Source organism: Azospirillum melinis (genome assembly GCF_013340935.1).
Lineage (GTDB): Bacteria > Pseudomonadota > Alphaproteobacteria > Azospirillales > Azospirillaceae > Azospirillum > Azospirillum melinis.
Genome location: NZ_WHOS01000005.1, coordinates 53,050 through 109,384 on the forward strand (window position 1 = coordinate 53,050; position 56,335 = coordinate 109,384).

The 56,335-nt window shown below is 66.5% G+C and carries 56 protein-coding genes (2 of these 56 running past the window's edge); 41 read left to right on the top strand and 15 right to left on the bottom strand.

The features are described 5' to 3' along the window. The 22 genes from nuoE to GBZ48_RS06025 form a co-directional block, all read left to right on the top strand. Positions 1-598: the 3' portion of an NADH-quinone oxidoreductase subunit NuoE gene (gene nuoE, locus GBZ48_RS05920; protein ID WP_174470178.1), read on the top strand. The gene continues 29 nt to the left of window position 1, outside the view; only the last 598 of its 627 coding nucleotides appear in the window; the start codon falls outside the window, past its left edge; the stop codon is at positions 596-598. Between the two features lie 16 nt (positions 599-614). Next, positions 615-1,904 carry an NADH-quinone oxidoreductase subunit NuoF gene (gene nuoF, locus GBZ48_RS05925; RefSeq protein WP_174470179.1) on the top strand — a complete coding sequence of 430 codons (1,290 nt, stop codon included), beginning with the start codon at positions 615-617 and terminating at the stop codon, positions 1,902-1,904. A 15-nt stretch (positions 1,905-1,919) separates the two neighbouring features. After that, the gene (gene nuoG / locus GBZ48_RS05930; protein ID WP_174470180.1) at positions 1,920-3,983 is read left to right on the top strand and encodes an NADH-quinone oxidoreductase subunit NuoG; all 2,064 of its coding nucleotides are present in this window, start codon (positions 1,920-1,922) and stop codon (positions 3,981-3,983) included. Further along, a complete protein-coding gene (nuoH, locus tag GBZ48_RS05935; protein WP_098739368.1) occupies positions 3,976-4,986 on the top strand; it encodes an NADH-quinone oxidoreductase subunit NuoH in 1,011 nt (336 codons plus the stop codon). Before nuoG ends, nuoH begins: the two co-directional genes overlap by 8 nt. Before the next feature lie 118 nt (positions 4,987-5,104). Further along, positions 5,105-5,593, top strand: a complete 489-nt coding sequence (nuoI, locus tag GBZ48_RS05940; RefSeq protein ID WP_042693501.1) for an NADH-quinone oxidoreductase subunit NuoI — start codon at positions 5,105-5,107, stop codon at positions 5,591-5,593. Positions 5,594-5,611: 18 nt separating this feature from the next. Then, positions 5,612-6,226, top strand: coding sequence for an NADH-quinone oxidoreductase subunit J (locus tag GBZ48_RS05945; RefSeq protein ID WP_109052070.1), 615 nt, complete (start codon positions 5,612-5,614; stop codon positions 6,224-6,226). Positions 6,227-6,228: 2 nt separating this feature from the next. After that, a complete protein-coding gene (gene nuoK, locus GBZ48_RS05950) occupies positions 6,229-6,537 on the top strand; it encodes an NADH-quinone oxidoreductase subunit NuoK (protein WP_014248409.1) in 309 nt (102 codons plus the stop codon). A 9-nt stretch (positions 6,538-6,546) separates the two neighbouring features. Next, entirely contained in the window at positions 6,547-8,661 is a 2,115-nt protein-coding gene (gene nuoL / locus GBZ48_RS05955) for an NADH-quinone oxidoreductase subunit L (protein ID WP_174470181.1), read from the top strand. 25 nt (positions 8,662-8,686) lie between these two features. Further along, positions 8,687-10,213, top strand: coding sequence for an NADH-quinone oxidoreductase subunit M (locus tag GBZ48_RS05960; RefSeq protein ID WP_109096498.1), 1,527 nt, complete (start codon positions 8,687-8,689; stop codon positions 10,211-10,213). A 13-nt stretch (positions 10,214-10,226) separates the two neighbouring features. Then, positions 10,227-11,675 (top strand): NADH-quinone oxidoreductase subunit NuoN, encoded by a 1,449-nt coding sequence (gene nuoN, locus GBZ48_RS05965; RefSeq protein WP_174470182.1) that lies wholly within the window; start codon positions 10,227-10,229, stop codon positions 11,673-11,675. 10 nt (positions 11,676-11,685) lie between these two features. Continuing rightward, positions 11,686-12,483, top strand: coding sequence for a biotin--[acetyl-CoA-carboxylase] ligase (locus GBZ48_RS05970; protein ID WP_174470183.1), 798 nt, complete (start codon positions 11,686-11,688; stop codon positions 12,481-12,483). Between the two features lie 61 nt (positions 12,484-12,544). Then, on the top strand, positions 12,545-13,318 hold the full coding sequence (locus GBZ48_RS05975; protein WP_098739374.1) for a type III pantothenate kinase: 774 nt from the start codon (positions 12,545-12,547) through the stop codon (positions 13,316-13,318). Then, positions 13,315-15,030, top strand: coding sequence for a ribonuclease J (locus GBZ48_RS05980; protein WP_246307004.1), 1,716 nt, complete (start codon positions 13,315-13,317; stop codon positions 15,028-15,030). The genes GBZ48_RS05975 and GBZ48_RS05980 overlap by 4 nt, the downstream gene beginning before the upstream one ends. 69 nt (positions 15,031-15,099) lie before the next feature. Further along, positions 15,100-15,504, top strand: a complete 405-nt coding sequence (mce, locus tag GBZ48_RS05985; protein ID WP_174470184.1) for a methylmalonyl-CoA epimerase — start codon at positions 15,100-15,102, stop codon at positions 15,502-15,504. Between the two features lie 70 nt (positions 15,505-15,574). Further along, positions 15,575-15,829: a DUF1467 family protein gene (locus tag GBZ48_RS05990; protein ID WP_098739377.1), complete on the top strand. Its 255-nt coding sequence runs from the start codon at positions 15,575-15,577 to the stop codon at positions 15,827-15,829. A gap of 21 nt (positions 15,830-15,850) precedes the next feature. Then, on the top strand, positions 15,851-16,426 hold the full coding sequence (locus tag GBZ48_RS05995; RefSeq protein ID WP_174470185.1) for a DNA-3-methyladenine glycosylase I: 576 nt from the start codon (positions 15,851-15,853) through the stop codon (positions 16,424-16,426). 490 nt (positions 16,427-16,916) lie between these two features. Continuing rightward, complete coding sequence (locus tag GBZ48_RS06000; RefSeq protein WP_174470186.1) at positions 16,917-17,816, top strand: hypothetical protein; 900 nt, start codon at positions 16,917-16,919, stop codon at positions 17,814-17,816. Positions 17,817-17,833: 17 nt separating this feature from the next. Further along, entirely contained in the window at positions 17,834-18,310 is a 477-nt protein-coding gene (locus tag GBZ48_RS06005) for a hypothetical protein (protein ID WP_174470187.1), read from the top strand. Positions 18,311-18,465: 155 nt separating this feature from the next. Beyond that, complete coding sequence (gene proS, locus GBZ48_RS06010; protein WP_174470188.1) at positions 18,466-19,779, top strand: proline--tRNA ligase; 1,314 nt, start codon at positions 18,466-18,468, stop codon at positions 19,777-19,779. A gap of 162 nt (positions 19,780-19,941) precedes the next feature. Next, entirely contained in the window at positions 19,942-21,189 is a 1,248-nt protein-coding gene (locus tag GBZ48_RS06015; protein WP_174470189.1) for a lipoprotein-releasing ABC transporter permease subunit, read from the top strand. Continuing rightward, positions 21,182-21,922: an ABC transporter ATP-binding protein gene (locus GBZ48_RS06020; protein WP_174470190.1), complete on the top strand. Its 741-nt coding sequence runs from the start codon at positions 21,182-21,184 to the stop codon at positions 21,920-21,922. Before GBZ48_RS06015 ends, GBZ48_RS06020 begins: the two co-directional genes overlap by 8 nt. A gap of 120 nt (positions 21,923-22,042) precedes the next feature. After that, a complete protein-coding gene (locus tag GBZ48_RS06025; RefSeq protein ID WP_174470191.1) occupies positions 22,043-22,900 on the top strand; it encodes a dienelactone hydrolase family protein in 858 nt (285 codons plus the stop codon). Positions 22,901-22,909: 9 nt separating this feature from the next. On the opposite strand, the gene GBZ48_RS06030 is transcribed toward GBZ48_RS06025, so the two are convergent. Beyond that, positions 22,910-23,473, bottom strand: coding sequence for a cysteine hydrolase family protein (locus GBZ48_RS06030; protein ID WP_246307005.1), 564 nt, complete (start codon positions 23,471-23,473; stop codon positions 22,910-22,912). A 109-nt stretch (positions 23,474-23,582) separates the two neighbouring features. On the opposite strand from GBZ48_RS06030, the gene crcB reads away from it, so the two are divergent. Genes crcB through GBZ48_RS06050 form a run of 4 tightly spaced genes read left to right on the top strand, consistent with a single transcriptional unit; the run spans position 23,583 to position 26,448 of the window. Further along, entirely contained in the window at positions 23,583-23,984 is a 402-nt protein-coding gene (gene crcB, locus GBZ48_RS06035) for a fluoride efflux transporter CrcB (protein ID WP_174470193.1), read from the top strand. Beyond that, positions 23,984-25,051 (top strand): RluA family pseudouridine synthase, encoded by a 1,068-nt coding sequence (locus tag GBZ48_RS06040; RefSeq protein ID WP_174470194.1) that lies wholly within the window; start codon positions 23,984-23,986, stop codon positions 25,049-25,051. The genes crcB and GBZ48_RS06040 overlap by 1 nt, the downstream gene beginning before the upstream one ends. After that, positions 25,051-25,749, top strand: a complete 699-nt coding sequence (locus GBZ48_RS06045; RefSeq protein ID WP_174470195.1) for an HAD-IA family hydrolase — start codon at positions 25,051-25,053, stop codon at positions 25,747-25,749. The genes GBZ48_RS06040 and GBZ48_RS06045 overlap by 1 nt, the downstream gene beginning before the upstream one ends. 3 nt (positions 25,750-25,752) lie before the next feature. Continuing rightward, on the top strand, positions 25,753-26,448 hold the full coding sequence (locus GBZ48_RS06050) for an ATP12 family chaperone protein (protein WP_174470196.1): 696 nt from the start codon (positions 25,753-25,755) through the stop codon (positions 26,446-26,448). A 44-nt stretch (positions 26,449-26,492) separates the two neighbouring features. Here GBZ48_RS06050 and GBZ48_RS06055 read toward each other — a convergent pair whose 3' ends face one another. Together GBZ48_RS06055 and ygfZ are read right to left on the bottom strand one after the other, a co-directional pair. Then, complete coding sequence (locus GBZ48_RS06055; protein WP_174470197.1) at positions 26,493-27,044, bottom strand: PRC-barrel domain-containing protein; 552 nt, start codon at positions 27,042-27,044, stop codon at positions 26,493-26,495. A 95-nt stretch (positions 27,045-27,139) separates the two neighbouring features. Next, positions 27,140-28,054, bottom strand: a complete 915-nt coding sequence (gene ygfZ, locus GBZ48_RS06060) for a CAF17-like 4Fe-4S cluster assembly/insertion protein YgfZ (protein ID WP_174470198.1) — start codon at positions 28,052-28,054, stop codon at positions 27,140-27,142. A 275-nt stretch (positions 28,055-28,329) separates the two neighbouring features. On the opposite strand from ygfZ, the gene GBZ48_RS06065 reads away from it, so the two are divergent. The 5 genes from GBZ48_RS06065 to GBZ48_RS06085 all read left to right on the top strand — a co-directional run bounded on the left by GBZ48_RS06065 (position 28,330) and on the right by GBZ48_RS06085 (position 33,609). Further along, positions 28,330-29,907 carry an ABC transporter ATP-binding protein gene (locus tag GBZ48_RS06065; RefSeq protein WP_174470199.1) on the top strand — a complete coding sequence of 526 codons (1,578 nt, stop codon included), beginning with the start codon at positions 28,330-28,332 and terminating at the stop codon, positions 29,905-29,907. 27 nt (positions 29,908-29,934) lie between these two features. Next, positions 29,935-31,011, top strand: a complete 1,077-nt coding sequence (locus GBZ48_RS06070; RefSeq protein WP_174470200.1) for an ABC transporter permease — start codon at positions 29,935-29,937, stop codon at positions 31,009-31,011. Then, positions 31,008-31,937: an ABC transporter permease gene (locus GBZ48_RS06075; RefSeq protein WP_174470201.1), complete on the top strand. Its 930-nt coding sequence runs from the start codon at positions 31,008-31,010 to the stop codon at positions 31,935-31,937. The genes GBZ48_RS06070 and GBZ48_RS06075 overlap by 4 nt, the downstream gene beginning before the upstream one ends. 78 nt (positions 31,938-32,015) lie before the next feature. Beyond that, complete coding sequence (locus GBZ48_RS06080) at positions 32,016-33,092, top strand: BMP family ABC transporter substrate-binding protein (RefSeq protein WP_174470286.1); 1,077 nt, start codon at positions 32,016-32,018, stop codon at positions 33,090-33,092. A gap of 76 nt (positions 33,093-33,168) precedes the next feature. Next, positions 33,169-33,609, top strand: coding sequence for a DUF29 domain-containing protein (locus GBZ48_RS06085; protein ID WP_174470202.1), 441 nt, complete (start codon positions 33,169-33,171; stop codon positions 33,607-33,609). 19 nt (positions 33,610-33,628) lie between these two features. Here GBZ48_RS06085 and GBZ48_RS06090 read toward each other — a convergent pair whose 3' ends face one another. Next, complete coding sequence (locus GBZ48_RS06090; RefSeq protein ID WP_098739395.1) at positions 33,629-34,099, bottom strand: hypothetical protein; 471 nt, start codon at positions 34,097-34,099, stop codon at positions 33,629-33,631. A 131-nt stretch (positions 34,100-34,230) separates the two neighbouring features. On the opposite strand from GBZ48_RS06090, the gene GBZ48_RS06095 reads away from it, so the two are divergent. Both GBZ48_RS06095 and GBZ48_RS06100 read left to right on the top strand, forming a co-directional pair. Continuing rightward, positions 34,231-34,929 carry a phosphatidylserine decarboxylase gene (locus tag GBZ48_RS06095; protein ID WP_246307006.1) on the top strand — a complete coding sequence of 233 codons (699 nt, stop codon included), beginning with the start codon at positions 34,231-34,233 and terminating at the stop codon, positions 34,927-34,929. Next, the gene (locus tag GBZ48_RS06100) at positions 34,926-35,852 is read left to right on the top strand and encodes a CDP-alcohol phosphatidyltransferase family protein (protein WP_174470203.1); all 927 of its coding nucleotides are present in this window, start codon (positions 34,926-34,928) and stop codon (positions 35,850-35,852) included. Before GBZ48_RS06095 ends, GBZ48_RS06100 begins: the two co-directional genes overlap by 4 nt. Positions 35,853-35,874: 22 nt before the next feature. Here the strand turns inward: GBZ48_RS06100 and GBZ48_RS06105 are convergent, their stop codons facing one another. Continuing rightward, entirely contained in the window at positions 35,875-36,252 is a 378-nt protein-coding gene (locus GBZ48_RS06105) for a hypothetical protein (protein WP_174470204.1), read from the bottom strand. A gap of 325 nt (positions 36,253-36,577) precedes the next feature. On the opposite strand from GBZ48_RS06105, the gene GBZ48_RS06110 reads away from it, so the two are divergent. Continuing rightward, a complete protein-coding gene (locus tag GBZ48_RS06110; RefSeq protein WP_042694949.1) occupies positions 36,578-36,733 on the top strand; it encodes a DUF3309 family protein in 156 nt (51 codons plus the stop codon). 22 nt (positions 36,734-36,755) lie between these two features. On the opposite strand, the gene GBZ48_RS06115 is transcribed toward GBZ48_RS06110, so the two are convergent. Then, entirely contained in the window at positions 36,756-36,980 is a 225-nt protein-coding gene (locus GBZ48_RS06115; protein WP_246307007.1) for a hypothetical protein, read from the bottom strand. A gap of 181 nt (positions 36,981-37,161) precedes the next feature. Between GBZ48_RS06115 and GBZ48_RS06120 the strand changes: the two genes are divergently transcribed. Further along, positions 37,162-37,641 (top strand): CYTH domain-containing protein, encoded by a 480-nt coding sequence (locus GBZ48_RS06120; protein WP_174470206.1) that lies wholly within the window; start codon positions 37,162-37,164, stop codon positions 37,639-37,641. A gap of 49 nt (positions 37,642-37,690) precedes the next feature. Here GBZ48_RS06120 and GBZ48_RS06125 read toward each other — a convergent pair whose 3' ends face one another. The 7 genes from GBZ48_RS06125 to GBZ48_RS06155 all read right to left on the bottom strand — a co-directional run bounded on the left by GBZ48_RS06125 (position 37,691) and on the right by GBZ48_RS06155 (position 46,803). Next, entirely contained in the window at positions 37,691-40,096 is a 2,406-nt protein-coding gene (locus tag GBZ48_RS06125) for a methyl-accepting chemotaxis protein (RefSeq protein ID WP_174470207.1), read from the bottom strand. A gap of 117 nt (positions 40,097-40,213) precedes the next feature. After that, positions 40,214-41,413 carry a GNAT family N-acetyltransferase gene (locus tag GBZ48_RS06130; protein ID WP_281362376.1) on the bottom strand — a complete coding sequence of 400 codons (1,200 nt, stop codon included), beginning with the start codon at positions 41,411-41,413 and terminating at the stop codon, positions 40,214-40,216. Positions 41,414-41,538: 125 nt separating this feature from the next. After that, positions 41,539-42,627: a tRNA epoxyqueuosine(34) reductase QueG gene (queG, locus tag GBZ48_RS06135; RefSeq protein ID WP_343049337.1), complete on the bottom strand. Its 1,089-nt coding sequence runs from the start codon at positions 42,625-42,627 to the stop codon at positions 41,539-41,541. Then, positions 42,614-43,078: a preQ(1) synthase gene (gene queF / locus GBZ48_RS06140; protein WP_098739403.1), complete on the bottom strand. Its 465-nt coding sequence runs from the start codon at positions 43,076-43,078 to the stop codon at positions 42,614-42,616. Before queF ends, queG begins: the two co-directional genes overlap by 14 nt. Beyond that, a complete protein-coding gene (gene tgt, locus GBZ48_RS06145; RefSeq protein ID WP_174470208.1) occupies positions 43,071-44,339 on the bottom strand; it encodes a tRNA guanosine(34) transglycosylase Tgt in 1,269 nt (422 codons plus the stop codon). Before tgt ends, queF begins: the two co-directional genes overlap by 8 nt. Next, on the bottom strand, positions 44,336-45,364 hold the full coding sequence (gene queA, locus GBZ48_RS06150; RefSeq protein ID WP_174470209.1) for a tRNA preQ1(34) S-adenosylmethionine ribosyltransferase-isomerase QueA: 1,029 nt from the start codon (positions 45,362-45,364) through the stop codon (positions 44,336-44,338). The genes tgt and queA overlap by 4 nt, the downstream gene beginning before the upstream one ends. A 92-nt stretch (positions 45,365-45,456) precedes the next feature. Continuing rightward, positions 45,457-46,803, bottom strand: coding sequence for an ABC1 kinase family protein (locus tag GBZ48_RS06155; protein WP_174470210.1), 1,347 nt, complete (start codon positions 46,801-46,803; stop codon positions 45,457-45,459). Positions 46,804-47,390: 587 nt separating this feature from the next. Here GBZ48_RS06155 and GBZ48_RS06160 point away from each other — a divergent pair. From GBZ48_RS06160 to guaB, 4 genes are all read left to right on the top strand, one after another. Further along, positions 47,391-48,614, top strand: coding sequence for an ABC transporter substrate-binding protein (locus tag GBZ48_RS06160; RefSeq protein ID WP_174470211.1), 1,224 nt, complete (start codon positions 47,391-47,393; stop codon positions 48,612-48,614). Between the two features lie 113 nt (positions 48,615-48,727). Next, the gene (locus GBZ48_RS06165) at positions 48,728-49,750 is read left to right on the top strand and encodes a Ppx/GppA phosphatase family protein (RefSeq protein WP_174470212.1); all 1,023 of its coding nucleotides are present in this window, start codon (positions 48,728-48,730) and stop codon (positions 49,748-49,750) included. Between the two features lie 83 nt (positions 49,751-49,833). Further along, positions 49,834-50,541: an RlmE family RNA methyltransferase gene (locus GBZ48_RS06170; RefSeq protein WP_174470213.1), complete on the top strand. Its 708-nt coding sequence runs from the start codon at positions 49,834-49,836 to the stop codon at positions 50,539-50,541. 108 nt (positions 50,542-50,649) lie between these two features. Further along, positions 50,650-52,128 (top strand): IMP dehydrogenase, encoded by a 1,479-nt coding sequence (gene guaB / locus GBZ48_RS06175; RefSeq protein WP_174470214.1) that lies wholly within the window; start codon positions 50,650-50,652, stop codon positions 52,126-52,128. Positions 52,129-52,158: 30 nt separating this feature from the next. Here the strand turns inward: guaB and GBZ48_RS06180 are convergent, their stop codons facing one another. Continuing rightward, positions 52,159-52,695: a hypothetical protein gene (locus GBZ48_RS06180; RefSeq protein ID WP_174470215.1), complete on the bottom strand. Its 537-nt coding sequence runs from the start codon at positions 52,693-52,695 to the stop codon at positions 52,159-52,161. Between the two features lie 161 nt (positions 52,696-52,856). Here GBZ48_RS06180 and ligA point away from each other — a divergent pair, with 161 nt between their 5' ends. Beyond that, positions 52,857-55,223: an NAD-dependent DNA ligase LigA gene (gene ligA, locus GBZ48_RS06185; protein ID WP_174470216.1), complete on the top strand. Its 2,367-nt coding sequence runs from the start codon at positions 52,857-52,859 to the stop codon at positions 55,221-55,223. A gap of 215 nt (positions 55,224-55,438) precedes the next feature. Then, positions 55,439-55,858 (top strand): bacteriohemerythrin, encoded by a 420-nt coding sequence (locus GBZ48_RS06190; protein WP_174470217.1) that lies wholly within the window; start codon positions 55,439-55,441, stop codon positions 55,856-55,858. A gap of 269 nt (positions 55,859-56,127) precedes the next feature. Here GBZ48_RS06190 and lpxC read toward each other — a convergent pair whose 3' ends face one another. Further along, a protein-coding gene (lpxC, locus tag GBZ48_RS06195; protein WP_343049340.1) for a UDP-3-O-acyl-N-acetylglucosamine deacetylase crosses the window boundary here: on the bottom strand, positions 56,128-56,335 show its end. 728 nt of this gene lie beyond the right edge of the window; the window shows 208 of its 936 coding nt (coding positions 729-936); its start codon lies off the right edge, out of view; the stop codon is at positions 56,128-56,130.

Here is a 56,335-nt window from a genome sequence, read left to right on the forward strand (position 1 = left end):
CGCCGAGCCGACCAGCTTCACCTTCACCCAGGAAAACCTGGAGCTGGCGAAGCGCATCATTGCCAAGTATCCGCAGGGCAAGCAGGCCAGCGCCTGCATGCCGCTGCTGGACGTGGCCCAGCGCCAGAACGGTGGCTGGCTGCCGCGCGTCGCCATGGACGCCGTGGCCGACCTGCTCGGCATGCCGCGCATCCGCGTGTACGAGGTCGCGACCTTCTACACGATGTACAACAAGAACCCGGTCGGACGGCACCACATCCAGGTCTGCACCACCACCCCCTGCTGGCTGCGCGGGTCGGACGACATCGTCCACACCTGCAAGAAGAAGCTCGGCATCGAGGTGGGCGAGACCACGGCCGACGGCCAGTTCACGCTGGGCGAGGTCGAGTGCTCGGGTGCCTGCGTCAACGCGCCGGTTGTGCAGATCGGTGACGATTACTACGAAGACGTGGCCCCGGAGCATATGGAGCGCATCCTCGACGCGCTGGCGCGCGGCGAGACGCCGAAGCCCGGTTCGCAGACCGGCCGTCAGTCCTCGGAGCCGGTCGGCGGCCCGACGACGCTGAAGGCCTTTTCCACCGCGCAAGCGGAAGATTGAGGGGGAGGGGACAGCGATGCTTCGCGATGAGGACCGCATCTTCACCAACCTCTACGGCTATCAGGACTTCGGTCTTGACGGGGCCCGCAAGCGCGGTGACTGGGACAACACGGCATCCATCCTGGCCAATGGCCGGGAGTGGATCATCGAGCAGGTGAAGGAATCGGGGCTGCGCGGCCGTGGCGGCGCCGGCTTCTCGACCGGCATGAAGTGGTCCTTCATGCCGAAGAACGTGACCGACAAGCCCGTTTACCTCGTCATCAACGCCGACGAGGGCGAGCCCGGCACCTGCAAGGACCGCGACATCCTGCGCCACGATCCGCACAAGCTGATCGAAGGCTGCCTGATCGCCGGTTTCGCCATCGGCGCCAGCGCCTGCTACATCTACATCCGCGGCGAGTTCTACAACGAGGGCTCCAACGTCCAGCGCGCCATCGACGAGGCGTATGCGGCGGGGCTGATCGGCAAGAACGCCTGCGGCACCGGCTACGATTACGACGTCTACATCCACCGCGGTGCGGGCGCGTACATCTGTGGCGAGGAAACCGCGCTCATCGAGTCCATCGAGGGCAAGAAGGGCCAACCGCGCAACAAGCCGCCGTTCCCTGCCCAGGCCGGTCTCTATTCCTGCCCGACCACGGTGAACAACGTCGAATCCATCGCCGTCGTCCCGACCATCCTGCGCCGCGGAGCCTCCTGGTTCGCCGGCCTCGGCCGTCCGAAGAACTCGGGCACCAAGCTCTTCTGCATCTCCGGGCACGTCAACAAGCCGTGCAACGTGGAAGAGGAGATGGGCATCCCGTTGAAGGAGCTGATCGAGAAGCATGCCGGCGGCGTGCGCGGCGGCTGGGACAACCTGCTGGGCATCATTCCCGGCGGCTCGTCGGTCCCGGTCCTGCCCAAGTCGATCTGCGACACCGTCCTGATGGACTTCGACAGCTTGCGCGAAGTGCAGTCGGGCCTCGGCACCGCTGCGGTGATCGTGATGGACAAGTCCACCGACATCGTGAAGGCCATCGCCCGCCTGTCGTCCTTCTATGCCCATGAGTCCTGCGGCCAGTGCACGCCCTGCCGCGAAGGCACCGGCTGGATGAGCCGCGTCATGCAGCGCATGGTCACCGGCAACGCGCGCATGGAAGAGATCGACATGCTGCTGCAGGTCACCAAGCAGGTCGAAGGCCACACCATCTGCGCGCTCGGCGACGCTGCCGCCTGGCCGATCCAGGGCCTGTTCCGCCACTTCCGCCCGGAAGTGGAGCGGCGCATCCAGGCCTACCGCAACAGCGCCCCGCTGGCGGCCGAGTAAGGAGTTCCCGTTCCCATGCCGAAACTCACCATCGACGGGATCGAGATCGAGGTCGAGCCGGGCACCTCGATCCTCCAGGCTTGCGAGCAGCTGGGGATCGAGATTCCGCGCTTCTGCTACCACGAGCGTCTCAGCGTGCCGGCCAACTGCCGCATGTGCCTCGTGGAGATGGAGCGCGCGCCCAAGCCGGTCGCGTCCTGCGCCATGCCCTGCGGCGACGGAATGGTCGTCCGCACCAACAGCGAGACCGTCCTGAAGGCCCGCAAGGGCGTCATGGAGTTCCTGCTGATCAACCACCCGCTGGATTGCCCGATCTGCGATCAGGGCGGCGAGTGCGATCTGCAGGATCAGGCCATGGCCTATGGCTTCGATCGCGGCCGCTACGGCGAGAACAAGCGGGCGGTCAAGGACAAGTATATGGGTCCGGTCATCAAGACCATCATGACCCGTTGCATCCATTGCACCCGCTGCATCCGCTTCATCAACGAAGTGGCCGGTGTTCCCGATGTCGGCGCCGTCTATCGCGGCGAGCACATGGAGATCACCACCTTCGTCGAGAAGGCCATCGGCTCGGAGCTGTCGGGCAACCTCGCCGACGTCTGCCCGGTCGGCGCGCTGACCCACAAGCCCTACGCCTTCACGGCGCGCCCGTGGGAGCTGCGCAAGACCGAGACCATCGACGTCCTCGACGCCGTCGGCTCGAACATCCGCGTCGACGCCCGTGGGCCCGAAGTGATGCGCGTCCTGCCGCGCGTCAACGACGACATCAACGAGGAGTGGCTGAACGACAAGAGCCGCTACTCGTATGACGGTCTGAAGCGCCAGCGTCTGGACCGCCCCTACATCCGCCAGAACGGCAAGCTGGTCCCGGCCAGCTGGGCCGAGGCCTTCACCGCCATCGCGGCGCGCCTGAAGGGCCTGTCCGGCAACCGTGTCGCCGCCATCGCCGGCGATCTGGTCGATGTCGAGGCGCAGTTCGCGCTGAAGGAGCTGCTGTCGCGGCTCGGCTCGGCCAACCTGGATTGCCGCCAGGACGGCGCCCGGTTCGACACTTCGGTGCGGGCCGGCTACCTGTTCAACTCGGGCATCGCCGGCATCGAGAAGGCCGACGTCATTCTGCTGGTCGGCACCAACCCGCGCTGGGAAGGCACGCTGGTCAACGCCCGCATCCGCAAGCGCTATATGGCCGGCGGCGTCACCATTGCCTCCATCGGCGAGCAGCGTGACCTGACCTATCCCTACAGCGTGATCGGCACTGGTCCGGACACGCTGCAGCAGCTGGTCGACGGCAGCCACCCGTTCTCCGAGACGCTGCGCGCCGCCAAGAACCCGATGATCATCGTCGGCATGGGGGCCTTCCAGCGCGCCGACGGTCTCGCGGTCCAGGCCGCCGCCCGTCTGGTCGGCGAGGTCTACGGCATGTTCCGCGACGACTGGAACGGCTTCAACGTGCTGCACACCGCCGCGGCGCGGGTCGGCGGCATCGAGGCCGGCTTCCTGCCGGGCGAGGGCGGCCGAGACATCCATGGCATTCTCGACGGTGCGTCGAAGGGCGAGATCGACTTCGTCTACCTGCTGGGTGCCGACGAGATCGACATGGCCAAGCTGGGCAATGCCTTCGTCGTCTATCAGGGCCATCACGGCGATGCCGGCGCCCACCGCGCCGACGTCATCCTGCCGGGTGCCGCCTACACCGAGAAGAACGCGGTCTACGTCAACACCGAAGGCCGTCCGCAGCTCGCCCGACTCGCGGTCTTCCCGCCGGGCGAAGCGCGCGAGGACTGGAAGATCGTCCGCGCCCTGTCGGAAGTCCTGGGCACCACGCTGCCCTTCGACACCCACGGCCAGCTGCGTCAGCGGCTGATGGCGGCGAACCCGATCTTCGGTGCGGTCGGCGAGATGACCCCGGCCAGCTGGGCGCCGTTCGGCGCGCAGGGTCCGGTGGACGCCGCCCCCTTCGTGACGCCGATCACCAACTTCTACATGACCGACCCGATCAGCCGGGCGTCGGTGACGATGGCCAACTGCACGGAAGCGCTGGTGGGCCCTGCTCAGGAGAGGACTGGCACCCATGGCTGAGTTCTGGAGCGGCTTTCTCCTGCCGCTGATCATTATGGTCCTGCAGATCCTGGCGATTACCGTGCCGCTGCTGGTCGCCGTCGCCTTCATGACCTATGCCGAGCGCAAGATCATGGGTGCGATGCAGATGCGCCAGGGTCCGAGCATCGTCGGCCCCTTCGGCCTGATGCAGCCCTTTGCCGACGGCCTGAAGCTGTTCGCCAAGGAGCAGATCCTGCCGGAAGGCGCCAACCGCGTCGTGTTCTACGTCGCGCCGATGCTGACCTTCTTCCTGGCGCTGATCGCCTGGGCGGTCATCCCGTTCGACTACGGGGTGGTGCTGTCCAACATCAACGTCGGCGTGCTGTACCTGTTCGCGATCTCCTCGCTGGGCGTCTACGGCATCGTGATGGCCGGCTGGGCCTCGAACTCGCGCTACGCCTTCCTCGGCGCGCTGCGCTCCGCGGCGCAGATGGTGTCCTATGAGGTCTCGATGGGCCTCATCATCATCTCCGTGCTGCTGTGCGTCGGCTCGCTGAACCTGACCGACATCGTTCGGGCCCAGGAGAAGGTCTGGTTCTGCATCCCGCTGCTGCCGATGTTCGTGATGTTCTTCATCTCGGCGCTCGCGGAAACCAACCGCGCCCCCTTCGACCTGCCGGAAGGCGAGTCGGAGCTGGTTGCCGGCTTCATGGTGGAGTACAGCTCGGCCCCCTTCGCGCTCTTCTTCCTTGGCGAATACGCCAACATGATCCTGATGAGCGCGATGACGAGCATCCTGTTCCTCGGCGGCTGGCTGCCCCCGCTGCCCTTCGCGCCCTTCACCTGGGTGCCGGGCATCGTGTGGTTCGCGCTGAAGATCGCGTTCTGCCTGTTCACCTACGTCTGGGTTCGCGCCACCGTGCCGCGCTACCGCTACGACCAGCTGATGCGGCTGGGTTGGAAGGTCTTCCTGCCCCTGTCGCTGTTCTGGGTCGTGCTGACCGCCGGCGTCCTGGTGACCTTCGGCTGGCTGCCGAAGTAAGCGGCATCGCCGCAAAGCCAGCCTGCACCGAACCCACCATTGACGTGTCGATTTGAGTGCCGGCGAGCCAACCCATCAAACGGGAGCGGCCGCCGGCGAGGAAGGAGACGAAGAGGCCATGGCGTTCCTCGACCGCGCGGCGCGCAGCCTGTTCCTGACCGAGCTGCTGGGCGGCATGGCGCTGACCTTGCGCTACATGTTCAAGCCCAAGGTCACGCTGAACTACCCCTATGAGAAGGGCCCCATCAGCTCGCGCTTCCGCGGCGAGCATGTGCTCCGCCGCTATGCGAGCGGCGAGGAGCGCTGCATCGCGTGCAAGCTGTGCGAAGCGGTGTGCCCGGCTCTCGCCATCACCATCGAGGCCGAACCGCGTGACGACGGCAGCCGCCGCACCACGCGCTACGACATCGACATGACCAAGTGCATCTACTGCGGCCTGTGCCAGGAAGCCTGCCCGGTCGACGCGGTGGTCATGGGGCCGAACTTCGAGTTCTCCACCGAATCCCGGGAAGAGCTCTTCTACAACAAGCAGAAGCTGCTGGCGAACGGCGACCGCTGGGAGGCGGAAATCGCCCAGAACCTCGCGGCCGAGGCTCCTTACCGGTAAGCGGAAGCGAGAAAAACGATGATACTCCAAGGCATCGCCTTCTACGTGTTCGCCGCGCTGCTGGTGGCCTCCGGTGTGATGGTCATCTCGGCGCGGAACCCCGTTCACTCCGTCCTTTTCCTGATCCTCGCCTTCTTCCAGGCGGCCGGTCTCTGCCTCCTGATGGGGGCTGAGTTCATCGCGATGATCCTGATCATCGTCTATGTCGGCGCTGTCGCCGTGCTGTTCCTGTTCGTGGTGATGATGCTCGACATCAACTTCCGCGAGCTGCGCAAGGGCGCGATGGAAGCGCTGCCGCTTGGCGCGCTGGTCGGGCTGATCCTGCTGGCCGAACTGGCTGCAGTGCTCGGCGGCTGGATCGTCGCTCCGAACGTCGCCGCCATCGCCGGCGCGCCGACCCCGGCCTTCGATCAGGTGTCGAACACCCAGGCGCTGGGCCGGCTGATGTACACGCAGTACGTCTACCTGTTCCAGGCATCGGGCATCGTTCTGCTGATCGCCATGATCGGCGCCATCGTGCTGACGCTGCGGCACCGTCCCGGCGTGCGCAAACAGAATGTCGGCGCCCAGATCGCCCGTCGCCGGGAAGACGTGGTCGCCATCCGCAAGGTCTCGACCGGGGAGGGCGTGTGATCATGGAGATCGGTCTCGGACATTACCTGACGGTCTCGGCCATCATCTTCACGCTGGGTGTGCTGGGCATCTTCCTGAACCGGAAGAACGTCATCATCATCCTGATGTCGATCGAGATGATGCTGCTGGCGGTGAACCTGAACCTCGTCGCCTTCTCGACCTTCCTGCATGATCTGGTCGGCCAGATCTTCGCCATGATCATCCTGACCGTCGCCGCCGCCGAGGCGGCCATCGGCCTCGCCATCCTGGTGGTCTACTTCCGCAACCGCGGCTCGATCCGAGTCGAAGACATCAACATGATGAAGGGCTGAGGCGGCGCCATGGAAGTGCTAGTCGTATTCCTTCCGCTCCTGGCGTTCCTCGTCGCCGGATCGATCGCGCTGTTCGGCGGGCCGAAGGCCGAGCCGGCGGCTGCGGGTCACGGAAGCCACGGTCATGGCCATGACGATCACGGGCACGCCCAGATCGCCCATGCCCATGACGATCATGCCCACCACATCTCGCACGATGAGCTGAACCACGCGCACGACGATGCCCACGACGACCACCATGTCGTCGCCGGCCCGCCGACCGTGGGCGACCGCGTCTCGCAGTTCGTGACCGCGGGCGCCGTCATCGTCTCGGCGATCCTGTCCTGGACCCTGTTCTTCGACGTCGCCGTGCACGGCCATCCGCGCACGATCGAGCTGATGACCTGGATCCAGAGCGGCACGCTCGACGTGAAGTGGGCGCTGCGCGTCGACCAGCTCACCGCGGTGATGCTGATCGTCGTCAACACCGTCTCGGCCTGCGTGCACGTCTATTCCATCGGCTACATGGCCGAGGATCCGCAGAAGCCGCGCTTCATGGGCTACCTGTCGCTGTTCACCTTCGCCATGCTGATGCTGGTGACGGCGGACAACCTGGTCCAGCTGTTCTTCGGCTGGGAGGGCGTCGGTCTGGCCTCCTACCTGCTGATCAACTTCTGGTACGAGAAGCCCTCGGCCAACGCTGCCGCGATGAAGGCCTTCCTGGTCAACCGCGTCGGCGACTTCGGCTTCGCGCTCGGCATCTTCGCGATCTTCGTGCTGACCGGCTCGGTCCAGTTCGATGCGATCTTCGCCAAGGCCCCGACGCTGACCGGCCAGACGCTGCATTTCCTCAGCTGGGACTTCAATGGCCTGACCATCGCCTGCCTGCTGCTGTTCATGGGCGCGATGGGCAAGTCGGCCCAGCTCGGCCTGCACACCTGGCTGCCGGACGCCATGGAGGGCCCGACCCCGGTGTCGGCGCTCATCCACGCCGCCACCATGGTCACCGCCGGCGTCTTCATGGTCTGCCGTCTGTCCCCGGTCTTCGAATACGCCCCGACGGCGCTCGAAGTGGTGACGGTGGTCGGCGGTCTGACCGCCTTCGTCGCGGCGACCATCGGCTTCACCCAGTTCGACATCAAGCGCGTCATCGCCTATTCGACGATGTCGCAGCTCGGCTACATGTTCTTCGCCGCCGGCGTCTCCGCCTACGGCGCCGCCATGTTCCACCTGTTCACGCACGCCTTCTTCAAGGCCCTGCTGTTCCTCGGCGCCGGCTCGGTCATCCATGCCCTGCACCATGAGCAGGACATGCGCAAGATGGGCGGCGTCTGGCGCAAGATCCCCTTCACCTACGCGGTGATGTGGATCGGCAACCTGGCGCTCGCCGGTCTGCCCTTCTTTGCCGGCTACTATTCCAAGGACATGATCCTGGAGGCGGCTTTCGCATCGGGCAGCGGGGTGGGGCGCTTCGCCTTCGCCCTTGGCATCGCGGCGGCCCTGCTGACCGCCTTCTACTCCTGGCGCCTGCTGTTCATGACCTTCCACGGCACGCCGCGGATGGACAAGGAAGTCTACGACCACGCCCATGAGTCGCCGGTCGTCATGCTGGTCCCGCTGGCGGTCCTGACGCTGGGCGCGCTGTTCGCCGGTGTCGGCTTCCACGAGTATTTCATCGGCCACGACCGTGCGGAGTTCTGGGGCAAGGCGATCATGACCTTGCACGGCCACGACGCCATCGAGGCGGCGCATCACCACACCCCGGGCTGGGTTGCCATCGCTCCGCTCGTCGTCGGCCTGATCGGTATCGCCATGGCCTACATCGGCTATGTGATGATGCCGCGCCTGCCGGGCCGGATCGCCAGCACCTTCAGCGGCATCCACAAGTTCCTCTACAACAAGTGGTATTTCGACGAGCTGTATGACGCGCTGTTCACCCGTCCGGCCAAGGCCCTGGGCTACGGCCTGTGGAAGTCGGGCGACGGGGCGGTGATCGACGGTGTGGGTCCGGACGGCGTTGCCGCCGCCACCCGCGACATCGCGGCACGCACCAGCCGGCTGCAGTCGGGGTACGTCTATCACTACGCCTTTGCCATGGTGATCGGGGTCGTCCTGTTCGTCGCCTGGCTGTCGGTCTTCGGCTGAGCGGTTTCGAAGGAGAACAACAACAATGGCTAGCTGGCCGATCCTGTCGTTCGCGACCTTCCTGCCGCTCGTGGGCGTCGCGCTGATCCTGCTGTTCTGCCGGGGCAACACCCCGGACGTGCTGCGGAACGTGCGGTACATCTCGCTGTGGACGACCCTCGTCACCTTCGTCCTGACCTTGCTGGTCTGGGCCAACTTCGATCCGCGCAATCCCGGCTACCAGATGGTCGAGAAGGCGGGCTGGATTCCTGAGTTCGGCATCAACTACCACATGGGCGTCGACGGCATCTCGGTGCTGTTCGTCGTCCTGGCCGGCTTCCTGATGCCGCTGTGCATCCTGGCGAGCTGGGAGTCGGTTCAGGTCCGCCTGAAGGAATACATGATCGCCTTCCTCGCGCTGGAAACCCTGATGATCGGGATGTTCTGCGCGCTGGACTTCGTTCTGTTCTACATGTTCTTCGAAGGCGTCCTGATCCCGATGTTCCTGATCATCGGCATCTGGGGCGGCCCGCGCCGCGTCTATGCCGCCTTCAAGTTCTTCCTCTACACGCTGCTCGGCTCGGTCCTGATGCTGCTGGCGATCCTGGCCATGTATTATGTGGCCGGCACCACCGACATCCCGACCATCACCGCCACCCAGTTCCCGCGCAACATGCAGCTGTGGCTGTGGCTGGCGTTCTTCGCCTCCTTCGCGGTGAAGGTGCCGATGTGGCCGGTCCACACCTGGCTGCCGGATGCCCACGTCGAGGCGCCGACCGCCGGTTCGGTCATCCTGGCCGGCGTGCTGCTGAAGATGGGCGGTTACGGCTTCCTGCGCTTCAACATTCCGATCCTGCCGGAAGCCACCGAGTATTTCGCGCCGCTGATCTACACCCTGTCGGTCGTCGCCGTGATCTATACTTCGCTGGTCGCCCTCGCCCAGGAGGACATGAAGAAGCTGATCGCCTACTCTTCGGTCGCCCACATGGGCTTCGTCACCATCGGCATGTTCGCGCTGAACCAGCAGGGCATCGAAGGCTCGGTGTTCCAGATGCTGTCGCACGGCGTCGTGTCGGGTGCGTTGTTCCTGTGCGTCGGCGTCGTCTATGACCGATTGCACACCCGCGAGATCGCCCGCTACGGTGGCCTCGTGAAGAACATGCCGAAATACGCGGTGGTCTTCCTGTTCATGACCATGGCTTCGGTCGGCCTGCCGGGCACTGCCGGCTTCGTCGGCGAGTTCCTGGTGTTGATGGGCGTCTTCCGCGACAACACCTGGGTTGCCGCCCTCGCCGCCACCGGCATGGTGCTGGGTGCTGCCTATGCGCTGTGGCTGTACCGCCGCGTCGTCTACGGCAAGCTGACCAAGCCGGACGTCAAGGCGATGTTCGACATGACCCCGCGCGAGATCGCGGTGTTCGTGCCGTTGATCGCCGTCGTCCTGTGGATGGGCATCTATCCCAGCAGCTTCCTGAACGTCACCTCGGCATCGGTCGAGCAGCTGATCCAGACCTACCAGACCAAGCTGGCCGCGTCGCACGCCGCGTCCGGTGTCTCGGTCGCCGCTCGGTAAGGGGTTCTTCGACATGACCGCAGTGTTTCCCGACATCTGGCCGGCCCTGCCGGAGATCTTCCTGGCGCTCTCGGGCGTTGCCCTGCTGATGCTGGGCGTGTTCCGCGGCGACGGCTTCACCCGTCCCGTCTCCTACCTGTCGATCGTCTGCATGCTGCTCGCCGCCATCCTGGCGATGGGCTACGGCAGCGGCCGTGTCGTTACCTTCAACGGCATGTTCGTGATGGACGCCTTCGGCGTCTTCATGAAGGTGCTGGTGCTGGTCTCCGCTGCCTTCGCGGTGATCCTCGGGCTGGGCTTCAACGAGCGGGAGCAGATGGCCCGCTTCGAGTTCCCGGTGCTGATGATCTTTGCCACGCTCGGCATGCTGATGATGATCTCGGCCAACGACTTCATCTCGCTGTATGTCGGGCTGGAGACGCAGAGCCTCGCGCTCTACGTCATCGCCGCCTTCCGCCGCGACAGCGGCAAGTCGTCGGAAGCCGGCCTGAAGTACTTCGTCCTCGGCTCGCTCTCCTCGGGCATGCTGCTGTACGGTGCTTCGCTGGTCTACGGCTTTGCCGGCACGACCTCCTTCGACAAGGTGGCCGCCCTGTTCGCCGGCGGCGCCCATGTCTCGCCGGGTCTGGTGATCGGTCTGGTGTTCGTGATGGCCGGTCTGGCCTTCAAGGTCTCGGCCGCTCCGTTCCACATGTGGACGCCGGACGTGTATGAAGGTGCGCCGACCCCGGTGACCGCTTTCTTCGCGGCGGCGCCGAAGGTTGCGGCCATTGCCCTGCTGACCCGCGTGGTGATGGAGCCGTTCGGCCATCTCGCCGCCCAGTGGCATCAGGTTCTGGTGGCGACCGCCATCCTGTCGATGGTGATCGGTTCCTTCGTCGCCATCATGCAGACCAACATCAAGCGCCTGATGGCCTACAGCTCCATCGGCCATGTCGGCTACGCGCTGGTGGGCCTGACCACCGGCACGCAGGACGGCGTGCGCGGCGTGCTGATCTACATGGCGCTTTACATCGCCATGAACATCGGCGCCTTCGCCGTCATCCTCAGCATGAAGGCCAAGGGCCAGATGCTGGAGGAGATCAAGGACTTCTCCGGCCTGTCCAAGACCAACCCGATGCTGGCCGCGACCATGGCGATCTTCATGTTCTCCATGGCCGGCATCCCGCCGATGGCCGGCTTCTTCGGCAAGCTCTACGTCTTCCTGGCTGCCGTCGCCGCCCAGGAATACACACTGGCCGTGGTCGGCGTGCTGACCAGCGTCGTGGGTGCCTTCTACTATCTGCGCATCATCAAGATCATGTATTTCGATGAGCCCGCGGTGGTGGTCGACAAGGTCGATGATGACGGCATGACCGGCGTCCTGGTCCTGACCAGCCTGTTCACCCTTCTGTTCTTCGTCGCTCCGGCGCCGATCCTGAACGGTGCGGCGGCTGCCGCGGCGGCTCTGTTCGCCGGGTGATATCCGACCGATGACATCATCGCTCGAAGCGGAGGCGGCGCGTCTGCGCCTGCCTCCGGGCTTCCAGGTCAAGGCCTTCGACTCCGTCGGCAGCACGAACGACGAGGCGAAGGCCTTGTCGCGTTCCGGGGCACCTGAAGGCACCGTCGTCTGGGCGCGCCGCCAGGAGAGCGGCCGGGGCCGCCGGGGCCGGGCCTGGACCTCCCCGGAAGGCAACCTTTACAGCACGACCATCCTGCGGCCCGGCCTGCCTCCCGCGGAAGCCGCCCAAGTCTCGTTCGTCGCCGCGCTCGCCATTGCCGAAACCGCCGAATCGGTGCTGCCCGATCCCGGCGGCGTCCGCTGCAAATGGCCGAACGACGTGCTGGTGCATGACCGCAAGCTGTCCGGCATCCTCCTCGAGTCGGAGCCGGCGCCCGACGGCAAGGTCGCCTGGGTGGTGCTGGGCGTGGGCATCAACCTGCGGCATTTTCCCCCCACCGCCGATTATGGTGCCACCTCCCTGATCGCCGAAGGCGCTCCGCCCATGGGCTCCGGGGCACTGCTGGAGGTCTATGCGGAGCATCTGGCGGCTTGGTATGGCCGCTGGCGTGCCCATGGTTTCGGTCCCGTGCGCGATGCGTGGATGTCACGGGCCAAGGGGTTGGGCGGGCCGATCCTGGTCAGGCTGGCCGATCGGACGATCCCCGGCACCTTCGCCGATCTGGACAGCGACGGCGTTCTGTTGCTTGATCCAACGGACGGCGGACCGCGCCAGCGGATCGCTGCCGGCGACGTGTTCTTCGCGCCGCCACCCGCAGACCCCTGACCACCAGACTCCTGAGCCTCCGCCGCCGATTTCAAACGCTCACCGCCTTCAGGATTTTGCCATGCTGCTCGCGATCGACGCCGGAAACACGAATGTGGTGTTCGCCATCTATGACGGTGACCGCCAGCGCGGCATCTGGCGCACGGCGACCGATCCCAAGCGCACCTCCGACGAATACATGGTTTGGCTGACCCACCTGATGGCGCTGAAGGGGCTGAAGCCGGTCGACATCCATGGCGCGATCATCGCAAGCGTGGTGCCCGGCGCAACCTTCAACCTGAAGCGGCTGTGCAAGGACCATTTCGGCTGCGAGCCGGTGATAGTCGGCCAGCCCGGCGTCGATCTGGGGGCCAAGGCGCTGGTCGACCGTCCGGAGGAGGTCGGTGCCGACCGGCTGGTCAACACGGTGGCAGCCGCCGCGACCTACAAGACGCCGCTGATCGTCATCGATTTCGGCACGGCGACCACCTTCGACGTGGTGGATGCCGAGGGCAATTACCGCGGTGGCGTGATCGCGCCGGGGCTGAACCTGTCGCTGGAGGCGCTGCAGATGGCAGCCTCCAAGCTGCCGCGCGTCGAAATCCAACCGCCGGCCGAGGTGATCGGCAGGAACACCATCGCCTGCATGCAGTCCGGCATCTTCTGGGGCTATGTCGGCCTGATCGAAGGGCTGGTCTCCCGCATCCGAGCGGAGTACGGCGAACCGATGCGGGTGGTCGCCACCGGTGGGTTGGCTGTTCTTTTCGCCAAGGCCACCCATGTCATCGAACACACCGACAACGAGCTGACGCTCCGCGGTCTCCTCCTGATCCACAAGCGCAACACGGTCCAATGACACAATCCTCCAAGACCGCCGCCGGACTGTCCGAAGCCCCGGCGGACACCTTCGTTCCGGAGGATGGCGCATTGTATTTCCTCCCGCTCGGCGGATCCGGCGAGATCGGGATGAACCTCAACCTCTACTGCCATCAGGGCAAATGGCTGATGGTGGATCTCGGCATCTCCTTCGCCGACGACACCATGCCCGGGCTCGATGTCATCATGCCCGATCCGGCCTTCATCGCGGCGCGGCGCAACGATCTGGTCGGGCTCGTGCTGACCCACGCGCATGAGGACCATCTGGGTGCCGTCCAGTATCTGTGGCCGGAACTGCGCTGCCCCGTCTATTGCACGCCCTTCACCGCGGCCTTCCTGCGTGCCAAGCTGCATGAGAAGGGCCTGAGCAGCACGGTGCCGATCCACGAGATTCCGCTGGGCGGCACGGTGGAGGTCGGTCCCTTCTCCGTCGAATATGTCACCATGACGCATTCGATCCCCGAACCGAACGCGCTCGCCATCCGCACCTCGGCCGGGACCATCCTGCACACCGGCGACTGGAAGCTCGACCCCGATCCGCTGGTCGGCGAGACGGCGGACGAGGAACGGCTGCGCGCCATCGGTGACGAGGGGGTACTGGCGCTGGTCGGCGACAGCACCAATGCTCTGGTGCCCGGCGCGTCCGGATCGGAGGCGACCGTCCGTGACGCGCTGATGGAGCTGTTCGGCCGCTACCGCGACCGCCGCATCGCCGTCAGCTGCTTCGCCACCAACGTGGCGCGGCTGGAGAGCATCGCCGCCGCCGCCGCCGCGCATGACCGCCATGTGGCGCTGGTCGGCCGGTCGCTGTGGCGCATCAACGAGGCGGCGCGGGCCACCGGCTATCTGGCCGACGTGCCGAAATTCCTGTCGGAGCATGACGCCAGCTATCTGCCGCGGGAAAAGCTGGTGCTGATCTGCACCGGCAGCCAGGGCGAGCCGCGCTCCGCCCTTGCCCGCATCGCCGCCAATGACCATCCGCAGGTGACGCTGTCGCGCGGTGACGTGGTGATCTTCTCCTCTCGCGAGATTCCGGGCAACGAGCGCGCCATCGGCCGTATGCAGAACCAGCTCGTCACCCAGGGCGTCGAGCTGGTGACGGCGGACGAGGCGTCGGTCCATGTGTCCGGCCACCCGGCGCGCGACGAGCTGGTGCGCATGTACCAGTGGGTGCGCCCGCGCATCGCCGTGCCGGTCCATGGCGAGCAGCGCCACCAGCAGGCCCATGCGGCCCTGGCGGAGAATTGCCAGGTCGCCCACAGCATTGTGCCCGCCAACGGCGAGGTCCTCCGCCTCGACGGGGCGGAAGGTGCCCGCGTGGTGGCCCATGTCCGGGCCGGGCGCATGGCGGTGGACGGCAAGCGTCTGGTGCCGCTCGACACCGGCATGATGCGGGCGCGCAACCGGATGGTGAACAACGGGGCCGCCGTGGTGACGCTGGTGATGAGCGCGACGGGCGAACTGATGACCGCGCCGCAGGTGGCGGTGATGGGGCTGATCGACGAAGCGACCGACCGCGACCTGCTGCTGGACGTGGTCGATGCGGTGCGCGAGTCGGTGGCGATGCTGCCCAAGTCGGCGCGCGCCGACGACGCCCAGGTGAAGGAGGCGGCACGGATCGCCGTGCGCCGCTGCTTCAATGCGTCCCACGGCAAGAAGCCGGTGACGGAGGTCCATCTGGTCCGCGTCTGAGTGAAACACTGTATAACAGGCTTATCAGAGCCCGCTAACGGGCCATGGACAGCCATCGAGAGGACACGCATGATCGGGAAGCTCAACCACGTCGCCATCGTCGTTCCGAACCTGCCGGCGGCGACCGCACTCTACCGCGACACTCTGGGCGCCGCGGTGTCGCAGCCGGTGGACCTGCCGCCGCATGGCGTCACGGTCGTCTTCGTCACGCTGCCCAACACCAAGATCGAGCTGCTGCATCCCTTTGGGGAGAAGTCCCCGATTGCCGGGTTCCTGGACAAGAACCCGTCTGGCGGCATCCACCACATCTGCTACGAGGTGGAGGACATCCTGGCCGCCCGCGACCGGATGAAGGAGCAGGGCGCCCGCGTGCTGGGCGACGGCGAGCCGAAGATCGGCGCCCATGACAAGCCGGTGCTGTTCCTGCATCCGAAGGATTTCTGCGGGACGCTGGTGGAGCTGGAACAGGCCTGATCCTGGCCTGCCAGGGGGCCTGCCAGGGGACCTGCCAGGGGACCTGATCGACTGACATGCGGAGAGGGCGATGGACAACTGGGTGACTGCGGCCTTCGTCTACATCGTCGTGTGGTGGGTGGTGCTGTTCGCGGTGCTGCCCTGGGGCGTCAGGACTCCGGAGACGCCGGAACCCGGCATGGCCTCCTCCGCACCGGTCGAGCCGCGTATTCTGCGCAAATTCATCATCACGTCGCTGGTCGCCCTGCTGGTGTGGCTGGTGATTTTCGGCATCGAGCGGTCCGGCCTCGTTTCCTTCCGGGACATGGCGCGGGACATGTTCTGACGACACAGAGGAGCAGGGCGGGTGAGCCTGACTTATTGCGCGGCCGCACCCGGCCATCCCCACCATGGTCCCTACCATGACGGCGAATACGGCTTTCCCAGCAGCGATGACCGGGTGCTGTTCGAGCGTCTGGTGCTGGAGATCAATCAGGCCGGCCTGTCCTGGCTGACCATCCTGAAGAAGCGGGATGCTTTCCGTGCCGCCTTCGATGGGTTCGACATCGACCGGGTCGCCGCCTATGGCGAGGCGGAGCGGGCGCGGCTGCTGGCCGATGCGGGGATCATCCGCAACCGCCTGAAGGTCGATGCTGTGATCGAGAATGCCCGGCGCATCGTCGCGCTGCGGGAAACCCACGGCTCCTTCGACGGCTGGCTGCGTGCCCACCATCCGCTGTCCAAGGCGGAGTGGGTGAAGCTGTTCGGCCGTACCTTCCGCTTCACCGGCGGCGAGATCGTCGGTGAGTTCCTGATGAGCCTGGGTTACCTGCCGGGTGCTCATCAGGCCGACTGTCCGGTCCAGGCGGTGGTGCTGGAGCTGAATCCGCCGTGGAAAGCCGCAATGGACGCTGGTTATCGCGGGGATCAGCCTAAGGAATAAGCAAAAGACCGCACAGAACCACGGCAAATGCTGAAATCCTGGGCAAAAGTGCAAGTATTTTGTGCAGGAGATGGCTCTGCCTCTGTTTTAGGCTTGCTATGGCCACGGCGCGGGTCCACTCTTTTCTGGTGACGAGGGGGGATCTTCCCCCCTTTCCGACGCCTGGTGGCGATTCCTCCCTAAACTCGATAGGCCGCGCCGCTTTCGCCGCGCGGCCTTTTCTTTTCCATCGAATGCGGGTCGGCATCGGGTGATGCGGCGGAGACAGGAAATTTCCGCCGATGGTCCAGAAAACGTTAACGGTTTACTTGGTAGCGTTGCTCGGCTTAGTTCCCGTGGTGGGGTTTCCCCAGTACGGGCGTTCAGCCGGGTTTTTCAGATCGTCACGGGGGGCCATGCCGTCCGGGGGCTTTCCGCTTTGCTCGCGTATCCAGCTGGACCTTTGCCCGCTTCGGCGGGCGGCAGGAAAGGGACGACAGTCGAGGCGCCGATGGCCGCGAATGAAAACGAACGGTTCAATCAGTTCGCGGCGGTTGTGGCGGCCGAACTGTTGGAGCGTACCAAGAAAAGCATGGAGCTGCTGGCGCCTGAGCAACAGCCAAGCTCGGTCCTGCCTTTCATCCAGACTCCGTCCTTCATTGAGTTCTATCAGGAACTGGTGCGCGTCGGCATTCTGCCGGTCGTGCTCAGCCGCCGTCCGGTGCGCGCCATCGTCGGTGACGTCGACTGGGCGCGGGAAGGGCGGGAGTATCTGCTGACCGTTCTCGACGACCGCTCCAACGCCATCTTCACGGCCTGGGAATTTGCCTGGGACTCGCTGTGGGACGAGCGCAAGATCGGGCAGGATGGCGGCGCCAGCAGCCAGTCCAAGCCGAAGAAGGGCTTCTTCAGCGCCCTGTTCGGCCGAAGGCGGGAGGAAAAGACGGGCAGCGACGGCGGCGGCGGTGCGGAGGGCAGTGTGATGGCCGGCCTTCACACGATGCTGACCGAACTGGCGGAAAAGCGCGGCTTCCTGCCGCTGTTCCATGACGATGTCCGGATCCTGAAGGCGCTGCCGCGCCTGAAGCCGGGCCGGGTGGCGCAGGCTTGGAAGGAAATCTCGCAGTACCACCACCAGGAGTTTTATCTGCCCGAACCCGAGCAGGCGAAGCCGGGTGTGACCTCCGATTGCCTGCAGAAATGGCATTACAATCTGCCGGACAAGATCGGCGAGTTCCTGGTGCTGAAGGCGGCTGTCGACCTGGAGCATGTGAACAAGCCCTTCATCGGCAAGTATATCCGCCAGTCGGCGCGGACCCAGGAGGAGGCGGAAAAAGGAATGCCCTACCTGTCGATCTACTGGAAGGCCATGCGCAACCCGGCCCCGGTGGCCGAACGGCACACGCTGTGACGCCGCGCGGAACTCCTGTGCGGCGGTCCGTGCGCGCCGGTCTGGCGGCCCTGGTGCTTTCCCTGGCTCCGATTCCGGCCCCGGCGCAGTCGCCGCAGCCGCTTCCCGGTCCGATTCCGCTGACACCTGATGCGGCCCGCAACAGGCCGGCCGGCGACCGGCCGGTGATCGACCTGTCGCTGTGCCAGCGGCTGACCCGCCATCTGCCGGCCGCCGGCGTCGAGTATCGGCCGGGCGTCGACGTCAATGGCCGGGCGGTGGCGCCGGCCGATCTGCCGGGCAGTGCCGGTGCGCAGCCGCCGATTCCCATCGATTTGCCGCTGTCGATCGATCTTGCCCGGCGGATGGGCATCGTCCTGCCATCGGTGCCCTATCTGCCCAACGACATCACCGCGGTCTGGCTCAGCGTCGTTGGCGACCGGCTCTATCTGAACGGCCAACCGGTCGATCCGGGTGCCGAGGAGCGCCTCTACGCCTATTGCCGCACCCGGTAGGGAGAGGGGCAGGCAGGACTGCCGGCGGGGGGCTTACAGTGGACAAGTGAGGGCGACCTTCCTAAAGTCGCTCACCCGCCGTCGTATCCGCTCTTTCGTTGCGAAGCAGCGGGCGCGTCGGCCTTGTCGAACACCTCGCACACGAGAGCAGAGCCATGCGGCTGTCCAGCTTCTTCATGCCGACCCTCAAGGAGACCCCGACCGAGGCGCAGATCGTCTCGCACCGCCTGATGCTGCGGGCCGGGATGATCCGCCAGACCAGCGCCGGCATCTATGCCTGGCTGCCGCTGGGCTATCGGGTTCTGCGCAAGATCGAGCAGATCGTCCGCGAGGAGCAGGACGCGGCCGGCGCGCAGGAACTGCTGATGCCGACCATCCAGTCGGCCGATCTGTGGCGCGAGAGCGGCCGTTACGACGATTACGGCAAGGAGATGCTGCGCATCACCGACCGTCACGACCGCGAGATGCTGTTCGGTCCGACGAACGAGGAGATGATCACCGACATCTTCCGGTCCTTCGTCAAAAGCTATCGTCAGCTGCCGCTGAACCTCTACCACATCCAGTGGAAGTTCCGTGACGAGATCCGTCCGCGCTTCGGCGTGATGCGCGGTCGTGAATTCCTGATGAAGGATGCCTACTCCTTCGACATCGACGCGGCCGGCGCCCGCCGCTCCTACCAGAAGATGTTCCTGGCTTACCTGCGCACCTTCGCCCGCATCGGGCTGAAGGCGATCCCGATGCGTGCCGACACCGGCCCCATCGGCGGCGACCTGAGCCACGAATTCATCATCCTGGCCGAGACCGGCGAGAGCGGCGTCTTCTGCCACAAGGACTGGATGAACCTGGATGTGCTGAAGGACGCTCCCGGCATGGAGGACGACCTGCAGCCCTTCTTCGACCGCATCACCTCGATCTATGCGGCAACGGACGAGAAGCATGACCCGGCCAACAGCCCGGTTCCGGAGGCCGATCTGGTGTCGGCCCGCGGCATCGAGGTCGGCCACATCTTCAATTTCGGCACCAAATACTCCAAGCCGATGAACGCGGTGGTCGCCGGTCCGAACGGCGAGTCGATCCCGGTGGAGATGGGCAGCTACGGCATCGGCGTGTCGCGCCTGATGGGTGCGATCATCGAGGCCAGCCATGACGACAACGGCATCATCTGGCCGGACGCCGTCGCCCCCTTCAACGTCGGCCTGATCAACCTGAAGTCCGGCGACGCCGAGACCGACCGCGTCTGCGGCGAGCTGTATGCGAAGCTTGAATCGGCCGGGCTGGAGGTCGCCTATGACGACCGAGACGAACGTCCCGGCGCCAAGTTCGCCGACATGGACCTGATCGGCGTTCCCTGGCAGCTGGTCGTCGGACCGCGCGGCCTGAAGAACGGCGTCGTCGAACTGAAGCGCCGCGCCACCGGCGAGAAGGAAGAGCTGCCGGTCGAGGCGGCGCTGGCGAAGCTGCTGGGCTGATCGGCTTAGCTCGAAGGGGAAGCCCGGATTGCCGTGACCGTTGGCGATCCGGGCTTCGCCCTGCCGGAGATCCGGGCTTTGCCCTTTTCCCGCCACGCTCACGTTCTTATGTAGGGCATCGTTTCCGCCTGCCCCAGGCCTCCGCCACAGGACCCCAGCCGCATGATCTTCAACGCCTTCGAACGCATGGTCGCGATGCGTTACCTCCGGGCACGCCGCCAGGAAGGGTTCATCTCGGTCATCGCGGGGTTCTCGCTGCTGGGCATCGCGCTCGGCGTGGCGACGCTCATCATCGTGATGGCGGTGATGAACGGCTTCCGGGCGGAACTGCTGGGCCGGGTGCTCGGTCTCAACGGACATCTCAACGTCTACAGTTCGCGGGGCGGACCGCTGCCGGACTTCGACATCCTGGCCGGCAAGCTGCGCAACACGCCGGGCGTGGTCAACGTCACCCCGACGGTGGAGGGGCAGGCGCTGGTGTCGGTGCGCGGAGTCGCGTCCGGCGCCGTCATCCGCGGCGTGCGGGCGGAAGACTTCAAGGTGCGGCCGACGCTGGCCAACAACGTCATCCGCGGCTCCGTCGACGAGTTCGGGGAGGATCGTGTCGCCATCGGCGTGCGCATGGCCCAGCGCCTGGGCCTGTCGGTCGGCGACCAGATCACGCTGATCGCACCCCAGGGCAACGTCACCGCCTTCGGCACCGTGCCGCGGATGCGCAGCTATCCCATCGGCGCGATCTTCGACGTCGGCATGTTCGAATACGACAACAGCTTCATCTTCCTGCCGCTGGAGGAGGCGCAGGCCTTCTTCCGCACCGGCGACGCCGTGACTTCGCTGGAGGTCTTCGTCAGCGATCCGATGCAGATCGCCGCAGCCCGGTCCGCCGTCCAGTCGGCGGTGGCGGGGGAGGGCAGGGTGGTCGACTGGCAGCAGTCCAATTCCGGCTTCTTCACGGCGCTCCAGGTCGAACGCAACGTGATGTTCCTGATCCTGTCGCTGATCATCATGGTCGCGGCCTTCAACATCATCTCCAGCCTGATCATGCTGGTGAAGGACAAGGGGCGCGACATCGCGATCCTGCGCACCATGGGGGCGACCCGCGGCATGATCATGCGCATCTTCTTCCTGTCCGGCGCCAGTGTCGGCGTGACGGGGACTCTGCTGGGGCTGGCGCTCGGCGTGTCCTTCGCGCTGAACATCGAGAGCATCCGGCAGGTCATCCAGGGTCTGACCGGCACCAACCTGTTCAACGCCGAGATCTATTTCCTCTCCCATTTGCCGGCCAAGATCGACTGGAGCGAGGTGATCCAGGTGACGCTGATGGCGCTCGGCCTGTCCTTCGCCGCCACCATCTACCCGTCCTGGCGCGCCGCCCGGCTCGACCCGGTGGAGGCCCTGCGCTATGAGTGACGTCGTGATGCAGCCGATGCTGGAGCTGAAGGGAATCGTCCGCCGCTTCGAACAGGCGGGCGAGACGCTGGAGGTGCTGCGCGGGGTCGACCTGACCGTCGGCGCCGGGGAACTGGTGGCACTGGTCGGCCCGTCGGGGGCCGGCAAATCGACGCTGTTGCACATCGCCGGCCTGTTGGAACGACCGACCGGCGGCACGGTGCGCATTGCCGGGACCGATGTGTCCAATCTGGACGACGGCAGGCGGACCGAGGTGCGGCGCCGCTCCATCGGCTTCGTCTACCAGTTCCACCATCTGCTGCCGGAATTCTCGGCGCGGGAGAACATCGTCCTGCCGCAGATGATCGCCGGCGTGTCGAAATCGGTCGCCAGGCAGCGCGCCGACGAGCTTCTGCGCATGGTCGGGCTGGAGCAGCGCGGCACCCACCGCCCGGCCCGCCTGTCGGGCGGTGAGCAGCAGCGCGTCGCCATCGCCCGCGCGCTGGCCAACGCCCCGTCGCTGCTGATCGCCGACGAGCCGACCGGCAATCTCGACCCGCATACGGCGGAGCATGTCTTCACCATGCTGTCGGCCATTGTCCGTCAGGCCAAGGTCGGCGCCCTGGTCGCCACCCACAATCTGGACCTTGCCCGCCGCATGGACCGGGTTCTGGAGATGCGCGACGGCCTTCTGGTGGAATATCAGCCGTCGGAGCTGGTGCCGCTGACCGAGGTGGCGTCGGAAGCCTCATAAGCGGTGTCATAGGCCGAAAGCGGATCCGTCTCCCGGTTGCCAAGCCGGTGCGTCGCCACCACTCTCATGCGCGACCGCACCGGCTGAGCTGCGGCACGAGGCAAAACAGGGGCATCGGGGATGGACCAGCGGATCATCGATCTTTACGACGAATACACCCACGCGCCGCTACCGCGCCGGGTCTTCCTGGAACGGCTGGCGGCGCTGGCCGGAAGTGCGGCAGCGATTCCCGCGATCCTGTCGGCGATCGAGCCGAACTATGCCCGCGCCGCCGTGGTCGGTGAGGACGACACCCGTCTGGCGGCGGAGAAGGTGTCCTTCCAGGGGGCGACCGGCGACGTGTCCGGCTATATCGCCCGGCCGAAGCTGGCGGACAAGGCTCCGGCGGTGGTCGTCATCCACGAGAACCGCGGCCTGAACGCCTATGTCGAGGACGTCACCCGCCGCCTCGCCACCGAAGGCTTCGTGGCGTTTGCCCCGGATCTGCTGTCGCCGCTGGGCGGCACGCCGCAGGATGCCGACAAGGCGCGCGACATGATCGGTCAGCTCGACACCGACAAGACGGTCAACAATCTGATCGCGGCGATGAGCTACCTGATGGCCTACCGCTATTCCTCGGCGAAGGTCGGGGCGGTCGGCTTCTGCTGGGGCGGCGGCATGGTCAACCGGCTGGCGATCAAGGCGCCCGACCTGAAGGCCGGCGTCGCTTTCTACGGCCCGACCCCCGACCCGGCCCTGGTCACCACGGTCAAGTCGCCGCTGCTGCTGCATTATGCCGGGCTGGACCAGCGCATCAACGCCGGCATCCCCGCTTACGACGAGGCGCTGAAGAAGGCGCATGTCGAACACCAGATTTACGTCTATGACGGCGTCAATCACGCCTTCCACAACGACACGTCGGCGGAGCGTTACAACAAGGAGGCCGCCGATCTGGCGTGGAAGCGGACGGTGGAGTTCCTGAAGGCGAAGCTGGCGTAAGGCGGCAGATCAGCCCAAAACCGCTTTGGTATCCACGACCGTCGCATATTCGCCGTCCATGTTGGCGAGCGACAGGTCGTGGACTTCGTCTGCCGTCCGTAGCCTCCCCGAGCGGTCCTTCCTGGCGAAGGTGAAGCAGGCGTCGGCGACCAGACGCACATCATAGTTGAGGTTGCCGGCCATCCTTACCGTCGCCTCGACGCTGTTGTTGGTGGTGACGCCGGCCACCACCAGCGTGGCGATGCCCCGGTCGCGCAGCCACTCGTCGAGCCCGGTGCCGATGAAGGCGCTGTTCACCCGCTTGCCGATCACGGTCTCGCCGGGCAGCGGCCTCGCCTCCTCCTTGAAGGGATGGCCGGGACCGCCGGGGCGGTAGCTGGAGTCGGGCTCCACCGAATCGTGGCGGATATGGACGATGGGCCGACCGTCCCGCCGCCATGCGGCCAGCAGGGCCGCGACGTTGGCCTCCGCCTGCGGGTTGTTGCGCGGACCGGTCAGGCTCCAGCGCGGGTCGTCGATGGCCTTTTGCAGGTCGATGACCAGCAAAGCGGCGTTGAAGGGAAGCTTTTCCATGACAGCGATCCTGCCGCGATTGTCCATCGCGTGACAAGTCCGCCGGTTTCTGGCTCTAATCCGGCGCTCCATCCCCGTTTCCCTATCTCAGCGCTCGTCTGGAGGCGCCGTGCTCGCATCCCCCCTGTCCTTGCTCGCCGTCGCCGTCGGCGGTGCCGCCGGTTCGGTGGCGCGCTACCTGATGCTGCTCGTGATCACACAGTGGGTCGGTACCCGCTTTCCGGTGGGGACGATCATCGTCAACGTGATCGGCTGCACGGTGATGGGGATGCTGTCGGAACTGGCGGCGCTGACATGGTCGCCGCCGCCCGAACTGCGCGCCTTCCTTCTGGTTGGCATCCTGGGCGGCTTCACCACCTTCTCTTCCTTCACGCTGGACATCGGTGTCCTCGTCGCCCGTGACGAGATCGCCGCGGCGGCGGGATACTTCCTCGCCTCGACGCTGTTCAGCGTGGTGGGCTTCTTTGCCGGCCTGTGGGCCGTGCGTTCTCTTGTTTCGGTGTCCCTCTGATGACTGACTCTCCCAAGCCCGCTGCCGATCACGCCGATACCGCGTCGACCGAAGCCAAAAGCGACAGCAAGGTCGAAACCCGCATCGTCACGGCCGACGAGGCCGACATGCGGCTCGACCGCTGGTTCAAGCGGCATTTCCCCGACGTGAACCACAGCTACCTGCAAAAGCTGCTGCGCACCGGTCAGGTCCGTGTCGACGGCAAGCGGGCGGAGACCTCGACGCGGCTGGCGGCCAAGCAGGGCGTGCGCATCCCGCCGCTGGCCGCCTGGGCCGCACCGGTCAGGGGACCGGGTCAGGGGAGCAGCAAACCCAAGGGCATGTCGGACAAGCAGATCGCCGAGTTGCAGGCGCTGGTGCTCTACCGAGATGCCGACGTGATCGCCATCAACAAGCCGGCCGGTCTGGCGGTGCAGGGTGGCACCGGCACCTCCAAGCATCTCGACGCCATGCTCGATGCCCTGCGCTTCGACGGCAACGAACGGCCGAAGCTGGTCCACCGGCTGGACAAGGACACCTCCGGTGTCCTGCTGCTGGCCCGCACCACCTTCGCCGCCAGCAAGCTGACGGAGATGTTCCGCGGCAGTGCGGTGCGCAAGATTTACTGGGCCGTCACCGTCGGCGTGCCGACGCCATACCAGGGCAAGATCGATCTGGCGCTGGCCAAGGAAGGCGGCCCGCATGGCGAGCGGGTGGCGGAGAACAAGGAAGAGGGCAAGCGCGCCGTTACCGTATATTCGGTGCAGGAGAATGTCGGCAAACAAGCGGCCTTCGTCGCCATGTGGCCGTTGACCGGGCGCACCCACCAGCTGCGCGTCCACATGGCCGCCGTCGGCACGCCGATCCTGGGCGACGGGAAATATGCCGGGCAGGGCGCCTTCCTGGCCGGTGGGGCGGAGGTGGCGAAGAAGCTGCACCTGCATGCCCGCCGGCTGATCCTGCCGCATCCGCGCGGCGGCAAGACCATCGACGTGACGGCGCCGCTGCCCGACCACATGATGGCGACCTGGAAGTATTTCGGCTTCAGCCCCAACCTGCGCGATGATCCGTTCGAGGATTTCGAGTGATGGCTCCACTGGGGAAATCACTGGGGAAATCGCCGCTGCGCCTCGCCCTCTTCGATTGCGACGGCACGCTGGTCGACAGCCAGTTCGCCATCATCGACGCCATGACCCAGGCCTGGGCCGAGCATGGGCTGGGTGAGCCCGAGCCGGCGGACGTCCGCCGCATGGTCGGGCTGTCGCTGGTGGAGGCGGTGGCCCTGCTGCTGCCGCAGCGGGATGCCGACCTGCATGTCGCGGTGGCGGAAAGCTATAAGCGCGCCTTTTCCAGCGCCCGCAGCCGCGGCGAGGTGGACGAACCGCTGTTCCCCGGCATCCTCGACACGCTGGCGGCGCTGGAGGAGGCAGGGGTGCTGCTTGGGGTGGCTACCGGCAAGTCGCGCCGCGGGCTGGATGCGGTGTTGAAGGGCCATGGCTTGACCGGGCGCTTCGTCACCTTGCAGACCGCCGATGTCGGTCCCGGCAAGCCCAACCCGCACATGGTGCAGCGCGCGCTGGCGGAGACCGGTGCGGAGGAGGCGGCTACGGTTGTGATCGGCGACACGACCTACGACATCCAGATGGCCCGCAACGCGCGGGTGCGGTCGGTCGGCGTCTCCTGGGGCTACCACGCGGTGCCGGAACTGGAGCGGGCCGGGGCCGACCGCATCGTCCACCGCGGGCGCGACGTCGCCACCGCGGTGCTGGAGCTTTTGGAAGGGTAAGCGATGAAGCGTTTCTACAAGGCGGCGGGCGTCGGCGAGACCGAAGGCGGTTTCCGGGTCGAGCTTGACGGACGTCCGGTGCGCAGCCCGGCCAAGGCACCGCTGGTCTTCCCCAGCCTGCCGCTGGCACAGGGCGTGGCCGATGAATGGGCGGCGCAGGGCGACCAGATCGACGCCCATTCCATGCCGCTGATGCAGCTGTCGAGCACCGCCGTCGACCTGATCCCGGCCAAGCGGCCGGAGATCGTCCCCGCCATCAGCGCCTATGCCGAAACCGACCTGCTGTGCTACCGCGCCGAACATCCCCAGCCGCTGGTGGAGCGGCAGGCGCAGCTCTGGCAGCCTCTGTTGGATTGGGCGGCGCTGACCTATGACGCCCCGCTGCATGTCTGTGCCGGGCTGATGCCCAGGCCGCAGCCGGAGGAGGCTCTGGCCGCCCTGCGCCGGGTGGTGGAGCGGACGGACGACTGGTATCTGTCGGCGCTTCAGACTACGACCGGCGTGTGCGGGTCGATCATCGTGGCACTGGCTTTGCTGGAAGGCCGTCTCAGCGCCGAAGAGGCGTTCGAGGTCTCGCAGTTGGACGAGACCTATCAGATCGAGCAGTGGGGCGAAGACGCAGAGGCCACGAAACGCCGCGCGAACGTTCGCGCGGAGATCGTGGCCTGCCGGCGTTTCGTGGATTTGCTGCGGGGATGACGGGCGGGGGCGGATGCCCCCGCCTCAAAAACCGCAAGCTGCTCTTACTTCGCCGTGGTGGTGCCGGTCGTCGGGGCGGCGCCCGGGGCGACCGTTTCCTTTTCCGCCGGCTTGCGGGTCTTGTTCAGCGACGTCATGGTGTCGTCATACTTGAAGTCCGGCATCGCCTTGACGTCGTCGCGGCTCATGCCGGCGAGGTTCAGGCGGTTGTTCTGCGAATCCCAGTTGGCGGCGCTGTAGTCGACCGCGACCTGCTTCTCGCCGATGCCGAGGAAACCGCCCGAGCTGATCACCAGCTGCTTGGCCTGACCGGTGCCGTCGAGGATGACGTCGTCGACCTCGCCGATCTTGTTGTTGTCGCGGCCATAGACGTTCTTGCCGATCAGTTCGTCGGCGCTGGCGAGTTGGCCGCCCGTCGGACCGGACTTGGTCACGCCGCTGTTGGTGGTGCTGGTTGCGCTGTCCGGCGTTGCGGTGTTCGACATGCTGGACGTGGACGAGGACGGGTTGCCCACGGTCGGCGACGAGGTCTGCGCAACGGCGACGCCCGTCATGAGAGCCAGCGAGGCGGCGGTGACGATCAGGGTGCGACGCATGAGGGTGGCTCCTTTGTCGTTGTGTCTGAATACATCACAACAACAGGAGCGCAGCCCGTTTGATCACTCCTTCCGGGAATTCTTTCGGTGTGCCACTACCCCTTCGTGGTATGGTCCCACCCGGGTTCGCGCGGCGTCAGAACTACCGACCCTGCCTGGAAGGTCAGTCCGTTCTCGACCGCGCGCTGCACATCCTCCAGCCGCAGCAAAGCGAGTGCGGCATCGTCGCGGCCACTGCGCATCTCCCCCACTTCCTTGCCGTCCAGCGTCACCGGGGTGCCGGCATCCGGCGCCGGTCCGTCGACGGTGACCGGGAACAGCTTCTTCTTGATGAGGGCGCGGTACTTGGTGCGGGCGGTCAGCTCCTGCCCCATGTAGCAACCCTTGTCCCAGGAAATCGCATTCAGCGCGTCCATCCGGCTTTCCAGCGGGATCGATTTCTCCGGGATCAGGTCCAGCGTGCCGTCGGGGATACCGAGCGACAGGCGAAGCCGGTCGTAGTCCGTGGCCTCGCGCGGCGCCAGACCGGCCGCCTCCAGCGCGGCAAGCCCATCCGCCGGTAGGAACAGACGGGCCCCCAGAGCCGGCAGCCGCGGGTCGGTGAAGGCGACGCCACCGGCGAAAGCCCGTGCCGCACCCGGTTCGGCCGGCAGGCCCAGCGCCTCCAACGCGCCGTCCCCGAAGGCGACGACCACGCGAAGCTGTTCCGTCCGGTCCTCCAGCGCGATTTTCGAGCGGAGCTTGTACATCTTCAGCCGGCGCAGCAGGTCGGCGCGGCGCTCCGTCTCCGGGTCCAGCAGCAGCGCGGCGTCCGACTCGACTCCCGACTCGACCAAATTGAAATCATGAAGGAACTTGCCCTGCGGCGTCAGGAACAGGGCATAGGCGGCACGGTCCGGCGTGACCCGCAGCACGTCGTTGGACACCAGCCCTTGCAGGAACGCTTTGCGGTCCTCGCCCGTAACCGCCACCACGCTCCGCTGGTCCAGAACTGCGTAACCCGCCGACATCCTCGCCTCCACATCATCCAATCGACTGAAGTGTTGGGCGGAACGGCCCGGCTGGCAAGGGCCTGCCGCACTGCAATGCGCCAGGCAATGAGCTGGGCGAAGGGCTGGGTTGCGCGAGCCGACTGTGGCATGATGACCAAAGCGGCAGATGCATCACCGATGGGCAGAGGATCGGTTGTTGACGGCCGGTGGTGCCGCCGGATTACTCTGTTGGTAGCGGTGGCACGGCTTTGGCAATGCCATACAGGTTTGACCTTTTTCCGGATTGCTCCTCCTTGCCTTCGCACGCCGAGACCTACCCCCCGGACGCTCCGCCGCCCCGTTTGGAGCTGCGCGGCATCACCAAGCGATTCCCCGGCTGTCTGGCCAACGACCATGTCGATCTCGTCCTGCAACCGGGTGAGATCCATGCGCTGCTGGGTGAGAACGGGGCCGGCAAGTCGACCCTGGTCAAGATGATCTACGGGGTTCTGCACCCCGATTCCGGAACCATGCTGTGGCAGGGGGCGGAAACGATTGTTCCCGACCCGGCCGGCGCGCGCCGTCTCGGCATCGGCATGGTGTTCCAGCATTTCTCCCTGTTCGACACGCTGACGGTGACCGAGAACATCGCGCTCGGCCTCGACAATGCCGGACCGATGGACCAGCTCGCCGGCCGTATCCGCGAGGTGTCGGAACGCTACGGTCTGGCGCTGGACCCCGGCCGCCACGTCTTCCACCTGTCGGTGGGCGAGCGCCAGCGGGTGGAGATCGTGCGCTGCCTGCTGCAGGATCCGAAGCTGCTGATCATGGACGAGCCGACCTCCGTCCTGACGCCGCAGGAGGCGGCCAAGCTGTTCGAGACGCTGCGCGTCCTGGCGGCGGAGGGCTGCACGATCCTCTATATCTCGCACAAGCTGGAGGAAATCCGCGCCCTGTGCAGCCGCGCCACCGTGCTGCGTGCCGGCAAGGTGGTGGGTGCCACCGACCCGCGGCAGGAGACCGCGCGCAGCCTCGCCGAGATGATGATGGGGGCGGAGCTGTCCACCCCCGAACGGCCGCCGCAGGGTGTGGCCGGCGTTGCCCGCCTGACGGTGCGCCACCTGTCCACCACCTCCGACAATCCCTTTGCCACCAACCTGAAGGACGTCAATTTCGAGGTGCGGGCGGGCGAAATTCTCGGTATCGCCGGCGTCGCCGGCAATGGGCAGGCGGAGTTGATGGCGGCCTTGAGCGGCGAGGTTCTGCTCGCCGACGCCGATGCCGTGGTGATCGAGGGCACGTCGGCCGGGCATCTCGGGCCACGGGCCCGCCGGACGCTCGGCCTCGCCTTCGTGCCGGAGGAGCGGCTGGGCCGCGGTGCCGTGCCGGAACTGAGCCTGTCGGAGAATGCGCTGCTGTCCGGCTATGCCCGCGAGCCGCTGGTGCGCGGCGGCATGGTCCATTTCGCCCGTGCCCGCGCCTATGCCGAGACGATCATCCGCGGCTTCAACGTCGTGGCGCATGGTCATCGGGCGGAGGCGCGGTCGCTGTCGGGCGGCAATCTGCAGAAATTCATCATCGGCCGCGAAATCCTGCAGAAGCCCAAGCTTCTGGTGGTCGGCCAGCCGACCTGGGGCGTCGATGCCGGCGCCGCCGCCGCGATCCACAAGGCGCTGATCGATCTGGCGCGGTCGGGGGCGGCGGTGCTGGTCATCAGCCAGGATCTGGACGAGCTGTTCGTGCTGAGCGACCGGATTTCCGTGCTGTTCCATGGCCGCCTGTCCGACAGCCGGCCGACGCACGAAACGACGGTGGAGCGCATCGGCCTGCTGATGGGCGGCCTGTTCGGCACGCCGCCGGACGAAGACGGGGAGATCACGCGTGCGGTCTGATGGTTTTTTGAGCACCGGAGACGCCGCATGAGCTTCATCCGTCTTGAGCCGCGCGGACAGGCGTCGAAGACCATGGTCTATGTCACGCCGCTGCTGGCGGTGGCGCTGACCCTGCTCAGCGGCTTCATCCTGTTCCTGGCAATGGGCTTCGACCCGTTGAAGGCGCTTTATTCCTTCTTCGTCGCGCCCGTGACCTCGGTCCGCGGCGTCGGCGAACTGGTGGTGAAGGCGACGCCGCTCGTGCTGTGCGCCGTCGGGCTCGCCATCGGCTTCCGCGCCAATGTCTGGAACATCGGTGCCGAGGGGCAACTGACGCTGGGCGCCATCACCGGCGGCGGGCTGGCGCTGGCCTTCTATGGCGAGGGCGGCTGGTGGCTGCTGCCGATGATGGTGATCGGCGGGGCCATCGGCGGGGCGGTCTGGGCGGCGGTGCCCGCCTTTCTGCGGCTGCGCTTCAACGCCAGCGAGATTCTGACCAGCCTGATGCTGAACTATGTGGCGCTGCTGCTGCTGAACTATCTGGTCCATGGTCCCTTCCGCGATCCCGACGGCTTCGCCTTCCCCGAATCGCGGCTGTTCGAAGCCGATGCCACGCTGCCGATCCTGTGGGCCGGGACCCGCGTCCATCTCGGCGCGCTGGTGGCCCTGCTGGCGGTGGCGGGCGGCTGGCTGCTGATCGCGCGGACCTTCATCGGCTTCCAGATCAAGGTGATCGGCCTGACCCCAGCCGCCGCCGGCTATGCCGGCTTCGACCAGAAGCGGATCGTCTGGCTGACGCTGCTGCTGTCGGGCGCGCTGGCCGGCATCGCCGGCATGGGCGAGGTCGCCGGCCCCATCGGCCAGATCACCGCCAGCATTTCGCCCGGCTACGGCTATACCGCCATCATCGTCGCCTTCCTCGGCCGGCTGCACCCGGTCGGCATCCTGCTGGCGGCGCTGCTGATGGCCCTGTCCTTCATCGGCGGCGAGGCGGCGCAGATCGCCATGGGCCTGCCCAAGGCCATCACCGGAGTGTTCCAGGGCATGCTTCTGTTCTTCCTGCTGGCAAGCGACGTGCTGATCCGCTACCGGGTCCGCTTCGGTGCGCGGAGGGCTGCGGCATGAACGACCTTGCCCTGATCGGCCCGATCCTGGCCGCCATGTTCGCAGCGGCAACGCCGCTGCTGTTCGCCGCCTTGGGCGAACTGGTGGTCGAGAAGTCGGGCGTCCTCAACCTGGGTGTCGAGGGCATGATGCTGGTCGGCGCCGTCTGCGGCTTCGCCGTCACGGTTCAGACCGGCAGCGCCGTCACCGGTTTCCTCGTCGCGGCCTTCGCCGGTGCCGCCACCGCCTCGCTGTTCGCCGTGCTGACTTTGTTCCTGCTCGCCAACCAGGTCGCGACCGGTCTTGCGCTGACCCTGTTCGGCGTCGGCCTGTCGGCGCTGATTGGCCAGGGCTTCGTCGGCATTCCGCTGGAGGGCCTGCCGAAGCTCTTCATCCCCGGCCTGACCGACATGCCGGTGGTGGGACAGGCGCTGTTCGGCCAGGACATCATGGTCTATCTGGCGGTCGCCGCCGTGCCGCTGGTCCATCTGTTCCTGTACCGCACCCGCGCCGGCCTCGTCCTGCGCGCTGTCGGGGAGAACCACACGGCCGCCCATGCGCTGGGCTACAAGGTCCTGCGCATCCGCTTCTTCGCCGTGCTGTTCGGCGGCGCCATGGCCGGTTTGGGCGGTGCCTTCCTGTCGATGGACTACACGCCGATGTGGGCGGAGAACATGACCTCGGGCCGCGGCTGGATCGCGCTGGCGCTGGTGGTGTTCGCCACCTGGAAGCCGGTGCGCGCCATGCTGGGCGCCTGGCTGTTCGGCGGCGTCACCATCCTGCAGCTGCATGTCCAGGGGCTGGGCATCGACGTGCCGTCGCAGCTCTTGTCGATGCTGCCGTATCTGGCTACCGTTCTGGTCCTGGTGCTGATTTCGCGGGACGTCGCCCGCATCCGCCTGAACGCGCCGGCCTGTCTGGGAAAACTGTTTCATCCCGATGCTTGACGCGTCGTTTTGAAAACGAAACAAAGCCCATATCTCACGACATCAAGAATAAGGAGCGTCGACGTGAACAGAAGGACGATGGGCAAGACGGTGCTGGGTCTGGCCGGTGCCGCGATGGCGCTGAGCGTGGGCATGGGCGCCGCCTTCGCGCAGGAGAAGCTGAAGGTCGGCTTCGTCTATGTCGGCCCGGTCAGCGACCATGGCTACAGCTATCAGCATGACCAGGGCCGTCTGGCCGTGGAGAAGGCGCTGGGCGACAAGGTTACCACCACCTTCGTCGAGAATGTGCCGGAAGGCGCCGACGCCGAGCGCGTGATCGAGCAGCTGGCGGCCAGCGGCCACAAGCTGATCTTCACCACCTCCTTCGGCTTCATGAACCCGACGCTGAAGGTGGCCAAGCGCCATCCCGACGTGAAGTTCGAGCATGCTACCGGCTACAAGCGCGCCGAGAACGTCGCGACCTATTCCGGCCGCTTCTATGAGGGCCGCACGGTGGTGGGCGCCATCGCCGGCAAGATGACCAAGTCGAACATCATCGGCTACATCGGCTCCTATCCGATTCCCGAGGTGGTCGGCGGCATCAATGCCTTCACCATCGCGCTCCGCGAGCAGAACCCGAAGGCTGAGGTCCGCGTGGTCTGGGTCAACAGCTGGTACGACCCCGGCAAGGAAGCCGAGGCGGCCAAGGCGTTGATCGACCAGGGTGCCGACATCATCGTCCAGCACACCGACAGCCCGGCCCCGATCCAGACCGCCCAGGAGCGTGGGCTGTGGTCGGTCGGCCAGTCGTCCGACATGACCCGCTTCGGTCCGAAGTCGCACCTGACCGCCATCGTCGAGGACTGGAACGGCTATTATGTCGACCGCGTGAAGGCGGTTCTCGACGGCAGCTGGAAGCCGATCGACACCTGGGGCGGCATCAGCACCGGGATGGTCGAGTTGGCCCCCTACAACCCGGCGATCCCGGCCGACGTCGTGAAGATGGCCGACCAGATCAAGGCCGACATCGTGTCCGGCAAGCGCCACTCCTTCCAGGGCCCGGTCAAGGACCAGTCCGGCAAGGTCGTGATTCCGGAAGGCAAGACCGCCACCGACGAGCAGATCCTGAAGATGGACTGGTACGTCGAAGGCGTGCAGGGCAAGGTTCCGAAGTAAGCAGCATGCGGCGCTGCGGACCGGCGGTGAAATCCCCCGGTCCGCAGCGCCCATCGGCGATGTGGGGAGGTGGGCGATGGACGGAAGCAGCCTCTACGACAGCGATTTCTATGCCTGGGCGAACGAACAGGCCGCCCTTCTGCGGGCCGGCAAGCTCGACGCGGCGGACATCGAACACATCGCCGAGGAGATCGAGAGTATGGGCAAGACCGAGAAGCGGGAATTGGTCAGCCGGCTGCGCGTGCTCCTGCACCATTTGCTGAAATGGGAGCATCAACCGGCCCGCCGCGGTAACTCCTGGCGCCTTTCGATTGCCAATAGCCGCGACGAAATCGAAACGCACATGCGGGACAATCCAAGCCTGAAGTCGAAGCTTGGTGAATCGATTGCCGATGCCTATCGGCTGGCGCGGCGTGACGCTGCTGCCGAAACGGGGATCGACGAAGCGGTGTTCGCCGTTCAGTGCCCGTGGAGCTTCGCCGAGATGATGGACGAGGGAGTCTGGCCGGAAGGCTGAAGAGTTCCGGCCATCCGCCTTACAGATACTCGCCCAGCAGGCGCAGGAACGGACGCGCTTCCTGCAGGACCAGGATGGTCTGGTGGAACAGGTCCTCGGGCGAGGCGTGGTGTTCCAGCCGGATTTCCGAGAACAGGATGATCTTCTGTCCGCCCTGCACGATGAAGCGGACATGCGGCAGTCCTTCGATCCCGCGCAGGACCGCCAGCAGGGCGCGGCGGCGCTCCGGTGCCTGGGCGGTGTAGGGCACATGGCCGACATCGGCCCAGATCTGGCAGATCGAGCCGCCACCGTCCTCCGGCCCTTCATGCCGCACGGCGACGTTGAAGGGCAGGCCGTCGGCCATGAAGGTCAGCTTGCAGGGGCGCGGCGGTCTGGCGATGCCGAGAACGCCCTCGGGCGTCATCTCGATAGAGCCGGGATTGATGGGCAGGGCGCCGTCCGGCACTTCGGCCAGCGATTGAATGGTCTTCAGATCGGGAACGGACAAGGCGGCACGCTCGGCTTCAGGGTCGATGGAGACGACAGCATGGGCTCCGGCCGCTAAAATTCTGTAAAGGCTTGCAACGCACAGCTAGAATGGCTGTTCGCTGTGGTCTGAAAATACGAAGAAAGCAGGCGATGTCCGCCATCGATACCGTCGTCGTCCCCATCCACCGTGCCGGCTGGCCCTTCATCGCCGGTTTCGCGGTGGTTTCCCTGATCCTGGGTCTCGCCGTCTGGGCGCCGCTCGGCTGGATCGGCCTGGTGCTCACCCTGTGGTGCGCCTACTTCTTCCGCGATCCCGACCGGGTGACGCCGACGCGACCCGGACTGCTGGTCAGCCCGGCCGACGGGCGCGTCACCATGATCGTCCAGGCGGTTCCGCCGAAGGAACTCGGCATGGGGGACAAGGCGCTGACCCGGATCAGCGTGTTCCTCAACGTCTTCAACGTCCACGTCAATCGCGTGCCGGCCGACGGCACCATCGTGGCCGCCGAATACCACAAGGGCACCTTCGTCAACGCCGCGCTGGACAAGGCGAGCGACGAGAACGAGCGGATGGCCTTCCGTCACCGCCTGCCGGACGGGCGCGAGATTGCCTATGTCCAGATCGCCGGTCTGGTGGCGCGCCGCATCCTGTGGTGGGTCAAGGCCGGGCAGCAGGTGAAGGCAGGCGAGCGCTTCGGCCTGATCCGATTCGGCAGCCGCACCGACATCTATCTGCCCGACGGCGTCGCCCCGCTGGTCTGCGTCGGCCAGACCGCCATCGGCGGCGAGACGATCCTGGCCGACCTGGACGGGACCGAAGCGCAGCGGCAGGGGGATGTGCGGCGATGAAACGACCGCCCGTCTTCCGCCAGCAGATCTTCCGCCCGCACCGGGCGCGCCGTCCCGGCCGGCCGCATCCGCGGCTGAAAGGGCTGTCGATCAACCACCTGTTGCCGAACGTGCTGACTGTGCTGGCGCTCTGCTCCGGCCTGACTGCGATCCGCTTCGCCATGCAGGAGCGGTGGGAGCCGGCGGTCATCGCCATCGTCATCGCCGCCATCCTGGATGCGCTGGACGGCCGGATCGCCCGTCTGCTGAACGGGCAGAGCAAGTTCGGGGCGGAACTGGACAGCCTGTCCGACGCCATCAGTTTCGGCGTCGCCCCCGCCTTCATGATGTATCTGTGGGGGCTGAACGGCGCGGGCAGCCTGGGCTGGATCGCCGCCATGGCCTATGCCGTGTGCTGCGCCTTGCGGTTGGCGCGCTTCAACTCGCGGCTTGGCGTGGTCGACCTGCCGCCCTGGGCCTACAACTATTTCACCGGCGTGCCGGCGCCGGCCGGGGCCGGCCTCGTCCTGCTGCCGATGATCCTGGGGTTCGAGATCGGTCCGGAGTTCCCCGGCCATCCGGCCGTCATCGTGCCGTGGACCCTGCTGATCGGCGGGCTGATGGTCAGCATCCTGCCGACCTTCTCCTTCAAGGGTGCGCGGGTCCCGGCCCACTGGGTGGTGCCGGCCCTGGCCGGCGTCGGGCTGTTGGCGGCGATGATGGTCAGCCAGCCCTGGTGGACGCTCTCCATCGTTGGCATCGCCTATATGGTCAGCCTGCCATTTTCCATCGCCCAGTTCCGCAAGCTGCAACGGGCGGCGGAACTGATGCGTACGGAGATCGGCGAACCGTTGCCGGAAACGCAGGAGACCGAGGGGCGGGAAGCCGGATCGCAGTCTCCGGAGGCGGCGACGCGTGACGATGAGGCACGGAAGCCGGTCTGACCGGCTTCCTCTCCCCCTTTTTTTATTCTGCCGCGACCAATTCCGTGAACCCCTCGGCTACCGCGGCTTCGACAGCCAGTTCGGTCAGGGTAACGCGCGCCACCATCGGGATTTGTCCCAGGCAACGGCCGACATGGTCGGTTTCCGCCTGGGGCAGATCGCCGATTTCCATGGCGATGTCGAGCATGTCGTCGGTCAGCCGGCTGTGCAGGGCCAGCGGGACCAATCCACGCTTGGCGACATATTCCAGAACACGGGGCAGGGTGCCGGGATCGGCGTCGGCGACCAGGGAGAAGACGACCCGGCGGCCGGGTGCGGTGGCGCGCGCATCCGAAGCGGACACGGGCGCTGCATTCGAGGAATTGGCGTTCAGGGACTTGGTGTTCACGGTGCTGGACATGGCGTGATCGGGCCTTCAGACGGTTCTGCGGACTGGACGAGCGAAATCCCCGGCTCTCAAAGGAGAACCGGGCCGCTAATTCGCAGAATGCCGTCGATGCGATGCACGTTCATGGACAGGAGCCTAAGCGGCCGCGCGCCGTCCGTCAACAGGGGCGAGCTCGCCAAAAGATCGGCAGTGTCGCGTTCGGGGAGCGCCGGTGGGGCGATATCCCTCCTTGGTGGTGCCGAACCGTCACGTTCGAGCCGGACAGGAACAAAGTCCAGAGGATCCCGTTGAGGTTCCGCTTGTCCGTCACAAATGCTCCATCATAAGGGAGAAGGCCATGCTCGGCACGATTCTGCTCATCATCCTCATTCTGATGCTTCTCGGCGCCGTTCCGGCCTGGCCGCACAGCCGTGGCTGGGGCTATGGTCCCAGCGGCATCCTCGGCGTGCTGCTGATCGTCCTGATCGTTCTGCTGCTGATGGGCCGGATCTGATCCGCAACCTGTCGGCCTGATGCTATCTGCCCGATGGGCGGCGGGGCCGGCGGAGCGCGAACATCAGCCATCCGACCGGCCCCAGCATCAGCACCATCACCAGCCATCCGGCGCGCGGTCCGAACGGGCAGCGCGATCCGGCCGGCGGCCGCCACCCGCCACCCCGGCGCGACAAGGCCACATGCAGCAGTGGCAGCCCGTATAAGGCGAACAGGACCAGCCAGGGGATCGAGGCCCAGGGAATCATGGCGGAAAGATCGGCATTCATCCTCCGACGATAGCATCGATCTCCAGGCTGTTGCGACCGATCGTCACGGCATAATGCGGATGCATGCAGCCTCGGTTGCGCTGCACACGGGGCAACGAGGTTGAAGCCGGTGGGGACTTTCGGCTAGGGTCGTCGACAAGATCGTCCGAAGGGCCTAGCCATGGCACTGGAAATCGAGCGGCGCTTTCTCGTCCGCAAGGATGTCCGGCATCTCTGCCGGAATGGCGTCCGAATGGTCCAGGGATACCTGCCGTCCGACGGCGTCAGCACGGTCCGCGTCCGCATCGCGGAAGACCGGGCGACCCTCACCATCAAATCGCTGAAGCGCGGAGCTTGCCGGGACGAGGTGGAGCACCCGCTGGATCTGGATTTCGCGCGCCAGCTTCTTCTCCACGGCTGCGAAGGCCGGGTGATCGAAAAGACCCGCTACCGCCATTGCCAGGACGGCCTGTGCTGGGAGATCGACATCTTCGACGGCGAGAATTCCGGCCTCGTCATTGCCGAGGTCGAGTTGGAGACCCCGGACCAGACGGTACCGCTGCCCGACTGGATCGGTGCGGAGGTCACCACGCTGCGTGCCTACGGCAACTCCGCCCTTTCCCGTGCGCCGATCCGGCGCTGGTCTGCCGCCGCCGCTTGAAGGGTCGCGTGTGGGCGCGACCCGAGCGAGGATGAACCAGCAAAGGGGGTCAGGCCGTCCGCACCTTGTTCAGGAAACCCTGAACCTCGCCACGCAGGCGGTCGGCCTGGGTCGCGAGAGTGCGGCTTGCATCCAGAACCGCATCGGCGGCACCGCCGGTCTTGGTGGCGGCGGTGGTCACCTCGGCGATGTTGCGCATCACCTGCTGGGTGCCTTCGGCCGCCTGCTGGACATTCTGGGCGATCTCGCGCGTGGCGCTGCCCTGCTGTTCCATTTCGAGCGCGATATCCGTCACCGTGCCGCTGATCGCAGTCACCGCATCGGAGATCGTGCGGATGGCCTCCACGGCGCTGATGGTGGCGGTCTGCATCTCCGCGACCTGGGCGGAGATCTCCTCGGTCGCCTTGGCGGTCTGGCCGGCGAGGTTCTTAACCTCGGTCGCCACCACGGCGAAGCCCTTGCCGGCCTCGCCGGCGCGGGCGGCTTCGATGGTGGCGTTGAGCGCCAAGAGGTTGGTCTGCTCGGCGATTTCGCCGATCAGGCCGACGACCTGGCCGATGCGCTCGGCAGCCATCGACAGGCCCTCGACGATGCTGTTGGTCTGCACCGCCTTGTCGGCGGCCCCCGACGCGGTGGCCGAGCTGGCGTTCAACTGACGCGAGATTTCGGCGATCGAGGCCGACAGCTGTTCCGCCGCCGCGGCGACGGTCTGCACATTCGCGGTCGCCTGCTGCGATGCGGTGGCGACGGCGGTGGATTTCGCGGTGGTCAGCGCTGCGTCCGACGACATCTCCTGCGCATCGCGGCCCAGCGAGCCGGCCGATTCGGTCAGCGAGGTCACCACGCCCGACACCGCCTGTTCGAAGCCGTTGGCGAACTCGTTCATCGTCCGGCGGCGGTCGGCGTCGATCTGGATGCGCATCTCCTCCCGCTCGCGTTCCATCCGCCGCATCTCCAGGGCGTTGTCCTTGAAGATGGTCATGGCGGCGGCCATGTTGCGCAGCTCGTCCTTACGGTCGCCACCGGGAATGTCGACGCTCAGGTCGCCTTCGGCGAGCCGGCCCATGGCGCCGGTCATGGCATGCAGAGGGTGGGTGATGGCGCGGTCGATGATCCAGGCCATCAGCGCGCCCAGCAGCAGCGCCACCGCCGCGCCGATGGCGATCACCATGCCGGCGCTGGCGCGGCCGGCCTCGCGATCCTCGCGCTGCAAAGTCACCAGCCGGCCAACCTGACCGCTGACCGCGGCCGATGCCTTGGCCATCGCCACCGACGCATCATGCTGCTTGGCGACGGCGGAGGACAGCGCGGTGAATTCCGAGTCGAAAGCGCGGGCGGCCTCGGTGATGGCAGCGATCAGCGCCCGCCCTTCCCGATCGACCAGGACGGCGCCGGCCTGTCCGGCAATCGCCAGGATCTCCTTCACCGCGGCGGCAGCCGCGACTTTGGCGTCCGCCGAGCCTGTCAGCAGGAAATCGCGCTGGGCCAGCATCGCCGATTGAGCGTCCTGCACCAGCCGCATTGCCAGACCGCGCAGCATGACGGCCTCGTTCACCTCGCTCTGGGCGTATTTCGAGGCTTCGGTCAGCGCTTCGGTCACCATGGCTTGGTTCTTCTGGAGCTCCATGGCGCGCTCCTGCACGCCGCGGGCCGCCTCGTCCAGCCCGGCGGCCACGCCGACCTCGGTCAGCGCGGCGATGCCCTTGCCGTGCAGGGCGCGCACGGTGTCGTGGTAGGCGCGGGCGTCGCCGGCGATCCGGGCGGCGGATTCCTCGTCATTGGTGCCGACGAGGTCCTTGGCGACGGTGTCGGTGATCTGCACCAGCTCGTCCAGCGCCGCGACGATCCGGTCGGCCAGGGCCTGATCGGCGTTGCGGCGCAGATCGCTTTGCTGGCGCCGGACCTCCAGCACCCGTTCGATGACGCGGTTCGCGCGCTCCGCCGTATCCATGCTGTGGCGCAGCTCGGTGTCGGCGTCGCGCTTGCTGGCCATATTCAGGTCATAGCGCTCCGATTGCTGCTTGCCGATCTTCTCGGCGATCTCGCGCAGGGCACGGGCGCGCATTTCCATGCTGGCGGTGCGGGCGTGCGCCTCGCCGTCCTGGGCGACGAAATTGTTGAAGGCGGCGCGGTAGCCGTCGATGCCGGACAGCACCTCGTCCAGCAGCCGGCGTCCCTCCCCATCGTTCAGGGCGGCGCGCGTCTGCTGCGCCTCGGCCTGCAGGGCGTCCAACATGCCTGGAACGTTGGTTGCGGCCTTGGCGTCGCGTTCGGTGACGAATCGCGCCTCCTCCAGCCGCACCGACTTCAGCCTTGTGTCGAGGTCGGCGGTATGGGCTTCCAGACCGACCCGTTCGGCGTAGGTGCTCAGGCTGTTCCAGCCGACGAACGCCACGCCAACCGTCAGGAGCAGCACGGCGGCAAAGCCAAGCGCGATCCGCGTTCCGATCGTCATGGATTATGGACTCCCCGATGGCATCGCAAGTGGCGATGCTTCTCCCCGATCATTGGGACGATTGAACCACAGGACGCTTTATGTCCGGTTTGATTCAAGTCAGGAATCCCACTTATTTCAGAAGCGGTCGGGCATCCAGCACGGTGCGCCGCGAAATACGCGGTGCAAACGGTCGATCATCTTTTCTTCACCATGAAGCAAACCAGCTCTCCAAAGTGCGCGAGCGCTTGCGTGCCCCGTGAACAGACTGGCGAAAGCGGCGGTGCCAATCCGAGCCGGCGGGTCAAGGACTTGCGCTTTTTTTGAGATATTTCCAACAGAGCCAGCAACCTCAAGGTGGTAGTGCGCGCAATTGCCGAAAATTAAGTCATCATTTATCTCAAGAATGGCATACTCTTGCATGTCGTCTGGGTAACCCCTCGCCTCCAGGGCCTTGCCGACATCAAGGGAGCGGACCAGCCACTCCTCGCGGCACTCCAGCGCCACGCCATCGCCGGCAAGCAGCGCCAGCGGGTCATCCGGACCGCCGCGCCATGTCACCCGGTCCACTTGAGCCCTGAAACCGGCCAGCATGGTCATGGCCGGTTTCAGGGACCGTTCGGAGGGCAGGCAGAGATCGGCGACGTCGAGGCGCTGATCCTGGGGCGGCGTCACCGCGATGTAGCCATCCTGGTTGCGGTAAAGCTCCGACGGTTCACCGTCCGGGCAGAGGGCGAGCGTCCACAGCGCCTCGGTCCTTTCCGGCAGGCCGTTCTGCTCGTTCAACAGAGGTTGACGGAGCATTGCCAACGGCACGGCGTCGAGCGGGTCCGCCGGCCACAAGTCGCTTGCGGCAGTCCCGGACTGTGCAAAGGCCGACGGCGGTGCGCTCCAGCGGCAGGTGACGCCGCCGCGGCCAAAGCCGAGCCGATGGTAGAAGGGAAGGGTTGCCGGGCAGAGCACCGCCAACGCCGCCCCGGCCTGCCGCCCCTCCTTCAGCAGGGCCCGCATCAGCGCACTGCCATGGCCGGCGCCGCGCAGGGCCGGATCGACAGCCACCATGGCGATGGCCTGCACCGGAACCGGCCGCCCGCCGAACCACTGATTCATCGTCCAAAAGGCGGCACAGGCGGCCAATGCGGTGCCGGTGGACCGTGGAACACGCAGGACGCGGATGCTGTCCATGCCGAACAGGCCGGCGTAGCGGTCAAACAGGTCGCGCGACAGTCCGAAGCCGAGCCGCGCCAATCGGGCGACAGCGCTCAGCTCCTCCGGCTGGGCCGGCCCGTATTCATGATGGTGAGCAGGAAAAATGACGACCGGCCTCCACTCGTTCAGCGGCCGGCGGGACTGCGGCGCGGGCTTCGTGCAGCAAAGATGCGAGTCTGTTCATATGACAACGAAACAGCGTTGGCGGCAACAGAGTGAGCGGAGGACGAGAGCGCGCGTACAGGAAATGCCGTTCAGGCGTCCGTACTCGTCGCGCCGCTCAATCTCGCTGCTGCCCACCCGGCCGCCTCGCGTACCACATCGCTGACGTCCTGTGCCAGGGCCTCAGCCACCTGTCTCAGGGACGGATCGCCGCTGTTGCCGATGGCGATGAGGACATTGCGGACGAAGCGGTCGCGGCCGATGCGCTTGATGGGGGAGCCGCTGAACACCTGCCGGAAGCCGGCATCGTCCAGCTGCGCCAGATCGGCCAGCCGCGGCGCGGTCAGCTCGGCCCGCGGCAGGAAGGCGGGTTCGCGGGTCGCACGGGCGAACTTGTTCCAGGGACAGGCGGCAAGGCAATCGTCGCAGCCATAAATGCGGTTGCCCATCAACGGCTTGAGGTCGTCGGGGATCGGCCCCTTATGCTCGATGGTCAGATAGCTGATGCAGCGCCGGGCGTCGATCTGGTAGGGCGCCGGGAAGGCGGCGGTCGGGCAGGCGACCTGACAGCGGTCGCAGGAACCGCAGCGGTCGCGCGCCGGCGCGTCGGGCGGCAGGTCCAGCGTCGTGTAGATCTCGCCCAGGAACAGCCAGGAGCCATGGTCGCGCGACACCAAATTGGTGTGCTTGCCCTGCCAGCCCAGTCCGGCCTGCGCCGCCAGCGGCTTTTCCATCACCGGGGCGGTGTCGACGAACACCTTCACGCCGGCCTTGGTCTGGTGCGCCAGCCATTGCGCCAGCGTCTTCAACCGGCCCTTGATCAGGTCGTGATAGTCGCGGTTGCGGGCATAGACCGAGACGATGCCGCGGTCGGGATGCTCCGCCAGACGGCGCGGGTCGTCGTGCGGGGCGTAGCTTGTGCCCAGCGCGATGACGGTGCGCGCCTCGTCCCACAGCGACTGCGGATGGCTGCGCTGGTCGCTGCGCTCGGCCATCCAGCCCATGTCGCCGTGCCGGCCCTCGGCAACGAACTGCGCGAGACGCTCGCGCGCCTCCGGCCCCAGTGCTGCCGGGGCGAAGCCCACCGCGTCGAACCCCACCGCCAGCGCGCGGGCGCGGATGGCGTCCCGCAGCCGCGCCGGATCGGCGGAAGACAGCGGAGCGGGCTTAGCCGCGGCCACGGTAGGTCGGCACGTCCTGCGACGGGATCCAGACGCCCTTCGGCGGCTCTCCGGTCTGGAAGAACACGTCGATGGGGATGCCGCCGCGCGGATACCAGTAGCCGCCGATGCGCAGCCAGACCGGCGACAGTTCGTCCACCAGCCGCTTGCCGATGCCCACCGTGCAGGCCTCATGAAAGGCGCCGTGATTGCGGAAGCTGGTCAGGAACAGCTTCAGCGACTTCGATTCGACCAGCCAGTCGCCGGGCACATAGTCGATGACCAGATGGGCGAAGTCCGGCTGGCCGGTGATCGGGCAGAGCGAGGTGAACTCAGGTGCGGTGAAGCGCACGCAATAGGGAGTGCCGGGGTTCGGGTTCGGCACCCGCTCCAGCACCGCCTCTTCCGGCGTCCTGGGCTGGATTGTCGAGCCGCCGAGCTGGGTCAGGCCGGCATAGATATTCTCACTCATCGGTCTTTTCCTCCGCCACCCGCTCGGCTTCCGGCGGGGCACTGTCCTTGTCCGCCTTCGGCGGAGCACTGTCTTTACCCGCCTTCGGCGGGCGGCCTTGCTTCGGCGGCTTGCCGGGCTTGGCGATGGGGTCCACGGTCGCCTCGATGTCGCCCTCGTTCATGCTGGCTTCCATGGCGCCGGCGACCTCCTCGAAATTGCCGTCCGCGATGGCGTGGCGCATCGTCCGCATCACGTCCTGGTAGTAATGCAGGTTGTGCCAGGTCAGCAGCATCGGCCCCAGCATCTCGTCCGCCTTGAACAGATGATGCAGATAGCCCCGGCTGTAGCTTCGGCAAGCCGGGCAGCCGCACTCGGCATCGAGCGGACGCTCGTCATGGGCGTGGCGGGCGTTGCGGATGTTGATGGTGCCGCGGCGGACGAAGGCCTGGCCAGTGCGGCCCGAGCGGGTCGGCATCACGCAGTCGAACATGTCGACGCCGCGCCGCACGGCGCCGATCAGGTCGCTCGGCCGGCCGACGCCCATCAGGTAGCGCGGGCGATCCTTGACCATCAGCGGTTCGGTGAAGTCGAGCACGCGGAACATCGTCTCCTGTCCCTCGCCGACTGCCAGCCCGCCGATGGCGTATCCGTCGAAGCCGATGTCGGTCAGGGCGGCGACGCTCTCCGCCCGCTGCTCCGGATAGACGCTGCCCTGGACGATGCCGAACAGGCCGTAGCCGGGCCGCTCGACGAAGGCGTCCTTGCTGCGCCGCGCCCAGCGCATCGACAGGCGCATGGAGGATTCGGCCTGCGCTTCCGTCGCCGGGAAGGGCGTGCATTCGTCCAGGCACATGGTGATGTTGCTGTCCAGCATGTGCTGGATCTGGATGGAGCGCTCCGGCGTCAGGTGGTGGCGGCTGCCGTCCAGGTGCGATTTGAAGGTGACGCCTTCCTCCGACATGGTGCGCAGGTCGGACAGGCTCATCACCTGGAAGCCGCCGCTGTCGGTCAGGATCGGCTTGTCCCAGTTCATGAAGCGGTGCAGGCCGCCCAACTGCGCCACCCGCTCCGCCGTCGGGCGCAGCATCAAGTGATAGGTGTTGCCCAGCAGGATTTCCGCACCTGTGGAGGCCACCGCGTCGGTGGTCATCGCCTTCACCGTCGCAGCGGTACCGACCGGCATGAAGGCCGGCGTCTCGATGGTGCCGTGGGCGGTGGTGACGCGGCCGCGCCGCGCCCGCCCGTCGGTCGCCAGAAGGTCAAAGCCGATGCCGGTCATGTTGGGTCCGTCCTGTGCAGCAGCGAGGCGTCGCCGTAGCTGAAGAAGCGATAGTCGGTGTCGATGGCATGCCCATAGGCCGCCCGCATGCGGTCATAGCCGGCGAAGGCGCAGACCAGCATGAACAGAGTCGATTTCGGTAGGTGGAAGTTGGTCCACAACAGATCGACGATGCGGAAACGGTAGCCGGGTGTGATGAAGATGTCGGTGTCGCCGCTGAAGGGGACCAGCGTCCCGTCCGGCCGGCCCGCCGTCTCCAGGATGCGCAGCGCCGTGGTGCCGACCGAGACGATCCGGCCGCCAGCCTTGCGCGTCTCGTTTACCGCGGCGGCGGTCTCCGGCGAGATCTCGCCCCATTCGCTGTGCATCTTGTGGTCGGCGATGTCGTCGACCTTCACCGGCAGGAAGGTGCCGGCGCCGACATGCAGCGTCACCGGCACCCGCCGTACGCCGCGCTCGTCCAGCGCCGCCAGCAGTTCGGGCGTGAAGTGCAGTCCGGCGGTGGGGGCGGCGACGGCACCTTCGCGGGCGGCGAAGACGGTCTGGTAATCGGCATTGTCGTCCTCGTCCGCCTTGCGGCGGATATAGGGCGGCAGCGGCATCCGGCCATGGCGGTGCAGCGCCTCCATGAGAGCAGCCCCGCCGGCGGAGAAGCGCAGCCGCACCTCCATACCGTCCTTGGCGATCACCTCGGCGCTGAAACCATCCGCTATGACGATGGTGTCGCCGGGCTTCAGCCGCTTGCCGGGCTTGGAGAAGGTCGCCCATTCCCGCTCGCCCAGCCGCTTGTGCAGCGTGATCTCCACCGCCACCTCGCCGCGCCGGCCCTCTAGCCGGGCCGGGATGACGCGGGTGTCGTTGACGACCATCAGGTCGCCCGGTTGCAACAGCGAGGGCAGGTCCCGCACGATGAAGTCGCGCAGGGTGGAACCCACCTCCAACAGGCGGGCGGCGTCACGCGGCCGGACGGGATGCTCGGCGATCCGGTCGGGCGGCAGGTCGAAGTCGAAATCGGCGGTCTTCATGGGAGGCGCAAGCTATAGACCGAACTGCGGGCCGATGGGAAGGGCTTGGGGGCAAGTCATTCGCCGGAACGCCAGCTTTCCGCTCCCACACCTCAGTCCGCTGGCGGCAACCCGTGCGCCGCAAGCGCAGCGCTTTGCCGCGCCGCGAGCGCATCGACATCGAAGTCGCGGATCAGACCCTGGAACATCTGGTACCAGTTCAGCTCCGCCTTCAGATGCAGAAACACCGAGCCAAGCCCGACCGCGGCGCGATCCATGAAGACGAACTCCCGCGGGATTTCCACACCGCCGACGCGGCGCAGTTCGGCATGGACCTTGCCCGCCGTCTCGCGGCCGTAATGGCCGCCGTTGGTCTCCTCGATCTTGCGCTGGCGGTCTTCCATGATCGGGGCATAGACGAAGCGCGCCCAGATGTTCAGCACGTCGACCAGCTCGTTCGACGGGTTGACGAAACCCCAGGTGCGGTAGGCCTCCACCGCCTGCTCGCGGTTGTCGGTGCGCAGAGCGTTGTAGAGGTCGATCACGCCTTTGACGAAGCTGGGCTTGAAGACGCGGATGCAGCCGAAATCGAGCAGGTTGATCGAGCGGTCGGGCCGGACCGTGTAGTTGCCCAGATGCGGGTCGCCGTGGATGACGCCGTAATTGTAGAAGGGCACATACCAGGCCCGGAACATGTTCATCGCCAGTTCGTCGCGCGCCTCCGGATGTTCGGCGACGAAGTCCAGGATCTTGCGGCCATGCACCCATCCCATGGTCAGCAGCCGCTTGCTCGACAGCTCCGGCACCACGTCCGGCACATGGACGCCGGGCGTGCCGGCCAGCATCGACCGGTAGAGGCGGGCGTGTTTGGCCTCGCGTTCGTAATCCAGCTCCTCGCGCAGGCGGGCGCCGATCTCCTTCTGGATCTGGCGGGTGGAGATGGCGCTGTCGGTGCGCTCGAAGATCGCGAAGATCAGACCGAGCTGCCGCAGGTCGGCTTCCACCGCCGAGGCCATGTCGGGATATTGCAGCTTGCAGGCAAGTTCCCGCCCGTCCGGCCCGATGGCCTTATGGACCTGACCCAGCGACGCGGCAGCGGCGGCGGTGTGCTCGAAGCTCTGGAAGCGCGACTGCCAGTTGGGGCCAAGCTCGCTTGCCATCCGCCGCTTGACGAAGGGCCAGCCCATCGACGGCGCGTCGGCCTGCAACTGCGCCAGTTCCTGGGTGTATTCCTTCGGCAGGGCGTCGGGAATGGTCGAGAGGATCTGCGCCACCTTCATCAACGGCCCTTTCAGTCCGCCGAGTGCGGCCCGCAGTTCCGCCGCGTGGCGCTCCCGCTCCACGCGGATTCCCAGCACGCGCTCCCCCGCCAGCCGCGCGGCCAGCCCGCCAACGGCGGTGCCGACCCGCGCATACCGCGCGACCCGTCCGCCCCATGTGTTCTCATCGTGTTCCGGCATGCCCACAAGGTGGGTTCGCCTCCGGCAAAAGGCCAGCCCCGCCCGTTCGGAGACCGCCGTATGGAATGCCTCCGAGTGGCGCTGCGACGCAGCATGCGATTTTCTTGACAGCTCTGTGAAAGGAGCGCAGGCTTCCTCTCACAGTAATCAACACCGAGGTGAAGTGAGCGAGCATCGGAAACGCCTTACCGTTCAAGCAGATAGCTTGGGCGGAACAGTAGAGACCGATACCAGGGAGGGTGAGTAAGATCATGACTCCACCGGCGCTTACCTGATTATGCCGATCTGTTCGGCCATCATAACTGAGGTTTCAGTTCCGAATTCTTTCGCCTGATTGGCGACTCCATCCGGGCCGTAGATGCCCGCTGCGAAAGCCCTCGCTTCACCTCGGAGCGAGGGCTTTTGTTTTTTCCGGAGTTTTATCCCCGCCCCAGGGCGGGGAAGAGCGAAGCCCCCGGCAATACGTTTCAAACGATACTGTTTGCATATGAAATCAAATCCCGCTATCCACGGAACCGAACGGTGCGGCAGGACGCCGCAGGTCGGCGTGCGCACCCGTCACACGAAAAGAGGATGGGGAGGATCGCATGGGTCGGTTGCTGAAGCCTTTCGCGCTGGCGGCGCTGCTCGCGACGACGGCATTGTCTGCTGCCGCGATGTCGGCTCAAGCCCAGACCGCCAAGCCGGTGCGAATCGGCGTGCTGGCGGACGAGGCCGGATTCGCGTCCGACATCGGCGGCAAGGGTGCCGTGCTCGCCACCCGGATGGCGGTGGAGGATTTCGGCGGCACTGTGCTTGGCCGGCCGGTCGAGGTCCTGTCGGCGGACATGCAGAACAAGCCGGACGTGGCCTCCAACATCGTTCGCAGCTGGTTCGACGTCGACGGTGTCGATATGGTGACCGACATCCCGGTCTCCTCGGTCGCGCTGGCGGTGCAGGCGGTCGCGCGTGAGAAGAAGAAGGTGCTGATGATCAGCGCTGCGACGACCACCGAACTGACCAATTCCCAATGCTCGCCCTACAGCATCCACTGGGCCGACGACACCGCGTCACTGGCCGTCGGCACGACCAAGGCGGTCGTGCAGTCGGGCGGCACCAGCTGGTACTTTATCACCGCCGACTTCGCCTTCGGCACGGCGATGGAGAAGGCGGCGACCGATGCGATCAAACAGGCCGGCGGCACCGTGGTCGGCGGCGTGCGCCACCCGATGGGCACCAGCGATTTCGGTTCCTACCTGCTGAGCGCCCAGGGCAGCGGCGCCAAGGTGGTGGCGCTGGCCAATGTGGGGGCGGAGACCATCGGCACCATCAAGCAGGCCGGTGAGTTCGGCCTGACCGAGTCCGGCCAGCGGCTTGTCGGCTATATCGTCTTCATCACCGACATCCACTCACTGGGTCTCGACCTTGCCAAGGGTCTCTATGTCACCAGCGGCTTTTATTGGGACCGCAACGACCAGACCCGGTCATGGTCCAAGCGCTTCTTCGAGCGCCACGGCAAGATGCCGACCAAGGAGCAGGCCAACACCTATCTCGCCACCCTGCACTGGCTGAAGGGTGTGAAGGCGGCGGGCACCACCGAGTCCGGGGCGGTCACCGCCGCGATGAAGGCAATGCCGACCGATTATTTCGGCACCCCCGGCAGCATCCGCAAGGACGGCCGCGTGCTGTACGATCTTGAGCTGTACCAGGTGAAAAGCCCGGCGGAGAGCAAGGCGCCGTGGGATTATTACAAGCAGGTCCGCAGCATTCCGGCGGCGGAAGCCTTCCTCCCGATCGAAACCAGCAGCTGTCCCTTCGTGAAAGCCCAGTGACTGGCGCAGAGGTGACCTGCGGGTCGCCGCCGGCGGAATCCGAGTCGAGAGGGGTTCCCGCCGGACTGCGATCCGGGTTACACTCCGCTCTTTAGGTGCTGCGGGGACGGTACGTGGATCTACAGGTGCAAAGCGAGCGGCAGAACGACACCGGACGGTTGCGTTCGTCGGCGCTGGTGCGCCCGGTCTTCGCCGCGCTGGACCTTGGCACCAACAATTGCCGCCTGCTGATCGCCAAGTCGGCGCCGGGCGGCTTCCGCGTCATCGACGCCTTTTCCCGCATCGTCCGCCTGGGCGAGGGGCTGAGTCGCAACGACCATTTGTCGGAGCCCGCGATGGAACGCACCATTGCGGCTCTGCGCGTTTGCGGCTCCAAGATCGAGCGCCGCGGCTGCACCGCCGTCCGCGCCGTCGGGACCGAGGCCTGCCGCCGCGCCAGCAACACCGCCGCCTTCGTCGAGGCGGTGGAGCGCGAGACCGGCATCCCCCTGGAAATCATCTCCAGCCAGGAGGAGGGACGGCTGGCGCTGGCCGGCTGTGCCGCATTGCTGGAGCCGACCCATCCCTATGCCATCGTCTTCGACATCGGCGGCGGCTCGACCGAGCTGATGTGGTTGCAGGTGGAGAAGGGCAGGGCGCCGCGCCTGCTCGATCAGACCTCCATCCGCTGCGGCGTCATCGGCCTGACCGAGGAATATGGCGGCCCCAACGTCACCCGCGCCAACTACACCCAGATGGTGGAGGCGGTCGCCGACGCCATCGCCCCGTTCGAGGCGCGCAACCGCATCCAGAGCCGCGTCGCCGCCGGCAAGGTGCAGATGCTCGGCACTTCGGGCACGGTGACGACGCTGGCCGGCGTGCATCTGGGGCTGTGCCGTTACGACCGCCGGGCGGTGGACGGCAGCTATCTGCGGGTGGACCATGCCCGGGCGGTGATCGACCATCTGGTCGCGCAGGATTTCGACGGTCGCGCCCGCCATCCCTGCATCGGCCAGGACCGTGCCGATCTGGTGGTCGCCGGCTGCGCCGTTCTGGACGCGCTGTGCGACGTTTGGCCGGTGGAACGGCTGCGCATCGCCGACCGGGGTCTGCGCGAAGGAATTCTGGTGGACCTGATCGGGGCCGCCGGCGAATGAACCGGTAACGACACCGGATGTATGATCGGGCAGGTGGGGAAGGCTTCCCGCCTGTGCCGGATGACCGAGGAACAGCAGCGATCATGACCGAAAAGACTCCGTCGACGCGTCCGGGTGGACGCCGTGCCACGGTCCGTGTGAAGACCGCCGGCAAGCGTACGGAATCCTCCAAGCGCTGGCTGGAGCGCCACCTGAACGACCCCTATGTGGCCGAGGCGACCAAGCGCGGCTACCGCTCGCGCGCGGCGTTCAAGCTGTTGCAACTGGACGAGAAGTTCCGCCTGCTCGCCCCCGGCAAGCGCGTGGTCGATCTCGGCGCCGCCCCCGGCGGCTGGACCCAGATCGCGGTGGAGAGGGTGCAGACCGCCAAGGAGGGCTGGAAGGTCGTCGGGCTGGACATCCTGCCGATGGACCCCGTCCCCGGCGCCACCACCATGCAGGCCGACTTCCTAGAAGAGGGTGCAGCCGACCGGCTGAAGGACGCGCTGGGCGGCCCGGCCGATCTGGTGCTGAGCGACATGGCGGCTCCCACCACCGGCCACCAGCAGACCGACCATCTGCGCATCATGGGGCTGGCCGAGGCCGCCTATGATTTCGCGGAGGAGGTGCTGGCCCCCGGCGGCGCCTTCGTCGCCAAGCTGTTCCAGGGTGGGGCCGAGCGCTCCCTGCTCGACCGGCTGCGGCGCGACTTCGCCGTCGTCAAACATGCCAAGCCGCCGGCCAGCCGCGCGGAATCGTCGGAGACCTATGTCGTCGCCACCGGGTTCCGCGGCGGCAACGTGAACGACTGACTACGACTCTTTTCGCACTTGCATAACAGATGCTGTGTGCGCACGGGTTCACAAGCCCATGGTCTTGTGTATAAGTGCGCCACGTTTATCTTCCGGGAGATTAGACACATGGCGCGCGACACCAAAATCCGCGAAGCCCTGACCTTCGACGACGTCCTGCTGGTTCCGGCCGAAAGCTCGGTCCTGCCGAACGACGTGGACACCCGGACAAGATTGACGAAGACCATCGAGCTGGGCATCCCCCTGATGTCCTCGGCGATGGACACGGTGACCGAAAGCCGTCTCGCCATCGCCATGGCCCAGGCCGGCGGCATCGGCGTCGTCCATCGCAACCTGACCATCGAGCAGCAGGCCGAAGAGGTCCGCAAGGTCAAGCGCTTCGAATCGGGCATGGTCGTCAACCCGATCACCATCACGCCGAACGCGACGCTGGCCGACGCCCTGCAGCTGATGGCCGACTATCGCATCTCCGGCATCCCGGTGGTGGAGAGCCGCGACCAGCTCGGCAGCGGCAAGCTGGTCGGCATGCTGACCAACCGCGACGTCCGCTTCGCCACCGATCCGAAGCAGCCGGTCAGCGAACTGATGACCAAGGATCTGGTGACCGTCCGCGAGGGCGTCAGCCAGGAGGAAGGCAAGCGCCTGCTCCACCAGCACCGCATCGAGAAGCTGCTGGTCGTCGACGAGGATTACCGCTGCATCGGCCTCGTCACCGTCAAGGACATCGAGAAGGCGCAGGCCTATCCGAACGCCTGCAAGGACAGCAAGGGCCGGCTGCGCGTCGCCGCCGCCACCGGCACCGGCAGCGATGGTCTGGCCCGTGCCGAGGCCCTGTTCGACGCCGGCGTCGACGTGCTGGTGGTCGACACCGCGCACGGCCATTCGCTGAAGGTGCTCGATCAGGTCCGCGCCGCCCGCGCCCTGTCCAGCTACACCCAGGTCATCGCCGGCAACGTCGCCACCGCCGAAGCGGCCAAGGCGCTGATCGACGCCGGTGTGGATGCCGTCAAGGTCGGCATCGGCCCCGGCTCCATCTGCACCACCCGCATCATCGCCGGCGTCGGTGTGCCGCAGCTGACTGCGGTCATGGATGTGGTGGAGGAGTGCGAGAAGCACGGCATCCCGGTGATCGCCGACGGCGGCATCAAGTATTCGGGCGATCTGGCCAAGGCGATTGCCGGCGGTGCCAGCGTCGCCATGCTGGGCAGCCTGTTCGCCGGCACCGACGAAAGCCCGGGCGAGGTCATCCTGTTCCAGGGCCGCTCCTACAAGAGCTACCGCGGCATGGGCTCTGTCGGCGCCATGGCGCGCGGCTCGGCGGACCGTTACTTCCAGCAGGAGGTTTCGACCATGAAGCTGGTACCGGAAGGCGTTGAAGGCCGTGTCCCCTACAAGGGTCCGGTGTCGGCGGTCATCCACCAGCTGGTCGGCGGCCTGCGCGCGGCCATGGGCTACACCGGCAGCGCCTCCATTGCCGAGATGCGCGAGAAGTGCCAGTTCGTCCGCATCACCAATGCGGGCCTGCGCGAAAGCCACGTTCACGACATCACCATCACCAACGAGTCGCCGAACTACCGGCAGGGCTGACGGTGGATCGGGGAGCGTCGCCGCCGGCAATCACCCGGCGGCGACGCTCCCCTCCGCCACCATCTTCCAGGGCTGCCACCCGCCCAGCCGCACGCCGACCGCGAGGCTGGTGAAGGGGATCCGCAGTTCGATGTCCCGCGGCTGGAAAAAGGTCAGCCGTTCCGGTTCGCCCCGGTCGTCGAATTCCAGCCGGGCGCCTTTGGGCTCGGGCGCATACTCGTCGCTCATCACCTGCCAGATTTCCAGGTCGCTGCCGTGGTTGGTGATCTTGTACTGGCCGCAGCGCCAGGTCGCCGCTTCACCGACGCTGCCCTCCACCACCTTCTTGTCGCCTTCCATCCGCACGTCGCCGATCCCGGCGGCCTCGCCCTTCATCGACGGCCCCTGCCGTTCGGCACGGAAGCCCAGCCGCAGCCAGGCCGAGCGGCTGTGCGGGATCAGCCGGCGCACCGTGCGTGCGTCATCGGCCGCGAAATGGTCGGGGTCGTCATAGAGAATACGGTCCAGCGCGGCGGCGACGATCATGCGGTCGTCGATGCGCAGGTCCGGTGCAGTGGCTTTGCTCATCAGGCCAAGGGACTCCGAAGGGTGTGCCCATAGTATATAGGGACTTACGCCGGCCGTCGCCCCGATGAGGTCCGCGCCCCGACAGACTCCCGAAACCGGTTCCCAGGCGCTATCCTGCGCGGCCCTTCTCCGGAAGACCCCGATTCGTCACGAGACGCGCCATGCAGGACCTGTTCGACACGCCGCCCAATCCCCGCAGCATCGCCACCGATGCCCTGACGCCGGACCAGGCGGCGGCGGAGCTGGCGGCGCTGGCCGCCGAGATCGCCCACCATGACCGGCTCTATCACCAGCAGGACCAGCCGGAGATCTCCGACGCCGACTATGACGCGCTGGTCCGCCGCAACATCGCCATCGAGGCGCGCTTTCCCGAGCTGCGCCGAACCGATTCGCCCAGCCTGCGTGTCGGCGCCGCCCCGGCCGCCGGTTTCGGCAAGGTGCGCCATGCCATCCCGATGCTGTCGCTGGGCAACGCCTTCGCGCCGGAAGATGTGGCGGAGTTCGATGCCCGTGTCCGCCGCTTCCTCGGCCTGTCCGACGATGCGCCGCTGACCTTCGTTGCTGAGCCGAAGATCGACGGGCTGTCCTGCTCGCTGCGCTATGAGAAGGGCGAACTGGTTCTGGCCGCCACCCGTGGCGACGGGGCGGAAGGCGAGAACGTCACCGCCAATGTCCGCACCATCCGCGACGTGCCGCACCGCCTGCCGGCGCCCTTCCCCGAGGTTCTGGAGGTCCGCGGCGAGGTCTATATGAGCCGCGACGATTTCCTGGCGATGAACGCCGCCCGTGCCGAGAAGGGCGAGCAGCTGTTCGCCAACCCGCGCAACGCGGCAGCCGGCAGCCTGCGCCAACTCGATTCCTCCATCACCGCGTCCCGGCCGCTCTGCTTCTTCGGCTATGCGCTGGGCGAAGTGTCGGAGCCGATTGCCGACACGCAATGGGGCATCCGCGAGCGGTTGAAGGGCTGGGGATTCCAACTGAACCGGCCGGCGGAGCTGTGCGATGGCAAGGACAAGCTGCTGGCCTATTACGAGGGCATCGGCCGGCGGCGCGCCGGTTTGCCCTTCGACATCGACGGCGTCGTCTACAAGGTCGACAGCCTGGAGCTACAGCAGCGGCTGGGCTTCGTCAGCCGGGCGCCGCGCTGGGCCATTGCCCACAAGTTCCCGGCCGAACAGGCGCAGACCCGGTTGAAGGAGATCACCATCCAGGTCGGCCGCACCGGTGCCCTGACCCCGGTGGCGGAGCTGGAGGACATCACCGTCGGTGGCGTCGTCGTCAGCCGCGCCACCCTGCACAATGAGGACGAGATCGCCCGCAAGGACATCCGCGTCGGCGACCTCGTGGTGGTGCAGCGCGCCGGCGACGTCATCCCACAGGTGGTGGAGGTGGTGCTGTCGCAGCGCCCGGCCGATTCGATCCCCTATGTGGCGCCGGAGACCTGCCCAGTCTGTGGCAGCCTCGCCATCCGCGAGGCAGGCGAGGTGGTGCGGCGCTGCACCGGCGGGCTGATCTGTGCCGCCCAGGCGAAGGAGCGGCTGCGCCATTTCGTCTCCCGCGACGCCTTCGACATCGAAGGACTCGGCGAGAAGATCATCGAGGAGTTCTGGGACGAGGGCTTCATCAAGTCGCCGGTCGACATCTTCACCCTTGAAGGTCGTGTTGAACTGATCGGCCGGCCGGGCTGGAAGGAGAAGTCGGTCCAGAACCTGTTCAAGGCCATCCAGCAGCGACGCGACGGCATCGACCTGCATCGGGTGATCTACGCGCTCGGCATCCGCCATGTCGGCGAGGTGACGGCCAAGTCGCTGGCCCGCCACTACAAGACCATGCCGGGCTGGGTCGACGGCATGCTGGCGGCGGAGAGAGCGATGCCCGGCCAGGAATGGCGGGACCTGCACGCGTTGAGCGGTGTCGGTCCGGTCACTGCCGATACCATCCTTGCCTGGTTCGCCGATTCCGAAAGCGCGTCCAAGCTCGACTTCTATGCCGGCAACGATGCGCTGCGGCTGGAGACCATCATCGGTTCGCTCGGCATCAAGCGGCTGAACACCCGCGCCGCCCAGGCGCTGGCCACCCGCTACGGCACCCTGTCCGACTGGCGGGCGGCGATGGAGCGTGCGGTGGCGCAGGCACCGGGTCAGCCTTGGCTCGATCTGGTCGCCACCCCCGATGTCGGCGAGGTGGCCGCCGAGGAACTGGCCGGCTTCTTCGCGGAGGAGCGCAACCTCGTTATCGTCCGCGGCCTGATGGAGCGGTTGACCGTGCTGGAGGCCGAACTGCCGAAGGCCAGCAACTCCCCCATCGCCGGCAAGACGGTGGTCTTCACCGGAACGCTGGAGCGGATGACCAGATCGGAGGCGAAGGCCCGTGCCGAATCGCTCGGCGCCAAGGTGGCGGGCTCCGTTTCCGGCAAGACCGACTATCTGGTCGCCGGGGCGGACGCTGGCAGCAAGGCGGCCAAGGCCAAGGAACTGGGCGTCGAAATCCTGACCGAGGACGAGTGGCTGACCAGGATCGGCGGCTGACCGGCGCCGCCTCCGGCCTTCGCCAAAATGTCGCATCCCCGTTCGACCGGATTGACGGACGGGGATTGGGGGAGTGAGATCAGAAAACGCTTATAGTCAGAAGCGCAACGATGCCGGACAGATGGACCGCCCCGAAAACGGGACGGCGCCGACGGGCGGTCATAACGCCCGCACCCGCCTGCCCGGCTGCCAACGAAGGGGACGAAGGAAACGCCATGGAGCCAATTCAGTGGTCGCGCTGGATGAGCGTGGGCAACGACGCTCTGGACGAGGATCACCGCGTCCTGATCGCCATCGTCAACAAGCTGTATGACGACACGAACCGCCAGGATCCGGCCCTGATCGAAGCCATCCTGGACGAGCTGATTGCCTACACCCGCCATCACTTTGCGGAGGAGGAGGCGCAGATGGAGCAGCTGAACTATCCGACCTTCGCCGCGCACAAGACCCTGCACGACCGGCTGACCCGGCAGGTCGAAAGCTACCGCAACGAATTCCGCGCGGGTGGCAGCCGTATCAGCGGCGAAGAGGTGTTCCTGTTCTGCTCTGACTGGCTGGGCAAGCACATTCTCAAGGAAGACACCCGCTTCGGCGAATATGCCGGCACTGGGGCGGAGATGGCGACGGCGGGGTAGGGAGCCCTGCCTGTCCCGAGAGGGGGCACTCTCGGCACCCGTGCAGATCTCATATTAAGACAATTGCCTAAAATACTGGAATAAATCAGAAATCGGAAAATTCCACCAAATTGCGCAGAGCGTCCGCTCCGAGAGGGGAGGGCGCTTTTGCTTTGTGCGAATCGCGGCAGCGGCAGGGGAGGGGAATGCGCCAAAGAAAAAGCCCTCCCCGGTGGGGGAGGGCAGAGGCAGACCTCTCGAAAAAGACCGTCCCGGAACGATGATGGCGATCAGGCGACCGCCAGCTGCTCCAGGCCGCGGCGCGCGACCGGCAGCGAAACCGCCGTCTCGAAGCGCCAAGCGCTGCGGTCGGCGAACAGCGCACGCAGCAGCTGGTTGTTCAGGGCATGGCCGGAGCGCACACCATGGAAGTGGCCGACGATCGGCGCACCGGCCAGATACAGGTCACCGACGGCGTCCAGGATCTTGTGGCGGACG

Coding starts and splice junctions, on each gene's coding strand:
- nuoF (WP_174470179.1), top strand. CDS start 615: ATGCTTCGCGATGAGGACCGCATCTTCACCAACCTCTACGGCTATCAG.
- nuoG (WP_174470180.1), top strand. CDS start 1,920: ATGCCGAAACTCACCATCGACGGGATCGAGATCGAGGTCGAGCCGGGC.
- nuoH (WP_098739368.1), top strand. CDS start 3,976: ATGGCTGAGTTCTGGAGCGGCTTTCTCCTGCCGCTGATCATTATGGTC.
- nuoI (WP_042693501.1), top strand. CDS start 5,105: ATGGCGTTCCTCGACCGCGCGGCGCGCAGCCTGTTCCTGACCGAGCTG.
- GBZ48_RS05945 (WP_109052070.1), top strand. CDS start 5,612: ATGATACTCCAAGGCATCGCCTTCTACGTGTTCGCCGCGCTGCTGGTG.
- nuoK (WP_014248409.1), top strand. CDS start 6,229: ATGGAGATCGGTCTCGGACATTACCTGACGGTCTCGGCCATCATCTTC.
- nuoL (WP_174470181.1), top strand. CDS start 6,547: ATGGAAGTGCTAGTCGTATTCCTTCCGCTCCTGGCGTTCCTCGTCGCC.
- GBZ48_RS05960 (WP_109096498.1), top strand. CDS start 8,687: ATGGCTAGCTGGCCGATCCTGTCGTTCGCGACCTTCCTGCCGCTCGTG.
- nuoN (WP_174470182.1), top strand. CDS start 10,227: ATGACCGCAGTGTTTCCCGACATCTGGCCGGCCCTGCCGGAGATCTTC.
- GBZ48_RS05970 (WP_174470183.1), top strand. CDS start 11,686: ATGACATCATCGCTCGAAGCGGAGGCGGCGCGTCTGCGCCTGCCTCCG.
- GBZ48_RS05975 (WP_098739374.1), top strand. CDS start 12,545: ATGCTGCTCGCGATCGACGCCGGAAACACGAATGTGGTGTTCGCCATC.
- GBZ48_RS05980 (WP_246307004.1), top strand. CDS start 13,315: ATGACACAATCCTCCAAGACCGCCGCCGGACTGTCCGAAGCCCCGGCG.
- mce (WP_174470184.1), top strand. CDS start 15,100: ATGATCGGGAAGCTCAACCACGTCGCCATCGTCGTTCCGAACCTGCCG.
- GBZ48_RS05990 (WP_098739377.1), top strand. CDS start 15,575: ATGGACAACTGGGTGACTGCGGCCTTCGTCTACATCGTCGTGTGGTGG.
- GBZ48_RS06000 (WP_174470186.1), top strand. CDS start 16,917: ATGGCCGCGAATGAAAACGAACGGTTCAATCAGTTCGCGGCGGTTGTG.
- proS (WP_174470188.1), top strand. CDS start 18,466: ATGCGGCTGTCCAGCTTCTTCATGCCGACCCTCAAGGAGACCCCGACC.
- GBZ48_RS06015 (WP_174470189.1), top strand. CDS start 19,942: ATGATCTTCAACGCCTTCGAACGCATGGTCGCGATGCGTTACCTCCGG.
- GBZ48_RS06020 (WP_174470190.1), top strand. CDS start 21,182: ATGAGTGACGTCGTGATGCAGCCGATGCTGGAGCTGAAGGGAATCGTC.
- GBZ48_RS06025 (WP_174470191.1), top strand. CDS start 22,043: ATGGACCAGCGGATCATCGATCTTTACGACGAATACACCCACGCGCCG.
- GBZ48_RS06030 (WP_246307005.1), bottom strand. CDS start 23,473: ATGGAAAAGCTTCCCTTCAACGCCGCTTTGCTGGTCATCGACCTGCAA.
- GBZ48_RS06040 (WP_174470194.1), top strand. CDS start 23,984: ATGACTGACTCTCCCAAGCCCGCTGCCGATCACGCCGATACCGCGTCG.
- GBZ48_RS06045 (WP_174470195.1), top strand. CDS start 25,051: ATGGCTCCACTGGGGAAATCACTGGGGAAATCGCCGCTGCGCCTCGCC.
- GBZ48_RS06050 (WP_174470196.1), top strand. CDS start 25,753: ATGAAGCGTTTCTACAAGGCGGCGGGCGTCGGCGAGACCGAAGGCGGT.
- GBZ48_RS06055 (WP_174470197.1), bottom strand. CDS start 27,044: ATGCGTCGCACCCTGATCGTCACCGCCGCCTCGCTGGCTCTCATGACG.
- ygfZ (WP_174470198.1), bottom strand. CDS start 28,054: ATGTCGGCGGGTTACGCAGTTCTGGACCAGCGGAGCGTGGTGGCGGTT.
- GBZ48_RS06070 (WP_174470200.1), top strand. CDS start 29,935: ATGAGCTTCATCCGTCTTGAGCCGCGCGGACAGGCGTCGAAGACCATG.
- GBZ48_RS06075 (WP_174470201.1), top strand. CDS start 31,008: ATGAACGACCTTGCCCTGATCGGCCCGATCCTGGCCGCCATGTTCGCA.
- GBZ48_RS06080 (WP_174470286.1), top strand. CDS start 32,016: ATGGGCAAGACGGTGCTGGGTCTGGCCGGTGCCGCGATGGCGCTGAGC.
- GBZ48_RS06085 (WP_174470202.1), top strand. CDS start 33,169: ATGGACGGAAGCAGCCTCTACGACAGCGATTTCTATGCCTGGGCGAAC.
- GBZ48_RS06095 (WP_246307006.1), top strand. CDS start 34,231: ATGTCCGCCATCGATACCGTCGTCGTCCCCATCCACCGTGCCGGCTGG.
- GBZ48_RS06100 (WP_174470203.1), top strand. CDS start 34,926: ATGAAACGACCGCCCGTCTTCCGCCAGCAGATCTTCCGCCCGCACCGG.
- GBZ48_RS06105 (WP_174470204.1), bottom strand. CDS start 36,252: ATGTCCAGCACCGTGAACACCAAGTCCCTGAACGCCAATTCCTCGAAT.
- GBZ48_RS06110 (WP_042694949.1), top strand. CDS start 36,578: ATGCTCGGCACGATTCTGCTCATCATCCTCATTCTGATGCTTCTCGGC.
- GBZ48_RS06115 (WP_246307007.1), bottom strand. CDS start 36,980: ATGATTCCCTGGGCCTCGATCCCCTGGCTGGTCCTGTTCGCCTTATAC.
- GBZ48_RS06120 (WP_174470206.1), top strand. CDS start 37,162: ATGGCACTGGAAATCGAGCGGCGCTTTCTCGTCCGCAAGGATGTCCGG.
- GBZ48_RS06125 (WP_174470207.1), bottom strand. CDS start 40,096: ATGACGATCGGAACGCGGATCGCGCTTGGCTTTGCCGCCGTGCTGCTC.
- queF (WP_098739403.1), bottom strand. CDS start 43,078: ATGAGTGAGAATATCTATGCCGGCCTGACCCAGCTCGGCGGCTCGACA.
- tgt (WP_174470208.1), bottom strand. CDS start 44,339: ATGACCGGCATCGGCTTTGACCTTCTGGCGACCGACGGGCGGGCGCGG.
- queA (WP_174470209.1), bottom strand. CDS start 45,364: ATGAAGACCGCCGATTTCGACTTCGACCTGCCGCCCGACCGGATCGCC.
- GBZ48_RS06155 (WP_174470210.1), bottom strand. CDS start 46,803: ATGCCGGAACACGATGAGAACACATGGGGCGGACGGGTCGCGCGGTAT.
- GBZ48_RS06160 (WP_174470211.1), top strand. CDS start 47,391: ATGGGTCGGTTGCTGAAGCCTTTCGCGCTGGCGGCGCTGCTCGCGACG.
- GBZ48_RS06170 (WP_174470213.1), top strand. CDS start 49,834: ATGACCGAAAAGACTCCGTCGACGCGTCCGGGTGGACGCCGTGCCACG.
- guaB (WP_174470214.1), top strand. CDS start 50,650: ATGGCGCGCGACACCAAAATCCGCGAAGCCCTGACCTTCGACGACGTC.
- GBZ48_RS06180 (WP_174470215.1), bottom strand. CDS start 52,695: ATGAGCAAAGCCACTGCACCGGACCTGCGCATCGACGACCGCATGATC.
- ligA (WP_174470216.1), top strand. CDS start 52,857: ATGCAGGACCTGTTCGACACGCCGCCCAATCCCCGCAGCATCGCCACC.
- GBZ48_RS06190 (WP_174470217.1), top strand. CDS start 55,439: ATGGAGCCAATTCAGTGGTCGCGCTGGATGAGCGTGGGCAACGACGCT.